At 69.9% G+C, this 57,163-nt stretch carries 51 protein-coding genes, 2 tRNA genes and 1 pseudogene (2 of these 54 cut by a window edge); 26 read left to right on the top strand and 28 right to left on the bottom strand.

Annotation, left to right across the window (positions count from 1 at the left end; all coding sequences use genetic code 11):
* A protein-coding gene (locus ACVCAG_RS04975; protein ID WP_440081656.1) for a glycosyl hydrolase crosses the window boundary here: on the bottom strand, positions 1-1,163 show its beginning. 1,666 nt of this gene lie to the left of the window's left edge; the window shows 1,163 of its 2,829 coding nt (coding positions 1-1,163); its start codon is at positions 1,161-1,163; its stop codon lies off the left edge, out of view.
* 665 nt (positions 1,164-1,828) lie between these two features.
* On the opposite strand from ACVCAG_RS04975, the gene ACVCAG_RS04970 reads away from it, so the two are divergent.
* From ACVCAG_RS04970 to ACVCAG_RS04955, 4 genes are all read left to right on the top strand, one after another.
* Positions 1,829-2,191, top strand: a complete 363-nt coding sequence (locus tag ACVCAG_RS04970) for a hypothetical protein (RefSeq protein WP_440081657.1) — start codon at positions 1,829-1,831, stop codon at positions 2,189-2,191.
* Positions 2,192-2,477: 286 nt separating this feature from the next.
* Positions 2,478-3,602 (top strand): FAD-dependent oxidoreductase, encoded by a 1,125-nt coding sequence (locus tag ACVCAG_RS04965; RefSeq protein ID WP_447189516.1) that lies wholly within the window; start codon positions 2,478-2,480, stop codon positions 3,600-3,602.
* 204 nt (positions 3,603-3,806) lie between these two features.
* Positions 3,807-4,397 carry a dienelactone hydrolase family protein gene (locus tag ACVCAG_RS04960; RefSeq protein ID WP_447189515.1) on the top strand — a complete coding sequence of 197 codons (591 nt, stop codon included), beginning with the start codon at positions 3,807-3,809 and terminating at the stop codon, positions 4,395-4,397.
* Between the two features lie 199 nt (positions 4,398-4,596).
* Complete coding sequence (locus ACVCAG_RS04955) at positions 4,597-5,238, top strand: tetratricopeptide repeat protein (RefSeq protein ID WP_440081660.1); 642 nt, start codon at positions 4,597-4,599, stop codon at positions 5,236-5,238.
* 104 nt (positions 5,239-5,342) lie between these two features.
* On the opposite strand, the gene ACVCAG_RS04950 is transcribed toward ACVCAG_RS04955, so the two are convergent.
* Positions 5,343-6,191: an alpha/beta fold hydrolase gene (locus tag ACVCAG_RS04950; protein ID WP_440081661.1), complete on the bottom strand. Its 849-nt coding sequence runs from the start codon at positions 6,189-6,191 to the stop codon at positions 5,343-5,345.
* Positions 6,192-6,562: 371 nt separating this feature from the next.
* Entirely contained in the window at positions 6,563-9,463 is a 2,901-nt protein-coding gene (locus tag ACVCAG_RS04945; protein ID WP_440081662.1) for a BTAD domain-containing putative transcriptional regulator, read from the bottom strand.
* A 563-nt stretch (positions 9,464-10,026) separates the two neighbouring features.
* Here ACVCAG_RS04945 and ACVCAG_RS04940 point away from each other — a divergent pair.
* From ACVCAG_RS04940 to ACVCAG_RS04930, 3 genes are all read left to right on the top strand, one after another.
* Positions 10,027-13,698: a choice-of-anchor D domain-containing protein gene (locus ACVCAG_RS04940; protein ID WP_447189514.1), complete on the top strand. Its 3,672-nt coding sequence runs from the start codon at positions 10,027-10,029 to the stop codon at positions 13,696-13,698.
* A 183-nt stretch (positions 13,699-13,881) separates the two neighbouring features.
* Complete coding sequence (locus tag ACVCAG_RS04935) at positions 13,882-14,709, top strand: hypothetical protein (protein WP_447189513.1); 828 nt, start codon at positions 13,882-13,884, stop codon at positions 14,707-14,709.
* A gap of 567 nt (positions 14,710-15,276) precedes the next feature.
* Positions 15,277-15,843, top strand: coding sequence for a transposase (locus tag ACVCAG_RS04930; protein WP_447189512.1), 567 nt, complete (start codon positions 15,277-15,279; stop codon positions 15,841-15,843).
* Here ACVCAG_RS04930 and ACVCAG_RS04925 read toward each other — a convergent pair.
* Positions 15,741-16,364 carry an O-methyltransferase gene (locus ACVCAG_RS04925; RefSeq protein WP_447189511.1) on the bottom strand — a complete coding sequence of 208 codons (624 nt, stop codon included), beginning with the start codon at positions 16,362-16,364 and terminating at the stop codon, positions 15,741-15,743. The two genes, ACVCAG_RS04930 and ACVCAG_RS04925, sit on opposite strands and share 103 nt — an antisense overlap.
* Positions 16,365-16,482: 118 nt before the next feature.
* Between ACVCAG_RS04925 and ACVCAG_RS04920 the strand changes: the two are divergent.
* Positions 16,483-18,015, top strand: a pseudogene (locus tag ACVCAG_RS04920) (nSTAND1 domain-containing NTPase); the annotation flags it as partial.
* A gap of 185 nt (positions 18,016-18,200) precedes the next feature.
* A complete protein-coding gene (locus ACVCAG_RS04915; protein WP_447189510.1) occupies positions 18,201-18,434 on the top strand; it encodes a WD40 repeat domain-containing protein in 234 nt (77 codons plus the stop codon).
* Positions 18,435-18,528: 94 nt separating this feature from the next.
* On the opposite strand, the gene ACVCAG_RS04910 is transcribed toward ACVCAG_RS04915, so the two are convergent.
* A tRNA-Lys gene (locus ACVCAG_RS04910) sits at positions 18,529-18,605 on the bottom strand.
* 256 nt (positions 18,606-18,861) lie between these two features.
* On the opposite strand from ACVCAG_RS04910, the gene ACVCAG_RS04905 reads away from it, so the two are divergent.
* Positions 18,862-19,233 carry a PRC-barrel domain containing protein gene (locus tag ACVCAG_RS04905; RefSeq protein WP_362841268.1) on the top strand — a complete coding sequence of 124 codons (372 nt, stop codon included), beginning with the start codon at positions 18,862-18,864 and terminating at the stop codon, positions 19,231-19,233.
* A gap of 135 nt (positions 19,234-19,368) precedes the next feature.
* Here ACVCAG_RS04905 and ACVCAG_RS04900 read toward each other — a convergent pair whose 3' ends face one another.
* The gene (locus ACVCAG_RS04900; RefSeq protein WP_440081669.1) at positions 19,369-19,968 is read right to left on the bottom strand and encodes a nucleotidyltransferase family protein; all 600 of its coding nucleotides are present in this window, start codon (positions 19,966-19,968) and stop codon (positions 19,369-19,371) included.
* A 61-nt stretch (positions 19,969-20,029) separates the two neighbouring features.
* Here ACVCAG_RS04900 and ACVCAG_RS04895 point away from each other — a divergent pair, with 61 nt between their 5' ends.
* Positions 20,030-20,545 carry a DUF6328 family protein gene (locus tag ACVCAG_RS04895; protein ID WP_440081671.1) on the top strand — a complete coding sequence of 172 codons (516 nt, stop codon included), beginning with the start codon at positions 20,030-20,032 and terminating at the stop codon, positions 20,543-20,545.
* A gap of 25 nt (positions 20,546-20,570) precedes the next feature.
* A complete protein-coding gene (locus ACVCAG_RS04890; RefSeq protein ID WP_362697514.1) occupies positions 20,571-20,720 on the top strand; it encodes a GPGG-motif small membrane protein in 150 nt (49 codons plus the stop codon).
* 416 nt (positions 20,721-21,136) lie between these two features.
* Here the strand turns inward: ACVCAG_RS04890 and ACVCAG_RS04885 are convergent, their stop codons facing one another.
* On the bottom strand, positions 21,137-21,850 hold the full coding sequence (locus ACVCAG_RS04885) for a metallophosphoesterase (RefSeq protein ID WP_440081672.1): 714 nt from the start codon (positions 21,848-21,850) through the stop codon (positions 21,137-21,139).
* Positions 21,847-22,092 (bottom strand): BON domain-containing protein, encoded by a 246-nt coding sequence (locus ACVCAG_RS04880; protein ID WP_440081673.1) that lies wholly within the window; start codon positions 22,090-22,092, stop codon positions 21,847-21,849. Before ACVCAG_RS04880 ends, ACVCAG_RS04885 begins: the two co-directional genes overlap by 4 nt.
* 145 nt (positions 22,093-22,237) lie before the next feature.
* Between ACVCAG_RS04880 and ACVCAG_RS04875 the strand changes: the two genes are divergently transcribed.
* Positions 22,238-23,458 (top strand): glycosyltransferase, encoded by a 1,221-nt coding sequence (locus ACVCAG_RS04875; protein WP_440081674.1) that lies wholly within the window; start codon positions 22,238-22,240, stop codon positions 23,456-23,458.
* Between the two features lie 99 nt (positions 23,459-23,557).
* Here the strand turns inward: ACVCAG_RS04875 and ACVCAG_RS04870 are convergent, their stop codons facing one another.
* From ACVCAG_RS04870 to ACVCAG_RS04830, 9 genes are all read right to left on the bottom strand, one after another.
* The gene (locus tag ACVCAG_RS04870) at positions 23,558-23,809 is read right to left on the bottom strand and encodes a DUF4235 domain-containing protein (RefSeq protein ID WP_329084950.1); all 252 of its coding nucleotides are present in this window, start codon (positions 23,807-23,809) and stop codon (positions 23,558-23,560) included.
* A 128-nt stretch (positions 23,810-23,937) separates the two neighbouring features.
* On the bottom strand, positions 23,938-24,207 hold the full coding sequence (locus ACVCAG_RS04865) for a DUF6458 family protein (protein WP_362697502.1): 270 nt from the start codon (positions 24,205-24,207) through the stop codon (positions 23,938-23,940).
* A gap of 245 nt (positions 24,208-24,452) precedes the next feature.
* The gene (locus tag ACVCAG_RS04860) at positions 24,453-25,289 is read right to left on the bottom strand and encodes a MetQ/NlpA family ABC transporter substrate-binding protein (protein WP_440081675.1); all 837 of its coding nucleotides are present in this window, start codon (positions 25,287-25,289) and stop codon (positions 24,453-24,455) included.
* Positions 25,290-25,360: 71 nt separating this feature from the next.
* Positions 25,361-26,176, bottom strand: a complete 816-nt coding sequence (locus ACVCAG_RS04855) for a DUF305 domain-containing protein (RefSeq protein WP_447189509.1) — start codon at positions 26,174-26,176, stop codon at positions 25,361-25,363.
* Positions 26,177-26,265: 89 nt separating this feature from the next.
* Positions 26,266-27,135 (bottom strand): lytic polysaccharide monooxygenase, encoded by an 870-nt coding sequence (locus ACVCAG_RS04850; protein WP_440081677.1) that lies wholly within the window; start codon positions 27,133-27,135, stop codon positions 26,266-26,268.
* 120 nt (positions 27,136-27,255) lie between these two features.
* Positions 27,256-28,167, bottom strand: a complete 912-nt coding sequence (locus ACVCAG_RS04845; protein WP_447189508.1) for an NADP-dependent oxidoreductase — start codon at positions 28,165-28,167, stop codon at positions 27,256-27,258.
* Between the two features lie 224 nt (positions 28,168-28,391).
* Positions 28,392-29,018, bottom strand: a complete 627-nt coding sequence (locus tag ACVCAG_RS04840) for a dihydrofolate reductase family protein (RefSeq protein ID WP_447189507.1) — start codon at positions 29,016-29,018, stop codon at positions 28,392-28,394.
* Positions 29,015-29,491 carry an SRPBCC domain-containing protein gene (locus ACVCAG_RS04835; RefSeq protein ID WP_447189506.1) on the bottom strand — a complete coding sequence of 159 codons (477 nt, stop codon included), beginning with the start codon at positions 29,489-29,491 and terminating at the stop codon, positions 29,015-29,017. Before ACVCAG_RS04835 ends, ACVCAG_RS04840 begins: the two co-directional genes overlap by 4 nt.
* A complete protein-coding gene (locus ACVCAG_RS04830) occupies positions 29,488-29,826 on the bottom strand; it encodes an ArsR/SmtB family transcription factor (RefSeq protein ID WP_344746984.1) in 339 nt (112 codons plus the stop codon). The genes ACVCAG_RS04835 and ACVCAG_RS04830 overlap by 4 nt, the downstream gene beginning before the upstream one ends.
* Positions 29,827-30,110: 284 nt before the next feature.
* Here ACVCAG_RS04830 and cyaB point away from each other — a divergent pair, with 284 nt between their 5' ends.
* On the top strand, positions 30,111-30,689 hold the full coding sequence (gene cyaB, locus ACVCAG_RS04825; RefSeq protein WP_447189505.1) for a class IV adenylate cyclase: 579 nt from the start codon (positions 30,111-30,113) through the stop codon (positions 30,687-30,689).
* A 97-nt stretch (positions 30,690-30,786) separates the two neighbouring features.
* Here the strand turns inward: cyaB and ACVCAG_RS04820 are convergent, their stop codons facing one another.
* Positions 30,787-31,407, bottom strand: a complete 621-nt coding sequence (locus ACVCAG_RS04820) for a hypothetical protein (RefSeq protein ID WP_440081684.1) — start codon at positions 31,405-31,407, stop codon at positions 30,787-30,789.
* Positions 31,408-31,638: 231 nt separating this feature from the next.
* Between ACVCAG_RS04820 and ACVCAG_RS04815 the strand changes: the two genes are divergently transcribed.
* On the top strand, positions 31,639-32,175 hold the full coding sequence (locus tag ACVCAG_RS04815) for a histidine phosphatase family protein (protein ID WP_440081685.1): 537 nt from the start codon (positions 31,639-31,641) through the stop codon (positions 32,173-32,175).
* A gap of 129 nt (positions 32,176-32,304) precedes the next feature.
* Here the strand turns inward: ACVCAG_RS04815 and ACVCAG_RS04810 are convergent, their stop codons facing one another.
* The 4 genes from ACVCAG_RS04810 to ACVCAG_RS04795 all read right to left on the bottom strand — a co-directional run bounded on the left by ACVCAG_RS04810 (position 32,305) and on the right by ACVCAG_RS04795 (position 41,644).
* The gene (locus ACVCAG_RS04810; RefSeq protein ID WP_447189504.1) at positions 32,305-35,382 is read right to left on the bottom strand and encodes a M14 family zinc carboxypeptidase; all 3,078 of its coding nucleotides are present in this window, start codon (positions 35,380-35,382) and stop codon (positions 32,305-32,307) included.
* Between the two features lie 496 nt (positions 35,383-35,878).
* The gene (locus tag ACVCAG_RS04805; RefSeq protein WP_447189503.1) at positions 35,879-37,072 is read right to left on the bottom strand and encodes a ThuA domain-containing protein; all 1,194 of its coding nucleotides are present in this window, start codon (positions 37,070-37,072) and stop codon (positions 35,879-35,881) included.
* Positions 37,065-39,821, bottom strand: a complete 2,757-nt coding sequence (locus ACVCAG_RS04800) for a PQQ-dependent sugar dehydrogenase (protein WP_447189502.1) — start codon at positions 39,819-39,821, stop codon at positions 37,065-37,067. Before ACVCAG_RS04800 ends, ACVCAG_RS04805 begins: the two co-directional genes overlap by 8 nt.
* Before the next feature lie 701 nt (positions 39,822-40,522).
* Positions 40,523-41,644: a helix-turn-helix domain-containing protein gene (locus tag ACVCAG_RS04795; RefSeq protein ID WP_440081689.1), complete on the bottom strand. Its 1,122-nt coding sequence runs from the start codon at positions 41,642-41,644 to the stop codon at positions 40,523-40,525.
* 166 nt (positions 41,645-41,810) lie between these two features.
* Between ACVCAG_RS04795 and ACVCAG_RS04790 the strand changes: the two genes are divergently transcribed.
* The 3 genes from ACVCAG_RS04790 (at position 41,811) to ACVCAG_RS04780 (ending at position 44,815) form a co-directional block, all read left to right on the top strand.
* Positions 41,811-42,935 carry a hypothetical protein gene (locus tag ACVCAG_RS04790; RefSeq protein WP_447189501.1) on the top strand — a complete coding sequence of 375 codons (1,125 nt, stop codon included), beginning with the start codon at positions 41,811-41,813 and terminating at the stop codon, positions 42,933-42,935.
* 158 nt (positions 42,936-43,093) lie between these two features.
* Entirely contained in the window at positions 43,094-44,044 is a 951-nt protein-coding gene (locus ACVCAG_RS04785; RefSeq protein WP_440081691.1) for a hypothetical protein, read from the top strand.
* Positions 44,045-44,278: 234 nt separating this feature from the next.
* Positions 44,279-44,815, top strand: coding sequence for a DUF4240 domain-containing protein (locus ACVCAG_RS04780; RefSeq protein WP_447189500.1), 537 nt, complete (start codon positions 44,279-44,281; stop codon positions 44,813-44,815).
* Between the two features lie 97 nt (positions 44,816-44,912).
* Here ACVCAG_RS04780 and ACVCAG_RS04775 read toward each other — a convergent pair whose 3' ends face one another.
* On the bottom strand, positions 44,913-45,050 hold the full coding sequence (locus ACVCAG_RS04775) for a hypothetical protein (RefSeq protein ID WP_447189499.1): 138 nt from the start codon (positions 45,048-45,050) through the stop codon (positions 44,913-44,915).
* A 251-nt stretch (positions 45,051-45,301) separates the two neighbouring features.
* Between ACVCAG_RS04775 and ACVCAG_RS04770 the strand changes: the two genes are divergently transcribed.
* Together ACVCAG_RS04770 and ACVCAG_RS04765 are read left to right on the top strand one after the other, a co-directional pair.
* Complete coding sequence (locus tag ACVCAG_RS04770) at positions 45,302-46,720, top strand: TIR domain-containing protein (protein WP_440081695.1); 1,419 nt, start codon at positions 45,302-45,304, stop codon at positions 46,718-46,720.
* On the top strand, positions 46,720-48,513 hold the full coding sequence (locus ACVCAG_RS04765) for an SPFH domain-containing protein (RefSeq protein ID WP_440081696.1): 1,794 nt from the start codon (positions 46,720-46,722) through the stop codon (positions 48,511-48,513). The genes ACVCAG_RS04770 and ACVCAG_RS04765 overlap by 1 nt, the downstream gene beginning before the upstream one ends.
* Positions 48,514-48,665: 152 nt before the next feature.
* Here the strand turns inward: ACVCAG_RS04765 and ACVCAG_RS04760 are convergent.
* From ACVCAG_RS04760 to ACVCAG_RS04745, 4 genes are all read right to left on the bottom strand, one after another.
* Positions 48,666-48,739: transfer RNA gene (locus ACVCAG_RS04760), tRNA-Lys, on the bottom strand.
* A 411-nt stretch (positions 48,740-49,150) separates the two neighbouring features.
* A complete protein-coding gene (locus tag ACVCAG_RS04755; protein ID WP_440081698.1) occupies positions 49,151-49,546 on the bottom strand; it encodes an OsmC family protein in 396 nt (131 codons plus the stop codon).
* Positions 49,547-49,633: 87 nt separating this feature from the next.
* Positions 49,634-49,918 (bottom strand): hypothetical protein, encoded by a 285-nt coding sequence (locus ACVCAG_RS04750; protein ID WP_440072370.1) that lies wholly within the window; start codon positions 49,916-49,918, stop codon positions 49,634-49,636.
* A gap of 61 nt (positions 49,919-49,979) precedes the next feature.
* On the bottom strand, positions 49,980-50,972 hold the full coding sequence (locus ACVCAG_RS04745) for an NADP-dependent oxidoreductase (RefSeq protein WP_447189533.1): 993 nt from the start codon (positions 50,970-50,972) through the stop codon (positions 49,980-49,982).
* Positions 50,973-51,673: 701 nt separating this feature from the next.
* Between ACVCAG_RS04745 and ACVCAG_RS04740 the strand changes: the two genes are divergently transcribed.
* Together ACVCAG_RS04740 and ACVCAG_RS04735 are read left to right on the top strand one after the other, a co-directional pair.
* The gene (locus ACVCAG_RS04740; protein WP_440072369.1) at positions 51,674-52,054 is read left to right on the top strand and encodes a phage holin family protein; all 381 of its coding nucleotides are present in this window, start codon (positions 51,674-51,676) and stop codon (positions 52,052-52,054) included.
* A gap of 4 nt (positions 52,055-52,058) precedes the next feature.
* On the top strand, positions 52,059-53,507 hold the full coding sequence (locus ACVCAG_RS04735; RefSeq protein ID WP_447189498.1) for an aromatic amino acid lyase: 1,449 nt from the start codon (positions 52,059-52,061) through the stop codon (positions 53,505-53,507).
* A 10-nt stretch (positions 53,508-53,517) separates the two neighbouring features.
* On the opposite strand, the gene ACVCAG_RS04730 is transcribed toward ACVCAG_RS04735, so the two are convergent.
* On the bottom strand, positions 53,518-54,507 hold the full coding sequence (locus ACVCAG_RS04730) for a substrate-binding domain-containing protein (RefSeq protein WP_440081701.1): 990 nt from the start codon (positions 54,505-54,507) through the stop codon (positions 53,518-53,520).
* A gap of 213 nt (positions 54,508-54,720) precedes the next feature.
* Here ACVCAG_RS04730 and ACVCAG_RS04725 point away from each other — a divergent pair, with 213 nt between their 5' ends.
* The 4 genes from ACVCAG_RS04725 to ACVCAG_RS04710 all read left to right on the top strand — a co-directional run.
* A complete protein-coding gene (locus tag ACVCAG_RS04725; protein WP_447189497.1) occupies positions 54,721-55,686 on the top strand; it encodes an amidohydrolase in 966 nt (321 codons plus the stop codon).
* Positions 55,683-55,865, top strand: a complete 183-nt coding sequence (locus ACVCAG_RS04720; protein WP_447189496.1) for a hypothetical protein — start codon at positions 55,683-55,685, stop codon at positions 55,863-55,865. The genes ACVCAG_RS04725 and ACVCAG_RS04720 overlap by 4 nt, the downstream gene beginning before the upstream one ends.
* Positions 55,862-56,389 (top strand): cysteine dioxygenase, encoded by a 528-nt coding sequence (locus ACVCAG_RS04715; protein WP_440081703.1) that lies wholly within the window; start codon positions 55,862-55,864, stop codon positions 56,387-56,389. Before ACVCAG_RS04720 ends, ACVCAG_RS04715 begins: the two co-directional genes overlap by 4 nt.
* A 101-nt stretch (positions 56,390-56,490) precedes the next feature.
* A protein-coding gene (locus ACVCAG_RS04710) for an ABC transporter substrate-binding protein (protein ID WP_440081704.1) crosses the window boundary here: on the top strand, positions 56,491-57,163 show its 5' portion. Its footprint extends 368 nt past the window's final position; only the first 673 of its 1,041 coding nucleotides appear in the window; it begins with the start codon at positions 56,491-56,493; the stop codon falls past the right edge of the window.

Below are 57,163 nucleotides of genomic sequence, written 5' to 3'. Positions count from 1 at the left end.
ATCTCCGCGATGCGGGCGGCCCGGCCCAGGCCCTTGCCGGTCCAGTAGGTGTCGTCGCCCCGGATGTCCATCGGGTTGCCGAGCTCGGCGTTGAGCTGGTTGGTGACCGTGGTGAGGTCGGCGCCCGAGCTGTCGGCCACCGCGGGGATCTCGGGCAGCACGCCGGTGTACTTCATCGTCGTCCTGAACTGCGTACCGGTGACGATCTTCATCGGTCCGCGCGCCGACACGTACGTCTGCGCCAGCGGCGTCGAGCCGGTCAGGTGGTTCCACTGGTGTGGGTAGAGCGCGATGACCGTGCCGGTCTGGCTGCCCTGCCTGGCCGTGGTGGTGAAGGCGTACGTCGTGGTGAGCGAGCTCGCGGCCTGGTTGTAGGCGTACGAGACCCGGGTGCCGGTGACGTGCGCGTGCGCGTACTGGCCGTAGGTGCTCGCCAGGGCCGCGCGGTCGCCGCCCGCGGGCAGCGCCGCCACGGAGAAGAAGCCCCTGCCCGCCAGGGCGGAGCTGATCGTCGTGCCGCTCACCGACCAGGTCGCGCCGGTCGGCGCGTAGGCGACGTAGTCACGGCCGCCGGCGGTGAAGCCGATGGTGGCGCCGCTGTTGGACCACACCGTGGGGGTGCCCGCGGTGGTGATCTGCGCGTCGCCTCCGGTGACCTGGAAGTACGCGAACGGCAGGCCGTGCCCGATGGTGGCCTTCATGGTCCGGCCCGCGCCGCTCCAGTACGGGGTGACGGTCCAGTCGCTCCAGCCGTCGACCTTGACGTCCGGCGAGCTCAGGCCCGCGACGCCGACGCGGATGTTCTCGACGTACGGGTAGTGGTACTCGCCGACGCCGGTCGCGGTGCCGCTGATGGCGGGGGTGGTGTTGTAGGAGAAGCCGAGACCGTTGCCGAAGGTGTCGTACGAGATCGGGTGCGCGTGGAGCGGCTCACCGTACGCGCAGTCGGTCTTCTTGTAGAGGATCGACGACCACCAGTCGTTGGTGGGCACGGCCCCGGCGGGGGCGTTGGCCGTCACCCACTGGCGGGGGTTGGTGGAGATGGAACCGCAGCCGGCCGGCAGCGAGCGTCCGGCCGGGAGGGTGTCGGCGTAGCTGCCGGCGCCGACCGTGGCGGCCTCGGCCGAGCGGGCGGCGCCGAGGCCGAGCAGTCCGGCCACCATCGCGACGACCACACCGGCGGCGAGGCGGCGACGGCGAGTCCTGAGGCGGGCCGCCGACCGGGCGAGTCGTCCTTCACGGGGGGGCGCACTGTCCGGACCCGTGGTCCGGATTGAGGGATCCATTGGGGGGTGCCTCCGGGGAGAGGAATCGGGCTCTGAAGCTGACCGATACGAGAGAGCGCTCTCTCACCGAAAAGTAACGGGCTGCGTCACGGCAGTCAATGTTTCACGTTGGTAACGAATAGGTAAAGTACAGACGTGCAGGCGAGAGGGCGTAAGCGCAGAAAATAGGGCGTTCCACCGGACGGCGATGCCCCCTCGGGCTCATACGCACCGCACCGCCCCCCTGGCCAACGATCAAGAAATGGACCTACCCTGATCTGAGAGCGCTCTCTCCGTTGATCGGCGTCAATCGCCGATCGACCACTTGGCGGTGCCCGCTCCCCCGCTCCCCGGCGCCCTCGGGGAGGGTCGCGAGCCGGCGGCCACAGAAGGCGCGGATCCTGCGCGCGAGCCCCCGCACCCGCACCCCTCCGGGCCGCACATGCCCGATCGCCGAGACGGGCGCAACTGGCGGGGCGGTGACAAAATCAAGGCTGGACACTCAGCGTGACAGTCAATTTACTTTGCGTGACCATCCAGGCACCCCTGCCCCAGGAGAGAACATGCGAAGCAGGAAGCTCACGACCGCCGCGCTGGGCGTCGCCGCCGTCGGTGTCGCGGGTCTGACCGCGATGACCGTCGCCGCTCCGGCCACGGCCTCCGTGCCCGCCGCCCCCGCCGACTTCACCGGTTACCAGCTCGTCAAGCTGCCGAACGCCAACGTGCCCAACTTCCAGCGCCGCGTGGTCCGCTGCCCCGCCGGGAAGAAGGCCGTCGGCGGCGGCGCCGAGGCGCAGGGCAACCAGGCCGTGCTGGTGGGCTCCTTCCCCACCGACGACGGCGGCGGCTGGATCGGGCTCGGCCGTCAGCCCGGCTACAACGACGTCGGCATCAGCGTCTACGCGATCTGCGCCAACGTCAGCTGATCGTCACCCCCGACGACACCGTCCCCCGGCCATCACTCCGGTGATCACCGTCCCCGTGGTCACCACCCGCTCGTCCGCGTTCCCGATCATCATCCCGGTGATCACCGTCCCCCGTGATCACCACCGCCTGGTCAACGTCCCCTGATCGGCGTCCCCCGAGAAAGCACCGGCTCCGGCCGGGCCCGGAAGGGTCCGGCCGGAGCCGTTTCGCGCGTTCACCTAGGATCGCCCCCGTGGAGAACCCGCCGTCGAGCACGACGACGCCGCTCGAAGGGAGAGGCCGCCGATGAACACCCCTGACCGGATCGAGACGGAGGTCGCGGTGATCGGCGCGGGGCTGACGGGCTCGGCCACGGCATGGGAGCTCGCCCGCCGCGGGCACGCCGTCACCCTCATCGAGGCGTACGACGTCGGTCACCGGCGCGGCAGCTCGCACGGCACCTCACGGATCTACCGCCGGGCCTACGCCGACCCGGAGTACGTGCGTCTCACCGGCCTGGCCGGGGAGCGCTGGCGCGAGCTGGAGAACGACACCGGGACGGCGCTGCTCCGCGTCACCGGCGGCGTCGACCTCGGCGCGGGGCGCGACCCCGAGGGGATCGCCCGCCTGCTGGCGGAGGCGGGCGTGCCGCACGAGCTGCTCTCTCCCGGCGCCGCGGCCGAGCGCTGGCCGTTCATGCGCTTCGAAGGGCCGGTGCTGCACCATCCCGAGGCCGGTACGGCCGACGCCGACGCGGCGGTGGCCGCCGCGGTGAACCGGGCGGCCGAACTGGGCGCCCAGGTGCTCACCGGCGTACGGTTCACCGGCGCGGAGCCCCTGCCCGGCGGGCGCGTCCGGCTGCGCACCGAGGGCCCGGAGGTGACCGCCGCCACCGTCGTCGTCGCCGCGGGCCCCTGGCTGCCGGAACTCGCCGGACGGCTCGGCGTGCCGGTGGGATTGCCCCCGCTGCGGGTGACCCAGCAGCAGGTCTTCCACTTCCGCTCGCGCGACCCGGACGCCCGCTGGCCCGTCTTCGTCCACACGGACGGCCCGCAGATCTACGGGCTCCCCTCGGGCGGCGACGGCGGCTCCCGGCCCGCGGTCAAGGTCGCCCAGCACGACGCGGGCAGACCCGTCACCGCCACCGCCAGGGACGGCGTCGTCGACCCGGCCTCCCGTGCCGTGGTGACCGCCCACGTCCGGAGATGGCTGCCCGGCCTCGACCCCGCCCCGGTGTCCGAGGCGAGCTGCCTCTACACCATCACCCCCGACGAGGACTTCGTCCTCGACCGCGTCGGCCCCGTCGTCATCGCCTCCCCCTGCTCGGGCCACGGCGCCAAGTTCGCCCCCCTGATCGGCCAGATGACCGCCGACCTGGCCCTCGGCCACACCGAGCCCCACCCCCGCTTCGCTTTGCGCCGCTTCACCTGAAGAGCCGACCCGCGTCCCGCCGACGCGACCATCGCGTACCGAGCCGGTGACCGGGCCAGAGACCACCGCGCCGCGGGGACGGAAAGCCACCGGAGGCACCTGGTCGCGCCCGGACATCGTCAGCGTCGAGACCCGGACCTTCGCCCGCCGCCGTGACCGGGGTCCTTCGCCGGGTCGGGTGGCCTCGCCCGTTGGCGAGGACCGGTGTCCGTAGGAGAGGATGGCGATGTGGTGCACATCGCTCTGTTCCATTCCGTGTACGGCCTGCGGTCCGTCGAACGTACCGCCGCCGATCGCTTTCGCGCCGCCGGGCACGAGGTCGTCACGCCTGACCTGTACGCAGGTGAGACCGCCACGACGATCGATCAGGGATTCGCCCTGATGAACCGGATCGGCTGGAAGGCCATGGTGGGACGAGCGCGCGATGCTGTCGGAAGGCTGCCCGCCGACACGGTCCTCTCCGGCATCTCGATGGGCGCCGGGGTCGTAGGGGCCCTACTGGCCGACCGGCGCGACACCGCAGGCGTGCTGCTCCTGCACGGAATAACGGAGATCCCCGCATCGGCGTGGGGCAGCCCACCGATGCAGCTGCACGTCGCCGACCCGGACACGTTCGCACCTCCTGCGGCCGTCGCCGCATGGGAGAAGGCCGCGACCGACGCGGGGGCCGCGGTGCAGGTCTTCACCTATCCGGGCGCCGGACACTTCTACACGGACGCGGATCTTTGCGATCATGACGAGGGTGCCGCCGACCTCACGTGGCAGCGAAGCCTGAGCTTCCTCCGCCACCTCTGAGCCGCTCGATTCGGGGCACGTCGGTGCCGGGCGCGTGCCCGCGCCCGAACCGGTGAACGTTTCCGCGACCATTCCCACGACGGGCTCCCACAACCCGTCGGCCAAACTCTCACGGCAGCCGGAAGACTGGTGTCACACCTCGTTCGCCGCGTACGGTGTTCGACGCGGCGGGCGGATCCGGGTGAACGGGGTTGAGCGGATGAGTGCCGAAGAAAAGCTCGAACGGGCCAGACTGCTCTACGAACGCGCGGTCTTCGACGGTGAGGCCGGGGTGCTGGAGGTGGCCGACCGGGAGCTGGACGCGGTCGAGGCCGGTCTGGCGCTGGCCCGTGGCCGGATCATGCACGCGCGCTTCTTCGAGGACGGAGAGGAGGACCCGCGCGAGCTGGCGCTGTTCGAGCGAGCGACGGAGCTCTACCGGGCGCTCGGCGACCTGCGTGGCGAGAGCGAGTCGCTGCTCTGGACCGGCCTCCTCCACCAGGTCGTCCGCGGGGACGACGACACCGCGGTCCCGTTTCTCGAACGGTCGCACGAGCTCGCGGTGCGGGCCGGTGACAAGCTGCTGACGTCGTACGCGCTCCGGCACCTGGGTACCGCGGAGCACGCCGCCGGACGGCTGGAGACGGCGCGGGAACGGCTGGAGGAGTCGGTGCGGCTCCGCCGGGAGCTCGGCTTCCTGCCGGGGGTCGCCGCGAACCTGGTGGGGCTGATCTACATCGCCGCCGCGGAGGGCCGCCGTGACGACGCGCTCGCGCTGGCCGAGGAGGCGAGCGCCCTCGCCGAGGCCGCCGGTGCGAGGAACATCGCGCGCCAGATCGAGGAGGCCCGTACGCGGGTGTAGGCGATCTCACCCCTGTCGAACCTCCGGAAGAACCGGGAGGCCGGCGCGGTCACGGCTGTCTCCTGGGCCGGGTCGCCAGGAGACTGCCGTCGGGCCGCGCTACCTCAGGAGCCGGAAAGCACCTCGTCGAGCTTGGCGGCGAAGGCCTCGTCCTGGGTGCCGAAGGCCCCGTGGTCGCCGGGGAACATCACGTGCCGCCCCTCGATCTGCTCGGCGACGACGAAGGAGGCCCGGTAGGGCGGCTGTCCCTCCGACTCCTCGCCGGCCACCATCACCACGCGCGCCGAGGAGGCCCGGAGCGCGTCGACGTCGGGGAGGTAGCTGACGAACGGCGGCACCTCGTAGCCGATGAAGAACTCCGTGTTCTTCTCCATCCGGGCCATCGCCTCCGCCATCTCGGGGGTGGGCTCTCCCTGCTCCCCGCGGGTGGCCGCCTCCTCGTGCTCGTGGCCGGTCCTGTCGAACCCGGTGGCGAAGGCCTTCATGGCGGCTTCGGTCCCCTCCTTGGCGAACGCCTCCTCCACGTCCCGGATGACGCCGCGCCAGCGGTCGCGGTCGGGCAGCAGCTCGAAGAGCGGCGGCTCGTGGGAGACCAGGACGCGCACCTGCTCGGGGTGGCGGGCGGCCAGCTCCAGGCCGATGATCGCCCCAGAGCTGTTGCCGAAGACGTACGCGGGATCGTCGGCGGTGACGCCCGCCTCCACCAGCACGCGGTGCGCGTCGTCGGCGTGCGTCTCGATGCTCTGCGGCTCCGGCGGCCCGTCCAGGGGGCTGCGCGAGTTGCCGCGCCGGTCGTAGGTCACCACCGTGTAGCGGTCGGCGAGCCGCCGGGCCAGGCCCGCGTATCCGGCGGCGTCGTAGACCCCGCCGCAGATCAGCAGCAGGGTCGGCCCCGAGCCGCGGATCTCGTAGTGAAGGGTCGCGCCGGGCACCTTCAGGGTGTTCGTCTTCATGGGCCGCATGGTCGTTCCTCCTCGAAAATCGTCGTCCGTCTCGTTCCGCCGATCGCAGAGAATCGGAGCCACGGATGCGTTCTCGACATCCCTGCCCGCAAGACCTCAGAAAAAGAGTGCCTCCTCCTGTGGCAGGCCACCCCGGGTTGGCGGCACATGGAGAACCGCACCGCCACCGTCCTCCTCGCTTCCCCTCGAGGAGGACACCACGGCCTCGCCGACCTGGCCGTCATGGCGGCCGGAGCGGGGAGGCGCGTCGTAGTAGTGCAGGTCCACACTCCTGATGATGCCAGCCGGCACCGACAGTTCCGGGCCCGAACACGATGTTCCCCGCGTTCCCCGCGTTCCCCGCGGACGCGGACGGTCCGCGCTCAGCCGGTCAGGACGGTCACCTTCGGCTCGGCGTTCCACCACGAGGCCCCGTGCCGGTCCAGCAGGGCCCGTACCTCGTCCGCCTCGGGCATGTTCCGACGTACGAAGATCTCAAGCGCCTCGGTCAGGCAGGCCCCGGCCCTGCCCGGCTGGCCGAGCCGGGAGAACGCCTGGCCGAGCGCGACGAGTGCCTTGCCCTGGATCCATTCGTTGCCCGCCTCCGCCATGAGGGCCAGCGAGTCCTCGGCGCAGTCCACGGCGCTGTCCGGCTGCCCCATGGCGAGGTGGGTCTCGGCCATCCGCAACAGGGTCGCCCCCTCCCGGACGCGCTGTTTGAGCCTCCGGTACGCCTTCCGCGACTTCACGAGCCGGGAGAGCGCCTCCTCCGGGCGCCCGGCGTCCCGCAGCACGACGGCCGACTGGTACATGATGTCGGCATCCGCCCCGCCGCCCAGCTCGCTGATGGTGCGGGTGGCCAGTTCCATGGCCTCCACCGCCTCTTCGGCCCTGCCGACCGACACGAGCGCGAGCGCCAGGTTGCCCAGTCCGGTGGTCTCGCTGCTCCGATCGCCCAGCTTGCGCCAGATCTTGATCGCCTCGGCGTACATCGCGATCGCCTCGTTCTTGGACCCGCGGTTGGCGCCGACCATGGCCAGCAGGTTGATGCTCTGCGCGTACTGCGCCAGATCGCCCTCGGCAAGGCTGAGATCCCGCGCGGCGAGGCCGTCCTCGATCGCCGCGTCGAGGTGCCAGCGGCCCGCCAGGAACTCTCCGCGCATGCACCGCGCGTGTGCCTCGGCGCGGCGATCCCCACGGGCCGCCGCCGCCTCGACGAGGGCTCCCGCCGCCCGCTCGTAGCGCTCGGGGGTCTCGTCGGTCTCCAGTACGTCGGACGCCATGTCGAGCAGCCGTATCGCGTCGAAGAGGACGCTGCCCGGAGTCCGGGCGATCTGGTGCACGCCGCTGATCACCCCTTGCTCCTCGTCCTCCGCCCAGATCACCCCGGCCTCCTCGTCCGAGAAGGACGGTCCGGGGAAAGACGGCCCGGAGAAGGGCGGTTCCGCGCCGACCGGCCGTTCCGGGCCTGACACCGGCATGCCCGGATAGGCCAGCCGGTAGGCCGCCGTCATGCCGGCGAGGTAGTAGCCGAGCAGCCTGGCCAGCGCGGCTCGCCGGACGTCCTCGTCGTCCAGCCGCGACCGGGCGAAGATCTTGAGGAGGTCGTGGTAGCGGTAGCGGCCCGGCGAGGGCGACTCCAGCATGCTCACGTCGACCAGCGCCTCGCACACCTCCTCCGCGTCCGGCTCGTCCAGGTCGAGCACGGCCGCCGCCGAGCCCAGCGAGAAGTCGGCCGCGTCGGGGATGGCCAGCAGCCGGAACGCCGAGGCGTGCGCGGCGTCGAGCTGGTCGTAGCCGAGGGCGAACGTCGCCTCGACGGCCAGGTCGTCCACGCGCAGCTCCGCCAGGCGCCGACGCTCGTCGGCCATCCGGTCGCGCATCCTGGCCACGCTCCAGGCGGGCCGCGCCGCCAGCCGCGAGCCCACGATCCTGATCGCCAGCGGCAGATGCCCGCACGCCCCGATCAGGTCCGCCGCCGCCTCGCGTTCGGTGGCCACGCGCGCCTCCCCCACCACCTTGCCCAGCAGCGCCATCGCCTCGTCGTGGGGCAGCACGCCCAGATCGACCTGGCGTACTCCGGACAGCCCGACCATCTTCGCGCGGCTCGTCACCAGTACCGCGCATTCGGCGGCCCCCGGCAGCAGCGGCCGTACCTGCGCGGCGTTCGCGGCGTTGTCCAGCACGACGAGCATCCGCCGGTCCGCCAGCATGGAGCGGTACAGGGCCGCCCGCTCGCCCAGCTCCTCGGAGTCGGCGGGGACCTCCGCCCCGAGGGAGCGCAGGAACCTGCCGAGCACGGTCTCCGGTGCGAGCGGCTGCGCCCCCGAACCCCTGAGGTTCACGAAGAGCTGGCCGTCGGGGTAGTCCGGCGCGAGCCGGTGCGCCACGTGGACGGCCAGGGTGGTCTTGCCCATGCCGCCCGCGCCCGACACGGCCGAGATCAGCAGCGCCGGGGCGTTCCCCGACCTCAGGGCGTCCACCATCTCGTCGACTTCGGATTCCCTGCCGGTGAAGTCCGCGGTGTCGGCGGGGAGCTGCCGGGGCACCTGCCTGGCGGCCGCGCTCGCCGCCTTCTTCCGGCCGAGGGCGGGGTCGGCCGTGATGATCCTCTGATAGAGCTCCGCCAGCTCGGGCGAGGGGTCGATGCCGAGATCCTCGGCGAGCAGTTTCCGGGTGTCGGTGAAGACGCCTATCGCCTCGGCCTGCCTGCCCGAGCGGTACAGCGCCAGCATCAGCAGGCCGGAGAGCCGTTCCCTGGCCGGGTGTTCCCCGCGGAGCGCGGTCAGTTCGGCGATGACCTCGGTGTGCCTGCCCTCCTCGACCTCCTGGGCGAGCCTGAGCTCCTGTACGGCGAGCCGCCGCTCCCCGAGCCGGACCCGCTGGCCCTCGGCGTAGCCCCCCTCCAGCCCGGCGAGCGGCTCTCCCCGCCAGAGCGCCAGAGCCTCGCCGTACCGTCCCTCGCGGGACAGCTCCTCCATCGTGACCAGGTCGCAGGTCCCGCCGGCGAGGGCGTACCCGCTGCCGATCGAGGTGATCACCTCGGCACCGAGGGCGGAGCGCAGGCGCGAGACGTACGTGCGCAACGTGCTCATGGCGGTGCGGGGACGGTCCTCGCCCCAGATGGCGTCGAGCAGGTGACCGTGGCCCACGGCCCTGCCCTCGGCCAGGAGGAGGACGGCGAGGACAAGCCGCTGCTGAGGCGAGCCGATCTCCACCTCGTCGCCGTCCCGCCAGACGCGCACCGGCCCCAGTATCGAGAACCGCAGTCCGGGATCACTCATTTGACAGCGCTGTCTTTCGCTCGTTCTCGAACAGTCCCACGGAAGCGCCGCCGTTCTCTCGCGCCGGGATGCTGTCCGACGAGATCCAGACCGTTTCGTCCCGTCGTACCGCTCCGCACCAGCTCACCACGAGGAAGCATCGTATGGCAGCACATCGACATTTGCCGAAAAACCGGCGAACCTCGTAATTTTCCACATTCGGGATGTTTCACCAGTGATCGCGGCGGCCGACCACAGGGCACCCACCGCGACGTCGGCGGCCACACCGACCCTCGGATCACTCACACCGGCGGACCGCCCGGACCGGCTGGAGAACCCGAACCGACGCCGGGCACCGCTTCCACCGGCACGCAAGCGGCTTCCAGCAATCCGTAAGCACTTACATGAAACTTTCCGTATAGGAACCAACGCAACATGGTCGTTACGTTTCATGTATTAGCTGAAATCTTGCAGCAATCTGTTCGTCATTTTAAGGTGTGGATACCCCCCGGGCACCACCGGCCGGCGTCTGCGACGTTCCGGCCGCGAAGCGTCCGGCTCTTCGTAAAGTGAAGGGTCAGCCGATGAAGAAGTCCGGCAGGCTAAAGGCCTGGACCATCGCCACGATCGCGGCGTTGACGGCGGGAGGGCTGGCCTCCTTACCGGTCGCCCCCGCCACGGCCGCCGCGAGGGCCGACTCCCCGTTCGACTTTCCCGGGCGCGGCGCCACCGTGCCCTTCTTCGAGATAGAGGCCGAGGACACCGCCCACTCGGGCCAGGTGATCGGCCCCGACCGGATCTACGGCCGCCTCCCCTCGGAGGCCTCCGGCCGCAGGGCGGTGACGCTCGACTCCTCGGGTGAGTACGTGGAGTTCACGCTCACCCGGCCGGCGAACGCGATGTCACTGCGCTACAGCGTGCCGGACAACGCCTCGGGAACCGGTCAGAACACCACCGCGAGCCTGCGGCTCAACGGCACGCACCTGAAGGACCTGACCCTCACCTCCAAGTACGGCTGGTACTACGGCGGCTACCCGTTCAACAACAACCCCGGCGACACCAACCCCCACCACTTCTACGACGAGACGCGGACCATGTTCGGGTCCACGCTCGCCGCGGGGGCAAAGGTCCGCGTCCAGTTCACCGGCGGCATCCCGGTCACCGTGGACCTGGCCGACTTCGAGGTCGTCGGCGCCCCGATCGGGCGCCCGGCCGGCTCGCTGTCGGTCGACGACTTCGGCGCCGTCAAGAACAACACGGGCGTCGACAACACGGCCGCCTTCCAGGCCGCGGTCAACGCCGGCAAGGCCCAGGGCAAGGAGGTCTACATCCCCGAGGGGACCTACAACCTCTACGACCACGTGGTCGTCGACGGGGTCACCCTGCGCGGGGCGGGCCCCTGGTACAGCGTGCTCGGCGGGCGCCACCCCACCCAGCGCAACCGGGCCGTCGGCGTCTACGGCAAGTACGTCCAGGGCGGCGGCTACGGCGGCGAGATCCGTCCCCACGAGGCGGGCGGCCCGAGCCGCAACGTCACGCTCAAGGACTTCGCCATCATCGGCGAGATCATGGAGCGCGAGGACAACGACCAGGTCAACGCCATGGGCGGCGCGATGACCGACTCGGTCGTGGACAACGTGTGGATGCAGCACACCAAGGTCGGTGCCTGGATGGACGGCCCGATGAACAACTTCACCATCAAGAACAGCCGCATCCTCGACCAGACCGCCGACGGCGTGAACTTCCACACCGGGGTCACCAACTCGACGGTGACCAACACGTTCCTGCGCAACACCGGTGACGACGCCCTGGCCATGTGGCCGGAGCGGATCCCGAACGTCGGCAACAAGTTCACGTTCAACACCGTGGGCGTCACGCTGCTGGCCAACAACATCGTCACGTACGGCGGCAGGGACATCCAGATCACCGACAACGTGGTGGCCGACACCGTCAGCAACGGCGGCGGCATCCACATCGCGAACCGCTACCCGGGCGTCAACTCCGGCCAGGGCACCGCGGTCGCCGGAACCCACACCGTCGCCCGCAACACCCTGCTCCGGGCGGGCAACAACGACTTCAACTGGCACTTCGGCGTCGGAGCCCTCTGGTTCAGCGGGCTCAACGAGCCGGTCAACGCCACCATCAACGTCACCGACACCGACATCCTGGACAGCTCGTACGCCGCGATCCACATGATCGAGGGCACCACGAGCACGGTGAACTTCAACAACGTCAACATCGACGGCACCGGCACGTACATGATCCAGGCGCAGTCGGGCGCGAACATGACGTTCAACAACGTCAGTGCCGACCACATCGGCGCGGGTGTCGCCATCCACAACTGCGTCGGCGCGGCCTTCACGCCCGTCTTCGGCACCGGCAACACCGGCTGGAGCCCCAGCAGCACGACCTGCACCGGCACCTGGCCCACGCCGAACTACATCTACCCCGGTGGCGGTGGCAACACCGGCGGCCTGTCCGGCTCCCCGGGCAGCCTCTCCTTCGCCGCGCGCCAGGTCAACACCACCAGCCCGGCGCAGGCCGTCACCATCACGAACGGAGCCACCACCGCGGCCCCGATCGGCTCGGTGACCGTCACCGGCGACTACGCCCAGACCAACAATTGCGGCAGCTCCCTCGCCGCGGGCGCGACGTGCACGGTCGGCGTCACCTTCAGGCCGACCGCGACGGGTACCCGCACCGGCACGCTCACCGTCGCCAGCAGCGCCCAGGGCGGCCCGGTGACCGTGAGCCTCTCCGGCAGCGGCACCAACGGCGTCGCCCTGACCGCCTCCCCGGGCAGCCTGTCCTTCGGGACGCGCCAGGTCGGCGGCACGAGCCCGGCGCAGGCCGTCACGGTCACCAACACCGGCACCGCCACGGCGACGCTCGGCGCGGTCGCGACCACCGGCGACTACGCCCAGACCAGGACCTGCGGCACCACCCTCGCCTCCGGCGCCTCCTGCACCGTCAACGTCACCTTCACCCCCACCGCCTCGGGCACCCGCACGGGCACCCTGACCGTCGCCAGCAACGACCCGAACAGCCCGCTGACGGTCGGCCTGAGCGGCAGCGGCACGAGCTCGACCACCAACCTCGCGCTCGGCGCGACGATGACGGCGAGCAGCTCCAACGGCGGCTTCCCGCCGGGCAACGCCAACGACGACAACACCTCCAGCTACTGGGAGTCGAACAGCAACGCCTTCCCGCAGTGGCTGCAGGCCGATCTCGGCACCGCGCAGAGCGTCGGCTCCGTCACCCTGAAGCTGCCCCCGCCGGCCGCGTGGGCGACCAGGACGCAGACCCTGTCGATCCAGGGCAGCACCAACGGCACCACCTGGACCACCCTGAAGGCCTCGGCCGGACACACCTTCGACCCGAGCACCGGCAACAGCGTCGCGATCCCGCTGACCAGCTCGAGCGTGCGCTACGTCCGGATCAATTTCACCGCCAACACCGGCTGGCCCGCGGCCCAGGTCTCGGAGTTCCAGATCTTCCCGGGTGGCGGCAACCCCACGCCGACCGTGGCGCTGGCGGCCTCCCCGGTCAGCCTGACGTTCGCCGCCAGGACGGTCGGCAGCACCAGCCCGGCGCAGGCCGTCACGGTCACCAACACCGGCACCGGGTCGGCGGCCCTGGGCGCGGTCGCGACCACCGGCGACTACGCCCAGACCAGGACCTGCGGCACCACCCTCGCCGCCGGCGCCTCCTGCACCGTCAACGTCACCTTCACCCCCACCGCGACGGGCACCCGTACGGGCACGCTGAGCGTGGCGAGCAACGACCCGAACGGGCCGCTGACCGTGGCGCTGACCGGGACCGGCGGTTCCGCGCCCGTCACCAACCTGGCGCAGGGCAGGCCGACCACGGAGACCAGCCACGCCCAGGTGTACGGCTCGGGCAACACCGTGGACGGCAACGCGAGCACCTACTGGGAGTCGAACAACAACGCCTTCCCGCAGTCGGTCACGGTCGACCTCGGCTCCACGCAGAGCGTCGGCCGGGTCGTCCTCAAGCTGCCCCCGGCCGCCGACTGGGCCACCCGTACCCAGGCGATCGCCGTCCTGGGCAGCACCGACGGGACGAACTTCACCGGCGTCGTCGGCTCGGCGACGTACACCTTCAACCCCGCCACCGGTAACACGGCCACCATCACCTTCCCGGCCACCAGCAGGCGCCACCTGCGCCTGACCTTCACCGCCAACAGCGGCTGGCCCGCCGGCCAGCTCTCCGAGTTCGAGGTCTACGCCTCGTAGGCTCGCAGCCTCGTGGCCGAACCGGGCACCGGATGGGGCGAAAGCGTCCCATCCGGTGCTTTTCTCGCCCCGGCTTTCATCCCGGCGCCCGCGTAGATCCGATGGATCGGACCGTTGGTGTCAACCGAACACCCTTATCCCCCGTCTCCCCTTATGCCCCATCTGTCGTAAGCAGGAGGCGACGTGCGCGTCCGTTCGGTTCTCTCAGTCGCCGTCCTGACCGGAAGCCTGGTCCTCCTCTGGCACCCTCTTCCCTCTTCCGCGGGGCAGGGCTCGGTCGTCGCGGCCGACATCGTGGAGTACGAATGCACCACCGACGGCGCGGTGGAGAAGCAGACCATCCAGATCAACGTCGAGATGACGATGCCGGCGAGCGCGACCGCGGGACAGCAGTTCACGATCGGCTGGCGCGGCACCTACTCCGGCACCGGCCTGACGGCGCCCGCCGCGGGACTGCCCGCGGGCACCAAGCTGTACGCGTACGCCTCCATCAGCGATCTTCCCGGGCTGACCTCCGCCACCGGGGTGGGCACCCTCGACACGGTCGGCGCGGGTCAGACCATCCCGCTGCCCACGGCCCAGATCGCGCTCGCCACCACATCGAACAATCCGGGCACCGCGACGGTGAAACCCGCCGCCGTCAACTTCGGGACCCAGCCCGACCAGCCGTTGATCGAGTGCGAGTCGCAGAACAAGGACGCCCTGATGACCTATCCCCTCACTGTCGCCGGGGGCGGTCAGGCGACCGATCCCATCCCGACGGACACGGCCACGGAGCCCGTCGGCCCGCCCTCGACGGATGAGGACACCGAGGCCGCCGAGACCCCGCAGGACGCGAACGGCGAGGTCGACGAGACGCCGGCCGGAGCGGCCGACACCGGAGGCGGTGGCGAGAGCGGCCCCGACGGACGGGTGCTCGTGCTCACCGGCTCCCTGGTCACCCTCGGCGCCGTCTCCGGACTGCTGTGGCGCCGTCGCGGCGCCAGGATGGCCGTGGGCCGGCGTGCCTGACCGCGCTGGAGGATGATCCCGGCTCGGGACCACGGCCGGCCCCGACGCCTCCGCCCGTCCCGGGACCCGCCGACCGCGGTCGGCGCCGGCGGCCCGGACCAGGGACGGAGCCGTGACCTGGAACTTCCTGGAATCTCGGGCGAATCTCAACCGCCTCATGGCGCCCACTTCGTGAGACATCGTCCGTCAAGCGGGACGTGGCCTCACTGGACAACCCGGCGACCGCCATACCTGTCCTCGCGGCGAACGGGGGCGCATCTCATCACCCAGCGGTGTCCGGAGGAAGCCCTCCGGGCACCGAGTCCAAGGAGGCGGCCGGAGCCGGGTGCCCCCCGATCGACGCACCGGCCAGCACCTCGCGCACTGCTCGATACCGGTACTCACACCAGCGCCTGTTAATCCACGATCGTCACCCGTGCGGAGTTCGATCCGACTACCGTTCCGGGCGCATATGATGCCGCGCAACCGTCAAGCGTGTTCTGAGAACGATCAGTTAAGCACGTCCCGAGACCTCACATCGACACGCAGAAATCAGAAGCAGTTTCCTTTGCTTTATTTCCCCATGCGGTGCCCGCCGAGGCCGAGGCGCCCACCAGGCCGGGGACGAATTCGGCAGGTTCGTTACCGGCTGGAAACAGGAGAACGGCCCGGTCGGTGACAACTCGCGCGAGGGAGGGGTTCCATGCGAAGGCACGGGATATTCCTGGCCGGCCTCGTCTGCGTCCCAGGCGGGTGCTGGCCGACAAGGCCTACTCCTCCCGCGCCGATCGCGCCCATCTGCGCCGGCACGGTGTCCAGGCGGTCATCCCCACCGAGAAGGACCAGCGGGCCAACCGCCTCAAGCAAGGTCGCCGGGGCGGTCGACCGCCAGGATTCGACCGTGAGCGATACAAGGAACGCAACACCGCCGAACGGTGCATCAACAAGTTGAAGGGCAACCGGGCGGTGGCCCTGCGCACCGACAAACGCGAACGGATCTACCGGGGCACCGTCGACGTTGCCTCGATCAGGATCTGGCTGCGTGACCCGGTTCATCGATCCGCCGCGCCGGCCGTCCCGGGAAAACGACGAGTGGCCACGAGCGCGGCCAGATCCGGTGCGAGCCGAAGCTCCGCCGCGTCCAGCCCGGGGTGATCGAGCCAGTGCATCCGCGCCTGGTCGACAGCGCCGTCGAATCGCGGCGGCCACTGCCGGGCCGGAGTCAGGTCGTCGATGACCAGCGTGCCTCCTGGCCTGAGCAGCCTGTGCGGATCGGCCGGCTTCTCGCCGCTCTTGCCTTGGCCGCCTCCATCGAGCACGAGCAGGTCATACGGCCCGTCCCGATGGATCTCCCGCCAGTCAGCACAGATCACCGAGACCTGCGGATGATCGAGGAAGATCTGGGCGGCCAGGGCCGCTCGATGCGCGTCCCGTTCGACGCTGACCAGACGGGCCTGCGGCCGGGCGCCCGAGGCCAGCCATGCCAGGCCCACTCCGCACCCGGTTCCGGTCTCCCCGATCACGTCGGCGCCGGCCGCCAGAGCGTACAGCAGTCGCCCCTGCTCAGGACGGCAGGAAGGAGCAAAGCCCGCCTGCCGGGCTGTTTGGAGCGCACATTTGACCAGTGGAGGCAACCCCGCGAGATCGGCATACGCCGCCGTACCGCCGATTGACATCACTCCAGGTTAAGGCGATTGATGTCATGGATCCACAGGACAGTCCCTGACCGAGTTCGACATAACCCTGAACCATGCAGGATCACCCCTGAAGCATTGTCCGCAAATCCGCAATTTTATGTGTTTGACGGGTCGCGGAGTGAGGTGTCAGCATGCTGGTCAAGCTTGTCTCACAGCACACGATTTTCTGATAGTGGTTCGTGACGAGATTGACCTTCACTGTCACCGGGGGATGAGAGCGATGGGCCGTCCCGAGCGTGTGCTGGATCCGGAGAACGACCCTCTTCATCGATTCGCAGCCGAGCTCAGGGGACTTAGAGAAAAGGCGGGTAAACCGAGTTACCGTCAGCTTTCCCGGCGCGCGCATTTCTCGGTGACGGCGCTGTCGGAGGCGGCCGGTGGAGTGGTCGTCCCGAGTCTCGCGGTCACGCTCGCGTACGCCGAGGCGTGCGGCGGCGATCGTGACGAGTGGGAGAGCCGATGGCATGCCCTGATGAGCGTGCTCGCTCCGGCCGATTCCGCCCCCGAAGAGAGCGCGGCCCCCTATCTGGGGCTGGCGCCGTTCGGGCCGCAGGACGCGCCCCTGTTCTTCGGACGCGAACGGCTGGTACGACAGCTACGCGAACGGCTGGCCGGCTCCTCCTTCCTCGCGTTGTTCGGTCCCTCGGGAGCCGGGAAGTCGTCGGTCCTGCGGGCGGGCCTGTTGCCGGCTCTCACGGGGTCCGGGGCGGAGGGGAACGGCGGCGAATGGCTGGTTGTTCCGTTCACTCCCGGCGAGCAGCCGCTGCGGCATCTGTCCATTCGCCTCGCCAACGCGCAGGGCATCGTGGCCGGCCCGGTCCACGAGGCGCTCACCGCCTCGCCCGATGCCATCCGCACGCTGTGCGCGCAGACGTTGAGCGGCGGAGCGGACGGAACCCATCTGGTGATCGTCGTCGACCAGTTCGAGGAGACGTTCACCCTCTGCCGGGACGAGCATGAGCGCCGCGGCTTCGTGGCGGCGCTCCTGGCCGCCGCCCGTGAACCGCGGGTGCGTGTCGTGCTCGGCGTACGCGCCGACTTCTACGGGCACTGCGCCCATTACCCGGCCCTCGTGTCCGCGTTGCAGGACAACCAGGTGCTGATCGGGACGATGGACGACGACGACCTGCGTGCCGTCGTCACCGGCCCCGCCCGGCACGCGGGGGTGAAGGTCGACCCGGAGCTGGTCGATCTGGTCGTGGGCGGGGCGAGCGGGCAGGTGGGCGCGCTGTCGCTGGTCTCGCACGCCCTTCTGGAGACCTGGCGCCGCCGTAGGGGCGAGTCGCTCACCGTGGCCGCGTTCCGGGCGACCGGTGGCCTGCGCGGCGCGATCTCGCAGACCGCCGAGCGCGTCTACGGCGAGCTCGACCCGGACGAACAGGACGTGGCCAAAGGCGTGTTCCTGCGGCTGACCATGCCCGGCGACGGAACCGAGGACACCCGCAGACGTGCGCCCCGCACCGAGTTGGAGGCGAGCCACCACGGACGGCGAACGGCCAAGGTGCTCGACACGTTGATCGCGGCGCGGCTGGTCGTGGCCGAGGAGAACACCGTGACCATCGCACACGAGGCGTTGATCCGGGGCTGGCCCCGATTACGCACCTGGCTGGAGGAGGATCGCGAGCGGCTGCACGCCCACCGGCGGCTGGCCGAGGCCGCCGCCGAGTGGGACCGGCACGACCGGGACGAGGCGTTCCTGTATCGCGGGACGCGCCTTTCGAACGGGCATGAGCATCCGGCAAGGGCGCGCCTTTGGTGTTACGCGGTCACCAGGGCATGGTGTGGTCCGTTGCCTTCAGCCCCGACGGGTGATGGGTGGCGGGAACCGGCCACGACGGGACCGCCCGCATCTGGCGCACCGACGTGGCCGCACCCCCCATCACGGTGGGGGGTTTCGCCACCACCGCCGAGAGCATCGAGTTCTCCCGCGACGGAAAGCTGCTGGCCACCGCGCACGGAGACGGCACCGTGCGCCTGTGGCGCTGCACAGCCTGTGAACCGATCGACGACCTGCTCACCCGCGTCGACCGGCGACTCGCCGGCGAATGACGTCGCAGCCCGCCGGCGAGCGACCAAGCAAGATCGACCGATGCGTCGAAGTTCTTCGGAAACCAGAAAACCGCAGATCAAAGATCTGCGGTCATGGTGCGCCGCCAGGGACTCGAACCCCGGACCCGCTGATTAAGAGTCAGCTGCTCTAACCAACTGAGCTAGCGGCGCTTGACTTCGACAAGCTTACCGGACCCGTCACCGTGGTCCGTACATGAGTAGATATATGCCGCCAAAGAGCACCGGACGGCGAGATTCACGTCCCGGGTGCGGCGGTCGAAGCTCGCGATGACCTGCGGATTCGAGTGGAAACAAAGGCGAGCGAACAGTGTTCCGCACCTGCTGACTTGGGGAAATGCCGTTTAGGGCTCCTCGCTCGGGTACGTGACCGGAGCCCGGAGTATCAAGTCAAGGGAGATGTTCAACCATGCAACCTGAGCTCTGGAACTATCGAACCGACGTGTACGACCAGGACAGGACGCTCGACGTCGCCGGGTACCACGTCGAAGCCACCGATGGGAAGATCGGCTCCATCGACGAGGCGACGTACGAGGTCGGCGAGAGCTACCTCGTCGTCGACACGGGACCGTGGATCTTCGGCAAGAAGGTCCTCCTGCCGGCGAGCACGGTGACGCAGATCGACCCGCAGGAGAAGAAGGTCTACATCGCGCGCACCAAGCAGGAGATCAAGGACGCCCCCGAGTTCGACGAGGCGAACTTCAAGGAGCCCGCGTACCGCGACCGTGTCGGCGAGTACTACGGCCGCTTCCCCTTCGGCGGGGGCCCCGGAACCTTCTGACCCGGACTTCCGGGCACGGGTCTTGTGATCCGGAACCTGCGGATCCGGGATTCCGAACCCGGCACACCGGACGAGACGACGAGAGGGGCCCCGCCGGACGGCGGGGCCCCTCCGCGTTCGCGGGACGGTCGTGTCTCACGGCCAGGTCGGGTCACCGGAGGAGTCGATGGGGCCGGGGATGACGTCAAGGCGCTGGAGAAGGGTGAGAAAGGTGGAGGCGTAGGGGGAGTCCTGGACGACGGCGGCGACGCGGTCCCAGTCGACCTGCTCGCGCAGGGCGCGGACCTGGGGCAGCAGGGAGCCGTAGTCGCAACTGTGCTCGGAGAGCGGCAGCAGCCAGGAGATGACCAGGTCGGTGGCCTCCAGGACGGGTAGGATCACCGCCGAAGCCTTCATCGGCTCCGCCCGCTTCAACAATTCGGGGGTGACCGGATGGTCGCAGATCGAGAAGATCAGATCCACCAGCCTGCCCTCGTCGAAGGCCTTGACCAGCCAGTCCTCCGGCGGCTGCCTGGACGTCTCGAATCCCAGCTTGCCCAGCGCCTCGAGCGCGAGCGGCACGTCCTCCTGGGGGAGGACGAAGTCGACGTCGTGGAGCGAGGGGGCGGCTCCACGCGCGTAGGCCGCACAGCCTCCGGCAAGAGCGAACCTGACGTCCGCGTCCTTCAACCCGCTGCTCGCTCGCTTCAGCGTTTCCAGGATCGCGTCGGTGACCTCGTGACTGTGGCTTCCCATAGCCATCGCCGTACCCCGTAACTTCCCAGGTAGGCATGCCAAACCTTTCCTTGGGTAAACGATGCGCATGATTCAACCTGAACATGCGCAAAGGGAACATCCCGAACCCGGAGAGACCCGCAAGGAACGCGTCGACCGCGAACTCGGCGAGTTGTTACAGGGCCTGCGCGTCGCGGTCACCGGCGTGCAGGTGCTGTTCGCCTTCCTGTTCAGCCTGCCGTTCGCGGCGGGCTTCAACAAAGTGGACGCCCTGGGGCGCTGGCTGTTCTTCATCGCCCTGCTGAGCGCGGCCGTCGCGTCCGTCTGTTTCATCACCCCCGCCGCCCAGCACCGCCTGCTCTTCAGGACCGGGCTGAAGGAGAAGATGCTGCACCGCGCCAACGCGCTCGGGATCGCGGGGGCCGCCGGGCTCGCGGTCGCGATGACGAGCTCGGTGGCGCTCGTCGCGGAAACGGTCCTCAACGCCTGGCCGGCGGCGGTGTTCGCCGGGGCCGTGGCCCTGCTGAGCGCCTGGCTGTGGTTCATCCAGCCGATAGTTGATCTGTACAGAACCGAGGATGATGAAGATGTTAAGTAGCGAATTGTGAGGGCAGAGGCGGGTTATGGCTACCTTGCTTTGGATCATCGCAGTCGTTCTCGTCATCTCCGGGATCTACGTCATCCTGGCCCGTCGCGATTTCCTCTGGGGAATCGTCCTCATCGTCCTCGGCTTCCTCGTCGGCCCCGGGGGTGTGAGCATCTTCAATGTGTGACGCGAGCCTCGCGCTCGCCGCACACAGACCGGTGCGAGCCCAGTGCTCGCACACCCTCCAGGTGCGGGCCACACGACCCGCACACGATCCCGTACGGCCTGATGTCCGTACGCCACCCGGTGCGGGCCCGAGGCCGGCACACTTCTCGACGTGGGCACCACGCTCGCGAAGAACATTCGTAAGAAGCATGTAAGCGCCCCGAACTCCCACAGAAGCCTCGCGGGCCGGGTGTCCCCCGGCCCGCTTCTTCATGCCCGAGGGCATGAAGAAGACATGGTCAAGGCCGTACGAGTCCGTCCGCTACCTCTCCTCGGGCGGGACTCCCCGTGCCGGACTCCCGCCGTCGGATTCGCCCGCCGAACGGGCGCGCCGGATCCGCGCGTCAGAGCGCGGCAGAGCGCGTCAGTCAGAGCGCGTCAGAGGAGATACACGCCGTACGCCCGGCCCAGCACCGGCAGCGCCACGTTGCGCACCCGGATACCGCCCGGCGTGACACCCTTCTCCGTGCCGGCGTGGGCGTGCCCATGGATGATCAGATCGGCGCCCTCGGCGTCGACCGCCTCGGCCAGCAGGTAGCTGCCGAGGAAGGGATAGATCTCCAGCGGCTCCCCGGCGAGGGTGTCCTTGACCGGCGAGTAGTGGGACAGCACGACCCTGCGGTCGGCCTGCAGCTCCTTCAGCGCCACCCGCCAGCGGTCGGCGATCCGCTTGGTGTGCCCGACGAACGCCTTGATCTCCGGCTCGCCGAAGTCGCTGGCGCACTTGCCCGCGTACCCCCCGCCGAAGCCCTTGCCGCCGACCACCCCGAGCCGCACCCCGTCGATGTCGAGCACCGTCGCGTCGTCGTGCAGGACCTCGATCCCGGTGTCGCGCAGCAGGGCGGCGATCTCGGCGGGCCGGTCGGAGTGGTGATCGTGGTTGCCGAGCACGGCCACCACCGGGATCGGCAGGTCGCGGAACTCGTCCGCCACCACCCGCCCCTCCTCCATCGTGCCGTGCCGGGTCAGGTCCCCGGCGAGCAGCAGGACGTCGGCCTTCTCACCGATGTCGTGGAGGTGCTCGCGATAGCTCCCCTTGCGACTCTCGTCCAGGTGTACGTCACCGACCGCCGCGATCCGCACGTCTCTCACAGCCTCTCCTCCCCCACCGGGTCCCGCACGTCCACGATGTCCATCTCGTTGTGGATGGCCAGCCCGGGGGCCGCCTCGCCGGCGACTTCGGCGATCAGCTTGCTGCGGTCGGTGCTGGCGACCTGGCCGCGCAGGTAGAGCTGATCACCCCGGATGTCCACCCGGATGCCGAGTTCCGTGGTTCTCTCGTCCTCGGCGAGCGCGCGTTGCACGCGCGCCGCGACGTACTGGGGAGCCTCCATCGTCGAACTCCTTTCCGTCCAAAACTGCTCGCCTTCCCGTGAATCCCAAGGTCAAACACGTTTAAAGTCCCCGGTCAGGGCAGGGGAGGCCGGTATGCCTAGGACGCAGGCACGCCCGCCCCGTACACCCGGTGGAGCCGTGTCGATGAAGATCGCGATGGTGTCAGAGCATGCCAGTCCCCTCGCAGCCGTCGGCGGAGCCGACGCCGGGGGCCAGAACGTCCACGTCGCCGCCCTGTCCCTCGCGCTCGCCGCGCGCGGGCACGAGGTGACCGTCTACACCCGCAGGGAGTGCCCCTCCCAGCCTGAGGAGACCTCCCTGGCCCCCGGGGTCACCGTGGTCCACGTCCCCGCCGGACCCGCCATGCCCCTGTCCAAGGACGACCTGCTCCCCTGGATCCCCGACTTCGGCCGGTGGCTCGCCAGGCGTTGGAGCGCCGCGCCACCCGACATGGTCCACAGCCACTTCTGGATGAGCGGCCTGGCCGCCCTGGCCGCCGCGAGGGACGCCGCCGTCCCCATCGTGCACACCTTCCACGCCCTCGGTACGGTCAAGCGCCGCCACCAGGGCACGGACGACTCCAGCCCGCGCGAGCGCCTCAAGATCGAGGCGATGGTCGCCTCCCAGGTGGACGCGATCGTCGCGACCTGTGCCGACGAGGTGGCGGAACTGCGCAGGATGCGGATTCCGCGGAGCCGGGCGAGGGTCGTGCCCTGCGGCGTCGACGTGCGCTCCTTCACCCCCGCCGGCCCGAGGAGGGACCTCGGCCCGGGGCCCGTCCTGCTCGCCATCGGCCGTCCCGTCCGCCGCAAGGGCGTGGACACCACGATTCACGCCCTCGCCCGCGTTCCCGGCGCCACCCTGGTCGTCGCCGGCGGCGACCTGGACGACCCGGAGGCGGACAGGCTCTCGCGCGTGGCCGCCCGGTGCGGCGTGGCGGACCGCGTCAGGTTCCTCGGCAGGGTGGACAGGGAGAGCGTCCCCACCCTGATGCGCTCCGCGGACGTCGTGGTCAGCATGCCCTGGTACGAACCGTTCGGCATCGTGCCGCTGGAGGCCATGGCCTGCGGCGTACCGGTGGTGGCGTCCGCGGTGGGCGGGCATCTGGACACCGTCGTCCCCGAGGTCACCGGCCTGCTGGTCCCGCCGCGAGAGCCGCACACGCTGGGCGGGGCGCTGCGCCGGTTGCTCGCCGCGCCGTCCCTGCTGGCGGCCTACGGGGCGGCGGCCGCCGCCCGGGCACGCTCACGCTACGACTGGAACCGGATCGCCGCCCAGACCTCCGCCGTGTACGCGGAGGTGCTCTCCTCCCGTGTCCCGGCGCGGCGGTCGGCCGGCGCCCGCCCGTGTCCCGGAGCCGCCTGACGGTCTCGGACGTGCGAAGGCCCCCGGTCCCGCAGACGGGATCGGGGGCCATCCGGCGCGAGGCCGGCCGCCGGTGGTGACGGCGGCTACCTCACGGGGTCACTTGCCGGTGGCTCTGTGGATGCTCCGGGACGCGGAACGGTCGATCGCGGCCTTGACCACACCGAAGATGGCGCCCTGGATGGCCGACGCCACGAGGATCTCGCCCCAGCCGTACTCGTCCGACGTCGCCTGGGGGGCGTCGTCCTTGCCCGACGCGAGCTTCCAGACCTGCTTGAAGATGACCCCGGCGATCGCGCCACCGAGCATTCCGCTCACGGCGCTCGCACCGCGGGATACGACTCTGCTCACGTCCTGTGCCCTCCGTTCGCGTTCATTGAAACGGCACGCCTACCCGTGGGGACCGCTTTCTAACGGACCCGGATCGGCCGGCGGTACCCGCCGATGTCGCGGCTCCCCCGCCGGAGAGGTCCGCGGGATCACACCGCCGGGGGGTCGTTGTAGTGGCGCTCCTGGTAGGTGCGGCGCTGGGTGACGGGGTCGTCGATCACCGTGGTGGTCGTCGAGTCCGGCACCACCGCCCGGCGGGCGAGGCTGAGCCGGTACACGGCGAACAGGAGCCACGCGAGGCCGCCGATCATCAGGATGACACCGACGATGTTGATGTCGAATCCGGCGATGTCGAATTCGACCGCCCACGTGAGAATGGCGCCGAGCATAATGAGAACGATGCCGCCTGCGATGGTCATGGGATCTCCTCCTTCGAGCCAACCCACCCCATCTATCCCCCATGCGGATCTCAAACGTCACCTCATGGAGGTAGATGCGGACCGCGGCCTCCCGTTCGTCGTCACAGGCCCGCCGGTCCTGGAAAAGCCGTCGGCCGCGCCCCCCGCGAGACTGGCGGGGAGGCGCGGCCGAGGCGTCGCGCGGGAGATGGTGACCGCCCCGGGGCGGATCACCGGAAACGGCACCGGACGGAGCACCGGGCGGGTCACTCGGCGGGCAGGACCGCGCCCTTGTACCTGTCCTCGATGAACTTCTTGACCTCGGGACCGGTGAGGAGCTCGGCGAGCTTCTTCACGCGGGGGTCGTCCACCTTGCCCGGGACGGTGACCAGGCCGTTGGCGTACGGGTTGCCCTCGCCCTTCTCCAGGATCAGGGAGTCGGTCGCGGGCTGCAGCCCGGCCTCCAGGGCGTAGTTGCCGTTCACGATCGCGGCGTCCACGTCCTCCAGGGAGCGGGGCAGCTGGGCCGCCTCGAGGGGCTTGAACTCCAGTCCCTTGGGGTTGCCCGCGACGTCGCGCTCGGTGGCCTTGACGCCCACGCCCTCCTTGAGGGTGATCACGCCGTTGTCGGCCAGGAGCTTGAGCGAGCGGCCGAGGTTGCTCGCGTCGTTGGGCAGTGCCACCTGGGCGCCCTGGGCGAGCTCGGAGACGTTCTTGATCTTCTTGGAGTACAGGCCGAGCGGCTCGATGTGCACCGGGGCGACCCAGCTGAGCTTGATGTCCTTGCCCTTGGAGAACTCCTCCAGGTACGGGATGTGCTGGAAGTAGTTCGCGTCCAGGTTGCCCTCGTCCAGCTGGGTGTTGGGCTGGACGTAGTCGGTGAACTCGACGATCTCCAGGTTCAGCCCGGCCTTGGCGGCGAGGTTGTCCTTGACGTACTTGAGCACCTCGCCGTGGGGCACGGGGTTGACCCCGACCCTGAGCGGGGCGTCGGCCTTCGGCGTGCCGCCGGCGGGCTGGGCCGTGTCGGTGGACGTCCCCCCGCACGCGGCCAGGGTCCCGGCCAGGACCAACCCGGCCACGACCCCAAAGATCTTGCGCATGACTCTCCCCTTAATTCCCCTTATATCAAGTAGGGAATATATCTCACATAAGGGAGTGTAAGGACAAATCCTTACTGGTCGCGCAAGGCCAGCATCTGCGCGATCTGTGCCGTACGCGAGACGTCGACGCGCCTGGCCATCTCGGTGACCTGGGAGTGCAGCCCGGTCGCGACCTCCACTTTGGCCATCTGGGCGGCGTCGTCCTGCTGGGCGATCAGCATGTCGAGGAACCTCCGCTCGAACTCGGCCGGTGGAGCGGCGATCAGCGCCGCCATCTCCTCCTCGCTCACCCCCGGCATCCCGCCGTGGGCGGCGTGCTCGTCGTCCTTCGCGGTCGCGGGCCGCCCCCAGGCGTTCAGCAGCCCGGACATCGAGGCGGACTCGCGTTCCTGGGTCACGCCGATCGCCTCGGCGAGCTCCTTGACCTCGGGGCGGACCGGCCGCTCGCGCACCAGCCGCACCAGCCGTACCCCCTGGGTGTTGTGGGGCACCATCATCTGCAGGAACATCACGTCGGGGGCGTTGAAGGCGACTCCCGCGGCGGTCCCCGCCGGCGGGGCGGGCGAGGGGCTGGGCAGTCCCGCGCCCGCGCCGTGCGCCGAGTGGTCGGAACCATGATCGGCGCCTTGGCCCGAAGCCCGGCCGGGATCCTGGCCGGACCCCTGCCCGGAGCCGCCGTGCGCTTCGTGGCCGGAACCCTGGCCGGAGGCGCCGGACGTGCCCTGGGCGGGAACGGGGGGCGGCGGCTGGACGGGGACACCCGGGGTGCCGTGCGCCCCGTGACCGGCGGGGCCTCCGCGGAGTTCCTGGATGTTGCCGGCACCGCAGCCGGAGAGCAGGAGAACTCCCAGGACGACCGCCGGGACCACCGGAACCGCACGCTTCATGACGAACTCCTCGGTTCTCGGGAGGATTCTCGGGAGAGCGACGATCCCGGCCGGGGCGGCGGCGGCCACCCCGGCCGGATCTCACCGGGTCAGACGCGTCGCCACAGGGCCGCGACGTTCGGCGGCTCCCAGCCGGTCAGCGCGGTGTGCGCCTGCAGGCACTGGTAGGTCACGCCGCCGTAGGTCACCGTGGCGCCCACCGCGTAGGCGGTGCCCGCCTTCCAGGTGCCGCCCGGCTGGCTCGTCGGGGTGGGCGTCGGGGTCGGGGTGGGGGTCCGCGTGGGAGTCACCGTCGGGGTCGGCGTGGGGTCGGGGCTGGGGTTGGTGCCGCCGAAGTTCACGTCGGAACAGGTGTAGAAGGCCTCCGTGCTGCCCACGATGCGCTGCCAGATCGAGAAGATGAGCTGGCGGCCGCTCCGCTGCGGGAGGTTGATCGTCCAGTTGGTGAACTGGGTGGGGTTCTGGTTGTTGAAGGTCCTGATGTGCTCCAGATCCGACCAGCGCAGCGGCTGGGTGGGACTCCAGCTCTGCTTGGTGATGTAGAACTCGAAGTTGCTGTTCGCGTGCGGCGCGGTCGCGTGGTAGGTGACCGTGAGCGGCCCCGGGGAGACCGAGGTGGCGGGCCAGTCGGCCCTGGCGAGGTTGAGCCCGCGGTACTTGTCCCGCCCGGCGCCGCACAGCTGGCCGTCGGGGATGATCTGGCGGTGGTTGCCGCCCGCTTCGAGCCGGGACACCTCGTGCCAGTCGTAGAACGCCTGGGTGCCCCCGGCCGCGACGGCCGCCTTGCACGCTTCCGACTTGGGGGTCTCCGGACCTTCGTTCTTGCAGACGTAGGCCCGGCTGGGCGGGTTCGACATGGACCCGTGGGCCACCGCCGCGGTGGACGGCAGCAGGGCGAACAGGGACCCTACGCCGATCGCGGCGGCGGTACCGGTGGCCAGCTTGTGTCGCAGATGCACGTGGACTCCTCCTGGAGCGAGAAATGGGAGGCGGGACTGTCCAACGAGCCGACGGATAGCACGTTATTAACAAGAAACCTTACTAAGGGTTCTGGTCATAAGACCAGCGATACGGCCATATCAGTCCATGACCAGCACGACCTTGCCCCGCCCGTGCCCGGTGGCGACCTCGCGGTGGGCGTCCGCGGCCCGCTCCAGGGGGTAGGTACGGCGTACCGGGAAGACGAGCCTGCCCTCGGCGTACAGGGCGGCGAGCTCGGCCAGGCGGGACGCCAGCCGCACCCCCCTGGTCACCTGCACCCCCAGCTCCGCTGCCCTGCCGTGCTCGACGAGCGTGACGATGCGCTCACCCTTCACCAGTTGCAGGGAGACCTCCAGCGCCTCGCCGCCCGCGCCGTCCAGGACCATGTCCACCCCGCCGGGGGCGAGGGCGCGCACCCGCTCCAGCAGGCCCTCGCCGTACGTGACGGGGATCGCGCCGAGCTCGCGCAGGTAGTCGTGGTTCTCCTCGCGGGCCGTGCCGATCACCGTGGCCGCCCCCCAGAGCCGGGCGAGCTGGACCGCCGCGGTGCCGACCGCGCCCGCGGCGGCGTGGACCAGGACCGTGTCGCCCTCCCCCACCCCGAGCTGCCGCAGCGCGATGTGGGCGGTCTGGGTCCCGGCGGTGAAACCGCCCGCCACGTCCCAGGGCATGTTCGCGGGCTTGGGCGTGACGTTCTCCGCGGGCACGACCACGTACTCGGCGTAGGCGTTCAGCAGGTTGAAGCCCAGGACCTCGGCACCGGCCGAGACCTCGCCCACCCCCGCGCCCACCTGGTCGACCACCCCGGCGAACTCGTTGCCCGGCACGCGGGGCAGCCCACCGCCGACCCCGTCCGGGGTCCACCCCGACCTGATGGCCAGGTCGAACGGCTGCACGCCCGCGGCCCTGATCCGCACCCGCACCTGCCCCTCACCCGCCTCGGGCGTCGGAAGCTCCGTCGCCCGCAACACCTCGGGACCGCCGAACTCGAAAAACGCGGCTGCCTTCACAGGATTCCCCTTCGCTCATGTACGTCGCCGCCCAGCCTGCGACCTCAAGCGCTGTTGAGGTCAACTCACGCGCTCCGGGTCCCGGCTCAAGGACTTCCTCCGTTCCTCGCGTAGAGGTCCAGGCGCCCCCGGTGGATTCCCCGCGTCACCACGGAGATCAGTCCGCCCCCACCGCGATTCGGTGTGATCCAAAACGGTGAACGTGTCCGCTCCTGGTCACCGCACTAGACAAAGGCCGTGACGCCCTCGTACTCCGCTACCGGGGCGGCGCCGGCGGTCTCGTACCGGAGCAGCAGCAGGCCGTTCGCCGTCACCTCGTGATGGACGAGCCGAAGGCCGACGGGACCGCTCGGGTGGTCGAGCAGCCGCCGCCCGGAACCGGTCACGACCGGGGCGACGACGAGCCGGAGCGTGTCGACGAGGCCCGCCGCCAGCAGGGCGTTGCCGAGTCGCGCGCTCCCGTGGACCTGAAGTTCCCGTCCTGGCCGCGCCTTGAGCTCCCCGACGGTCTGGATCGGGTCGCCGCGGAGCACGGTCGTCGGATGCCAGTTCCCTTCGGTGAGGGTGTTGGTCACCACGTACTTCGGCAGTGAGTTCATCCGCTCGGTGTACGGGTCGTCCGGGTCGGTGATCCGCGGCCAGTCCCGGGCGAACGCCTCGTAGGTTCGCCGCCCGAGCAGCAGACCGTCGGCGAGGTCCAGCCACTCGGAGGTACGCCGGACGAAGAGCTCGTCCAGGTAGGGCACGAGCCAGCCGCCTCGGGTGAAGCCGTCGCTCGTGTCCTCGGCCGGCGAGCCGGGCCCCTGGCTGACCCCGTCGAGGGTGACGAACTCCGTGAGAGTGATCTTCACCGCGCGGCCCGGCTCTCCGCGAGCACGGCGAGTTGCTCGGTGACCGAGCCCACGCCGTCGAGGAAGCCGAGTTCCTCGTGGCGGGCGCGGGCGGCCGGATCGCCGTGCCGGACGATGATCCGGTAGTCCGTGCCGTCCGGATGGTCGCTCAGCGTGATCTCGGCCGTCATCGGCACCGGCGCGGGATTCGCGGGGCGCCAGGCGCTGTCGATCGCGTTCGTGTACACGATCCGCTCAAGCTCGTCGACGACGAGGAAACTCGCGTCCATGTGCGGGACGAAGTCCACCCCGCCGTCGCTCAGCCGCGTCACGATCGCCCCGCCAGGCCGGACGTCGAGGCGCTCGACGCGGCACACGGTCGGCGCCGGGACCCACCACCTCTCGAAGAGGGACGGGTCGGTCCACGCGCTCCACACGGCGGCGCGGGGCGCGCGGATGACCCGCCGCAGGGTCAGGTCGAGATCGGGGTTCACGGGTGTTTCTCCTTGGGATCGGTGACGAGGCGTTCGAGCCGGTCGGTGCGCTCTTCCCAGACCTGGCGCTGCTCTTCGAGCCAGCCGTCGACGAGAGCGAGACGGTCGCGGTTGAGCACGCAGGTGCGCACCCGGCCGAGCTTGACCGTGCGGATCAGGCCGTTCGCCTCCAGCGTCCGCACGTGCTTCATGAAGGAGGGAAGGGTCATCGGGAACTCGCGGGCGAGATCGCCCACGCTCGTCGGGCCGCGGCCGAGGCGCCGGATGACGCCGCGCCGCGTCGGGTCGGCAAGGGCGACGAACACGCCGTCGAGCTCAGCCGAATACTGTGCCATGCGGCTAAGTATTTCCCGCAGAAACACTTAGCGCAAGGGCTAAGTGTTCAGGGCGTCCGGGTGCCCGGCCCACTGCGTTCAGAACAGCCGCGGAACCCGTTCGGTGTCGTTGCAGAGCGCTGGGCCGGCCACTTTTCAGAGTCCGGTGGCCGTGCGGATGTTCTACCTCTCAACGTGTCGATAAGGAGCGGCCAGTTGCGATGTTCCTCGCGTGGGAGCTGTGACGCTCCCGGTAGGCTCCCCGAGTTGCGGTAGAGACCGGGGAGGCCATTGTCACGCACGGGGTGCAGGAGATCGAGGTCAAGTACCGGGTGGATGACCTGGCGGCGCTGGAGGACGCTCTCACTCAGAGAGGAGCTCTGCTGTCGGCCCCTTCGCACCAGGACGATCAGGCGTACGCCGAGGACGGGTGGACCTACGCCGACAGCAAGATCGGCAGGTCGTTCGCCAGGCTGCGCACCCAGCAGGGTCGGCACCTGTTCACCGTGAAGCGGCCCGTTGACAACGCGATGGCGTGCCTGGAGCACGAGACGACCGTCGCCGACCGGGAGCAGATGCACCACGCCATCACACTCATGGGCTTTCATCCCACGGTTCGCATTGTGAAGACCCGGCGCACCGCGGCGTTGGGGGAGATGACGATCTGCGTCGACGAGGTGGAGCACGCCGGAGCGTTCGTTGAGATCGAACGCACCGTACACGGGCAGGAGTCCGGCATCGCCGTTCAGGAGGAGCTCGACTGCTTCGCACGGTCGCTCGGCGTCCCGTTGGAGCGTACGAACGACACCTACGACTCGCTGGTGCGCACCGCACCGGCCCCGGCCACGTCCCTCTCGCCAGCCGGCGCGTCTGAGCGCGTTTGAGTCCCCCTCCACCCCGGATCAGGTACCCGGCGGTCTCTCTGGGTCGCGGGGGCAGACCAGCACGACGGTGGTCTGGACTACCCCCGGCGGCGAGAGATTACTTCTGCAGGGACTTCTTGTAGGCGGCGGCGGCAGCCTTGATATCACTGGTGGCGGTGCTGGGGTCAAACATGCTGTGGACGGTGATATGCGCGTCGGGGCGATTGCTGTACGGCCATTCCCCACCTTTGTCGCGGTCCCACAGACGCAGGCTCTGCTGGTCTTCGCAGTGGTCGAGGAGGCGCTCACAGCCACCCGCGACGACTTTCCAATTGTGGAACTTGGCGCCACAGGCGGGCCGCTCGGTGAAGACCCAGTCGATGACGTAGTAGCGGGGCCAGATTTCCGCTTCCCGCAGCGCCACGAATTCCTGGTTGTTCTGGTAGAGCTGATACTCCGAATGGCTGGTGTTGAGGGTGATGGTCTTCCCGCGGATACCGACGTCCTGCTTGAACGCCATGCCCAGGCTGGGCACGGTGATGATCCGGTCCGGGTATTCGGCGGGAGACAACCAGTCCGTGACGGTGCCCTCGTCGTCCATGTCGCGCCGCCGGGTCAGGTGGAACGTCGCGATGTTCTGGCCCGGCGTGATGCGCGGATTCTCGATGCGGTACTTGGCGGTGGAAACCGAGTACGGATTGGTACCGTACTGCTCCGGGCCGATGACAGCTTTAATCATTGAGGCCGCTCCCATGATTTTCCGACACGGACCCTGAACGGTACGACTTGGTATCGGCGCTGTCGAGGTTGGATCCTGGCCCTCGCCTGGTATCGGGACGGTGGGACGACTCGCAAAACCGAACACAGCCCGGACTTCTATCGTCGCCTCTTCTGCGCTCCGCCAGATGATGACCGTCCGCTTCGGGAGAAGAGCCGGGAGGCGCGTCGGGGGCGGCGTTAGCGTGACGTCATGCCGATAGAGATCGTGTTCGAGACACATTCGTGGAGCCAGGACAACGATCGGGGGGTCGCCACCGGATGGCTGCCCGGCCGCCTGTCCGAGCGGGGACGGCACCTGGCCGGGGAACTGGGCGAGCGACGGCGCGAGGACGGCCTGGCGGCCGTCTTCACCTCCGACCTCGCCCGGGCGGTCGAGACCGCCTCCCTGGCGTTCGCCGACACCGATATCCCGATCCTGCATGACTGGCGGCTTCGGGAGTGCGACTACGGCGCCGGCAACGGCATGCCCGCGATCCGGCTGCACCGGAACCGGTCCGAGCACCTCGACACGCCATATCCGGGAGGAGAGAGCTGGCGGCAGGCGGTGCGTCGCGTGGGCCGCTTTCTCGGTGACCTGTCCCTACGCTGGTCCGACACGCGAGTCCTGGTGATCGGCCACGTCGCGACACGGTGGGCGTTCGATCACCTCATCGACGATGTCCCCTTGGAGAAGCTGGTGGACGCCGACTTCGGCTGGCGCGAGGGATGGGAGTACCGGCTGGCCTGACGGGCAGCCGAAAACCGGCCCGCACGATCACCGCGGCGGGACGGGGACCCCGCACGCGTGAAGGCCGGGCGCCACCTGCGTGGCGCCCGGCCTCACGATCGGGTCAGGGTTACCGGTGGGACGACCCGGCTACCCGATCAGGTGCTTCATGATCTTCTTGATGGTCGCGGCGCGCTCGGCGGGGCTGGCCACCTGCTCCAGGCCGAAGCCGAGGAACACGGAGTCCTTCGTCGAGACGGCCGCCGTCTTGTCGGCCTGGGCCCTGGTGAAGTCACCGGCGTTCGCCGGGCTGCCCGGGGGCGGTCCGGGGATCGCCCAGGCGCCGAGACCGGACTCGAAGCCCTCGGCGGCGAGCTGGCCGCCGGTGGTGGTGATCCTGGTGTCGTCCACGAACGCGCCGACGCCGCCGGTGCCGGGGTCGGTCACGTAGCTGATCGACACCTCGACCTGCTGGCCCGCGTACGCGGACAGGTCGAAGGCCACCTGCTGCCAGCCGCCGGAGCTGCCGGTGAAGGCGTTCCAGGAACCGCTCGTCCCGGTCGGCGTGCAGGGGTTGCCCGGGGTCAGGTAGCGCAGCAGCCACGGGTGCTCGTCCAGCAGGAAGCCGGCCTCGCACTCGGTCGGGACGTCGGTGGCGGTGCCGCCGTTGAGGTCGGGCAGGGTCGTCCAGTTGTCCTGGCCGACCGTGTGCGCCTCGACGATGACGTTGTCGTAGCCCTGCTCGGTGTTGTACGAGAGCTGGAACTGGAGCTTGGGCTGCTGCGCGGCGGGGACCGCCGCCAGGTCGATCGTGCGCGTCAGCCTCTTGTACGCGTCGTCGGTGTGCGGGCCCGCCACGTACCAGTCGCCCTCGACCGGGTCGAACGGACCGGTCGCCCCGATGTAGTCGGCCGCGGCCGAGCTCTTGAACTGCGGGAACTGCGCGGGTGGCAGCGTGTCGCTGGTCACCTGCAGGGTGCCGGCCTCGTCCAGCGGGTTGTCGGCGACCGCCGGGCCGCCGAAGGTGCCGCTCGTGCCGTTCAACCCGGGACCGGTGCCGGTGAAGCCGGTCGGCCCGACGCGCGGGTTGCGGCCGTAGACACCGAGGTAGTACTGGGCGAAGTCGTCGGCGAGGATGAGGCACTCCTCGAAGAAGCCGTCCTGACTGGTGATGACGCAGTCGGAGTCCGGCGCGCCGTCCAGGCCGTAGTAGATGCCGCCGAGGCTGGTGCCGAAGAAGCCGAAGTACGCGGCGGTCTCCCCGGTGTAGAGCAGCTTGCCTCCCTCGTTGAGGTAGTCGCGGACCGAGACGGTCAGGTCCTGCTGCTGCCGCTTGACGTCCATGTCGGGAAGCGGGCCGAACGGGGTCTCGGTCTCCACGTCCTGGGCGTCCATCGCGAGCCGGTCGTCACCGAGGTACCAGGCCACCGCCTTGAAGTGGCCGAGCACCCCGAGGTGGTGCGGCACGCCCTGGGCGTCGACGTCCCACGTCTCCGAGGAGTATCCGGCGGTCTGCAGCGCCTGCCGGTACTGCGCCGCGTACTTCGGCGCGGTCACCGACGCCGGGTAGTCCGGGTTGAAGCCGGTGTAGTCCTCGTTCGCCACGACGAGCACCTTGGCCTTGGACTTCTTCTCCAGCTTGTACGTGAAGTGCTCGCTCTCCACGGTCCCGGTGCCGGGTTTGTAGCCGGTGAACCAGACCTCGACCTTGTCGCCCGGTTTGGCGCCCTCCACCTTGGAGCGGTACTCGGCGAAGTACAGGTCGTTCTCGTCGCCGTACCGCTCGCCGCCGTTCCACTCGCTGAGGCCGCGCAGGCGCACGGGGCCGCCGTTGATCCGGAAGCGCAGCTGCTTGGTCAGCAGGGAGCGTCGCATGGTCACGGCCACCGGCTGCGGGTCGCCGTACGAGACGGTGAAGCTGTCGGGCCGGAAGTCGGGGACCGTGCAGTTCACCGGGGAGACCGGGTTGTCGGGGTTCTTCACGGACTTGGCGAGGTCGACCGCGAGCGGGACGTTCTTGGCGAACTCCGCCTGGATCAGGGCCTCACTGTCGGGGAAGGTGAAACCCGAGCCGCCCGCGCAGTCGGCGAGCGTCCACTCGTCGTCCGGGACGCTCTCGACCGCCACCTCACAGGTGGTCATCTCCGGCGTGATCGTCAGCGCGTCGTGCTTGTTGGTCATGTGACCGTCGGTCTCGCCGTTGGTCGTGTAGAGCTCGGCGCCGATGTCGGGGTCGTAACCGGGTACGGCGGGCGTCGCGTCGTCGCCGAGCAGCGCCTCGAAGATGAGGTCGTCGGGAGAGGGGGTGGCCTGCTGCCAGCCGATGCCGTACAGCAGCAGCTGCGCGGCCGAGTGGTAGTTGAGGATGTAGGTGAAGTCGACCCGCCCGGCGAGGTTGTCGACGGCCTTGGTCTCGGGCTCCGACTGCGCGCTCGGGCCCCGGTAGGTCTGGCTGGCCGGGTTGTCGGAGGAGCCCTCGTTGTCGTAGCCCCACTTGTAGGCGAAGTTACGGTTCAGGTCGACGCCGTCGGCGCTGGTGAGCTGGCCGTCGCCGTTGTTGTCGCGAAGGTTCTTGCGCCAGAGGCGGTTGTCTCCGGTGAAGCTGTGGTCGTAACCGTCAGGGTTGGCGACCGGGATGAACCAGAGCTCGACGGTGTCGACCAGCTTGGTGATCTCGGGGTTGGTGCCGTAGCCGTTCAGATAGTGGAGCAGGAGCCTGCGGGTCATCTCCGGGGTGATCCACTCACGGGCGTGCTGGGCGGACATGTAGAGCACGGCCTTGCGCGCCCCGTCCTTGAGCTGCCGCGCGTTCTTGGTCACCTTGATCGCGGTGAGCGGCTGCCCCTTGACGGTGGTGCCGAAGTCGACGACCTTGGCGATGTTCGGCTTGGCGTTCGCCGCGTCGACGATCTGCTCGCGGATGCCTCCGGCGCCGCTGTACGGCTTGAAGACGCCGTCCCCCTTGGCCGCCTGCCTGCTCGCCGCCGCGGACTGCTGGATCTTCAGGCCGAGGCCCGCCTTGCGGAGCTGCTCCGCCTGTGCCGCGCCGAGGATCGCCTCGACGTTGACCTTCTTGCCGTCCGCGGACTTGGTGATGCGAATTTCCTCGCGCTCGACACCCGACTTCAGCAGCGCGTCCAGCTGCTGCGCGGTGAGCTCGCCGACGTAGACGTGTACTCCGTCGTCGCCGGCGGGTGGATCGGGTATCGCCGCCGCGGGTGTGCTCACGACCAAGCCGAGGAGCAGGACCGCGATTGCGAGAATGGCTAATCTCGCACGTTTCATTGCAACCTCCGTACATCCCCCGAAAAACAGGAATGCCCGAAATCTGGGTGATAGCCGGACCTGAGTCAACGTCAATCCTCGCCAGCTTTTCGCTGTGACCTGATGTGGTCAGAGCGAGCCCGGGTCTTCCGAAATCACGAGAGACGTGCAAGGCCTGAAGACAGATCGCCCGCACGGTCTGTCGTCCGTACAGCAGGTCACCGACGTACCGGCCTGGTCGAGTGCCATAACGGGCTTGTCGTCCGGTCGCGGGTCGGCGATGTGCCGCGCCCCACGCCGCGCTCCCGTCCTCCCGGGGACGGCATGAGGAATCCCCGGGGCCGCGCCCCGGTGGCGACCGCCCGGAAACGACGAGAATCCCAGGCCGGTGGACCGGCCTGGGATTCTCGTCCAGGAAAGAGCGGGAGACCTCGGGGCCCGCCTTCGCGGCCCCGGCGACCTATCTGCCGTAGACCTCCAGCTCCCACAGGGAATAGCCGTACGGGGTCGCGCGCTGGGTGCCGTACACCCGCACGTAGCGGGCGCTCGTCGCGGTGAAGCTCACGTCGTCCACGCCGCCGTCACCGGCGGTCGTGGCGTGCGCCTGCGTCCAGGTCGTGCCGTTGGCCGAGGTCTCGATCCGGTACGCCCTGCCGTACGCGGCCTCCCACTGCAGCCTCACCCGGCTGACCTGCCTGGCCGTGCCCAGGTCCACCGAGATCCACTGCGGGTCCGAGAACGCCGACGACCAGCGGGTGCCGCCGTTGCCGTCCACCGCGTTGCTCCCGACGAACGCCCCGTTCTCCGTGGAGGAGGTCGTGACCGGACGCCCGGACGACAGCAGCACGACACCCGGGCTCGGCGTGGGGGTGGGCGTCGGGGTGGGCGTCGGGTTCGGGGTGGTCCCGCAGTCGCCCGAGACGACCCCGGCCGCGTAGCGGAGCCCGCCGTACAGGTGCGCCCGGAAGTTCGGCTCGGTGTAGGACGCGATGGTGTGGCCCAGGCCGGTGTACCAGGACCGGCCGCCCTGGTAGGCCTTGCACCAGGAGATCGGGTGGTCGGCCCCCATCGACCCGCCGGAGTAGGTCGACTCGTCCAGCGTGGCGAGCACGTGGGCGGTGGAGCGGGGGTTGGTGCGGTAGTTGTACAGCTCGTCGGTGCGCACCCAGTTCGCCGGGAGGTGGGCCGTCGAGGGGTGCGTGCGGTCCTCCACCCGTACGGTCACCTGCTGGATGGCGGGGTGGGAGGCGAAGTAGGCGCCCACGAGGTTGCCGTACCAGGGCCAGTCGTACTCGGTGTCGGCCGCGGCGTGGACGCCCACGTATCCGCCGCCGCCGGCGATGTAGGACTCGAACGCCGTCTGCTGCGTGGCGTTGAGCACGTCGCCGGTGGTCAGCAGGAAGACGACCGCCCGGTACTGGGCCAGGTTGGCCGTGGTGAAGGCGCCGGCGTCCTCGGTGGCGTCGACGGTGAAGCCGTTCTCGGTCGCCAGCCCGCGCAGCGCGGTGATGCCCGCGGGGATGGCGTCGTGCCGGAACCCGGCCGTCTTGGAGAAGACCAGAACCTTGTATGCCGGATCGGCTGCCAGGGCCGGAGCACCCAGACCGATCATGACGACGAACAACGCGGTGACAACCGCGATGACATTACGCACCGTAGACCTCCATTTCCCAGAGGGAGTAGCCGTACGCGGTCGCGCGCTGGGTGCCGTACACCCGCACGTATCGAGCACTGGTCGCGGTGAGGCTCACGTCGTCCACGCCGCCGTCACCGGCGGTCGTGGCGTGCGCCTGCGTCCAGGTCGTGCCATTGGTCGAGGTATCGATCCGGTACGCCGTGCCGTACGCGGCCTCCCACTGCAGCCTCACCCGGTTCACCTGCCTGGCCGTGCCCAGGTCCACCGAGATCCACTGCGGATCGGAGAACGCCGACGACCAGCGGGTGCCGAGGTTGCCGTCCACCGCGTTGGACCCCGCCGAGGCGGCGTTCTCCGTCGAGGACGCGGTGACCGGGCGCCCCGCCGACAGCAGCGTGCCGGTGGGCGGGCCCGTCCCGGTGGTCAGGGTGAAGTCGTCCACGTCGAACAGCGGGCCCGTCCCCCCGGCGAAGACCAGGAAGAGCCTGGTGGTTCCCGCCGGGGCGTTCGTCAGGGTGGCGGAGACGTCGACGAACGTCTCCCACCCGCCGGTCGGTGCCACGGTGGCGGTGCCCAGCAGGGTCCCGGTCGCCGACCCCGCCCTGGCCTGGATCGTCCCGCCGACCCCGCCGGAGGAGACCCGGGCGGTGAGCCTGGTGGCGCCGCTCAGGACGTAGGGGTCGAAGGAGATCCAGTCGCCGTTCTCGATGCTGCCCACGGTCTTCGCCCCGTGCGCGGTCGGCTTGTCGTACTGGACCACCCCCTGGGAGGTGGTGTAGTGCTCGGCCTGCCGGTTCCTCGGCTGGGTGACGTGCTGGGTGTGGGTGGTGAGCCCGCCCGCGTCGGTGTACTCGGCGTCCCAGACCCCGAACAGGTTGGCGGCCCCGTCGTGCTCGCCGTTGCCGGGCGTCTGGATCGTGCCCGAGCAGCCGTTGGCGGTGGCCATCGGGTGCCCGTGGGTGTCGTGACCGAGGATGTAGGTCATCTTCACCTTCGCGCAGTCGATCGTCGTGTCCTCCGCGTCGGTCACCGTGATCCGGTACGGCACGGCGTCGCTGAAGCCGAACACCTGCCCGTTGAGCGGGAGGTCGATCCTCACGACGGGCGCGGTGTTGCCGACGTTGATCTCGACGTTGGCCGTCGCGGTGTTGCCGGTGCCGTCCCGCACGGTCAGCGTGACGATCCGCCTGCCGTCGGTGGTGTAGGTGTGGGTGGGGTTGGCCGCGGTGGAGGTGCCGCCGTCGCCGAACGCCCAGGAGTAGGTGAGCGCGTCGCCGTCCGGGTCGGAACTGCCCGCCGAGGAGAACGCCACGGTCAGCGGCGCCTTCCCGGAGACCTTGTCGGAGGTCGCCCTGGCGATGGGCGCCCGCCCACCGGCGCCGATGTGCTCGATGCGGTACAGCGCCGAGTCCTGGTTGCCGTTGAACCAGCCGGTGCCGTAGTCGAGCACGTAGAGGGCGCCGTCGGGGCCGAACGCCATGTCCATCACCAGCTTGCCCGACCAGGGGAAGGGCTGGATGGTGCCCCGGGTGCCGTTCGCGTTGACCTCGATGTCCTTGATCCACTGACGCTGGAGCTCACCGGCGAGGAAGTGCCCGTCGAGCGACTGCGGGAACTTGACCGGCGAGTTCAGCGCGGCGGAGTAGCGGTAGACGACGCCGCCCATCGGCGACTCGGCGCCGCAGCCGAACTCCGGAACCAGGGTGCAGCCGTCGTAGGTGATCCAGGCGGGCTTGGCCGCGGGCAGCTTGACCAGGCCGGTGTTCTTGCGCGAGGTGTTCTCGGGACCGCCCGCGCAGTCGTACTTCGCGCCGATCGTCGAGGTGTCGTAGTCGTAGCGGGCGTAGGTCTCGGCCGGGGTGTTGTTGCCGGTGCAGTACGGCCAGCCGAAGAAGCCGGGCCCGGTGATCCGGTTGAACTCGACCTGGCCGCCGGGCCCGCGGGGACCGGCGGTGCCGGCGTCGGGGCCGTAGTCGCCGAGGTAGACGACGCCGGTCGCCTTGTCGACGCTCATCCGGAACGGGTTGCGGAAGCCCATCGCGTAGATCTCCGGGCGGGTGTTCGCGGTCCCCGGGGCGAACATGTTGCCGGCCGGGATCGAGTACGACCCGTCGGCGTTGACCTTGATCCGGAGCACCTTGCCGCGCAGGTCGTTGGTGTTGGCCGCGCCGCGCTGCGCGTCGAGCGCGGGGTTGCGGTTCGGCCTGTCGTCCAGGGGGGCGTAACCGTCGTTGAACCCGGGCTCGCTGTCGTCACCGGTGGTCAGGTAGAGGTTGCCCGCGGCGTCGAAGTCGATGTCGCCGCCGACGTGGCAGCAGGCGCCGCGGCTCGCCCTCACCTCCAGGACGCTCTTCTCGCTCGCGAGGTCGAGGGTGCCGTCGGTGTTCAGCCTGAAGCGCGAGAGCCGGTTGACGCCGTCGAAACGCGCGAACTCCGCCGGGGTGCCGTCGGGCGGGGAGCCGTTCGGCGGCGTCGACAGCGGCGGCGCGTAGTAGAGGTAGACGAACCGGTTCGTGGCGAAGCCGGGGTCGACGCCGATGCCCTGCATGCCCTCCTCGTCGTTGAAGTAGACGGAGAGCTTGCCCGACACCTTGGTGTTCCCGGCGGCGTCGGTGATCCGGACCGTGCCGTCACGGGCGGTGTGCAGGACGGAGCGGTCGGGCAGCACCGCCATCGTCATGGGCTCTCCCACCTCGGCGACCCCCTTGGCCAGCGTGACCTGCTGGAACTTGGTGGGGTCGACGGGCGGGGCGGCCGCGCTCGCCACGGCCGAAGCCGAGGTGGCCGCCGGGGCCGCGGCGGTGGCCGGGAGCGGGTGCAGGAGGGCTGTGAGGGTGAGGAGAGCGGTCAGGGGTGGTAACCATCGGCGGAGCGAGGCCATGGGCGAGACTCCAGGTCTCTGTGGGGGGTGAAACCGGTGGTCAGGGTCTCGGGACGGTGGTTCGGAATCCCTGGCGGGGACACCGAGAAAAAAGCTGAGGGAGCGCTCTCCCAACCCGAGATTGCTCTTGCTCGACAATCGTTGTCAAGGGGCTGTTTAACCTGAAGGAAACAGCTCGCACACCGCGGACGAACACCGGCACATTTCAGGGAACGTTCCCTGATGGCATGTTGTACCGTGCCAGGCGCCGCTGACCTGGTCGAATCGGAATCTCTTCGAGGAAACGTTTTCCCGGTTTCGCGCCGTCCGCCGGCGGACCGGGCGGGACCTGCCGTTGACAGGAAACGTGAACGCAATCATCCTTTGCCAGGGAGCGCTCTCTTCATGATCGTGAAATCGCCGGTGGCCGACACGCCTGTTCGCTCCGCTCCGGACCACGGGCTCGCAGCAGGACCCCGGAGCAGAACCCGGACCGTGACTTCGGATCACGACTTCGGATCACGACTTCGGATCACGACTTCGGATCACGACGAGGAAGGGCCCGGCGAAGCGGCGCGCTCCGGGCCGGGGACGACGCGCCGACCGGGTCAGTCCGGCGCGGAGGCCTCAAGGGCGGGAACGTCGTTCCCGAGGTTGACCGGCCGGTGGGCCCGGAACTGGTCGCCCGGCTTCAGCCCGTGTTCGACGACGCGGTGGTCGGTGCCGTAGCCGGAGCGCTGCTGGTAGGCCCAGTAGGAGGTGCGTTCGGCGTCGGCCCACCGGTCGAAGATGACGACCGCGCGGGCGGTGTTGCCGCCCACCGGGTCGATGACGAGATCCCCCTGGAGCAGCTCGGTCATCTTGATACGCCGGCTGAAGTTCGATGAGGCCAGGCTGATCGTGTTGGGGCCCGGCTTCGGGAGCCCGAGCGTCATGGAAACGTAGCCGGAGCCGTCGGTCCGGTAGCCGCCGTACGTCTTGAACTGGCTGTAGGGCACGCGCCGCGCGGTGGCCGGATGCCAGCTCCTGGCACGGCCGATCATCCCGGCCCGGTCGACGGCCGGTTTCGCCGCTCCGGTGACACCGCCCGCGACACCGCCGGAGACCGGCCTCGCCGGCCCTGCGCCATCGCCCGCCCGGCTTTCGAGAGCCGATCCGCCGAGCACCACACCGGCGGCCACGCCGACGGACAGGCCCAGCGCGGTCCCGATCAGGAATCGCCGCCGCGGGCGGCTCGCCCACCGGCGCGGCGCGGGCGTGCCGGGCTCTCCCTCCTCCCCGTCCTCGGCCCCCTCCCCTGGCGGGGGTTCCGCGTCCCCTCCTCCGGAGAGCTCGGCGTTCCGCTCTCCTTCGGAGACCTCGATGTTTCCCTCGTCTTCTGAGACCTTCGCGGTCGCCTCCCGGATCCGCTCGCCCGCCTCCGGGACGCCCGCCATCCGCCGTGCCTGTTCGGCCGCCTCCCACAGTTCACGGAACCGGCTCTCGTCCTCCCGGCACAGCCGGGCGAGCCCTTCCACGGCGTCGAGGGGAATCCACGTGTCCCCGGCGAGCCACCGCCCCCAGGACGATCGGCTCGCGTGGGTGGCCTGCTCCAGCGCCCGCAGATCGAGCCCCGCCCGTTCCTTGAGAGCCCTCAGCTCCCGCAGGAGAACGCGGGTCGGCTCGGGCAGATCGTCGGGCAGCGGGCGCTGTCGCCGGCTCCGGCTCGTGTTCTCGATCCCATTCACCACGGTGATTCGTCCCAACCTTGTCCCAGCGGCCTGAGTCATCGCAGGTCATATCGTCACACTGGGAACTATTGTCCCAACTTCCCCAATTTCACGATGTGTTTCAGGAATTTCCTGCCAGCGTGTGTCCCGCCAACCGAACGATCAATGGCAGGGACAAGGAGAGCACATGCCCTCGAACCGAAGCTCCTGGATCACGGCGGGAAACCTGGCGCTCATCACGGTGCTCGCCTGCGGAGGCGGCCTGGCTCCGGCGGCGTCCGCGCAGGCGGCGAGCACTCTCACCGACCCGCTGGCGAAGGCGACCACGACGCCGGCACCCACCCCCACCCCTACTCCCACTCCCACGACGACGCCGCCGCCGGCCGCGCCGGAGGACGAGACCGAGACGTCCGCGGAGCCGGATGAGGAGGAGGCGCAGACGCTGGCCGCCGCGGCCCCGGTCACCCGCTCGCAGATGATCGCCCGGGCCAAGGCCTGGAAGCCCGGCACCGCGCAGCGCGTCCCCTACAGCCAGACCAAGAAGCACGGCGGCTACCGGACCGACTGCTCCGGCTACGCCTCCATGGCACTCGGCCTCGGCAAGCCCGGACAGATCACCGTCGGGCTGGCCAAGAGCGCCTACACCCGTCCCATCAAGATGTCCCAGCTGCTCAGGGGCGATCTGGTCATCGACGCCATCGGCAGCAACACCACCCGGCACGTCGTCATCTTCGACCGGTGGGCCAACTCCGGACGCACCTCGTACTGGGCCTACGAGCAGCGCGGCGGTTACGGGACGGACTACCGGACGCGCAACTACGGGCTGGCGGCGAAGAGCGAGTACAAGGCGTACCGGGCGCTGAACATCCGCGAGGACGCGCCACCGGCGCCCACCACGGTCACCCGCGCCCAGGTGATCGCCCGGGCCAAGACCTGGAAGCCCGCCACCGCGCAACGCGTCCCCTACAGCCAGACCAAGAAGCACGGCGGCTACCGGACCGACGGCTCCGGCTACGTCTCCATGACCCTCGGCCTGGCCAAACCCGGACCGATCACCACCGCCCTGGCCACCAGCGCCCACACCCGCCCCATCAAGATGACCGACCTGCTCCAGGGCGACCTCGTCATCGACCCCATCGGCGGCAACACCGCACGACAGGTCGTCATCTTCGACCGGTGGGCCGACGCCGGACGCACCTCCTACTGGGCCTACCAGCAGCGCTCCGGCTACGGCACCGACCACCGCGTCGTCAAACACGGCCTCACCACCGGCACCCAGTTCCGCGCCTACCGCCCGGTGAGGATTCGCTAGTGCACCGGTCACGGCCCTGTGCCGGACCGGCCGGTCCGGCCCATCCGGGCACATCGGCAGGCCCGGGTGGACCGGCAGGTCTGAACGAATCAGCAGGTCTGGACGGATCGGCACGTCTGGACGGATCCGCAGGGATCGCGGGAGCGCTCCTCCTCGCGATGGCCATGGGAGTGAGCGTCCTCGGCGCACCCGCGGCAGCGGCCGCCCCCCTGCCGACCGCGCCCTGCGACAGCGGCGGGGTGACGGCGGGCGACACGGAACTGGCCGCCACGCTCAACGGCCGGCTCGCGATGAAGATGCGCGGTCACCTGGACGGCTACCGCGTCTCCTGCGCCCGGGCGGTGGTCGCGGCGGTCCGCGCCCGCGGGCTCCCCCGGGAGGCGGCGGTGATCGCGATCACCACGGCCATCGTCGAGACGGGCGTGCGGAACATCAACCGGGAGGTGGACCACGACAGCCTGGGCGTGTTCCAGCAGCGGGCCACCTGGGGCAGCGCCGCCCAGCGGCTGGACGTGCCCTGGGCGACCGGCGCGTTCCTCGACAAGATGCTCCGCAAGTATCCCGACGGGTCCTGGCGGACGGCGGTGGTGGGTGACGTCTGCCAGCGCGTGCAGGTGTCGAAGTATCCGGAGCGGTACCAGCCCCAGGCGGCGGACGGACAGCTGATCGTCTCGTCGCTGTGGTCCGAACCCGGCGTGCCCCGCGCCCAGGTGATCGCCCGGGCCAAGACCTGGAAGCCCGCCACCGCGCAACGCGTCCCCTACAGCCAGACCAAGAAGCACGGCGGCTACCGGACCGACGGCTCCGGCTACGTCTCCATGACCCTCGGCCTGGCCAAACCCGGACCGATCACCACCGCCCTGGCCACCAGCGCCCACACCCGCCCCATCAAGATGACCGACCTGCTCCAGGGCGACCTCGTCATCGACCCCATCGGCGGCAACACCGCACGACAGGTCGTCATCTTCGACCGGTGGGCCGACGCCGGACGCACCTCCTACTGGGCCTACCAGCAGCGCTCCGGCTACGGCACCGACCACCGCGTCGTCAAACACGGCCTCACCACCGGCACCCAGTTCCGCGCCTACCGCCCGGTGAGGATCCAATGATCCGGACCATCCGCTGATCTGGAACAGGAGCCCGGTCGCGCCCGTGACCGGGCTCCTCGACGGCTCACGGCATGACCGCGGTACAGGTGGCCGGCCGATCCGACCATCGCCACGCGTCCGTGAGAGCGATACCGGCTCAGGCTCGCCATCGCCCAGGCTGAGCCGATTGTCGGTGTCGTCTGGTTGTGTGAGCGGCACAGATCACCGGGTCGGTCATGAGAGGTGGCGACGGACGTGAACGGTCAGCGGCTCCCCGTGGGGGACGAGAAACGTTTCTGGGACCTGGTGGAGGCGGCCTGGGCGCCGTTGGGGGTGGAGGTCGATCAGGCACGACGTGCGCTGGCGCATAGGACGCCCGTACCCGGCGAGGACCTCCACGGCAAGCCACCGCTCGCCGTGGTCGAAGCCGCTCTGGAGAGGTTTCTGGGTAACCTCGCCGCCGTCAGCGAGGGGTTGCCTGCGGACGAGTTGGCAGATCTTGATCGGGTGGTCGAGAGGAGGCTCCACGACATCGACCGCGCGGACATCCACGCGGTCACCGACGGTTCCGATGACGGTTTCCTCTACGCACGCGGCTTCATCGTCGCGCTGGGCCACGACTTCTACACCGCGGTGGCAGAAGACCCGAAGAAGGCGGTGCTGGACGCCGAGTGCGAGGAGATGTGTTACTTCTTCGCCCACCTGCACCGCGAGCGCCACGGAGCCTTTCCGAAGACCGGGTCGGGCATCTCCCGCGAGTCGTTCTCGAACCCGGCCGGCTGGTCCGGCTGATCCGGTACGCGCCCTTTTGGGCTCATTCGACCAGATCTACCTCCGGGTCTTCCGAAGGCCGGCGACCCTTCCCCGGCATCGAACATGCGAGGGGATCTCACTCGGCGAATTTCACGAGAATCACCAATAGCGTGGCGTCAGCCCGTTTCCGACCGAACAATTCATCGGCCGGGGTGATGATTCCGGCCTGCTCCGGCACGCGGGACGCCCCGGACGCGGGCGGTGCCCAGATCATGCTCCTCGCCTGGCAGAGGGCAAGGAGTCCAGAGGCCCAGAGGATCATCCTTCCCGGGCCGAAATAAGCCGCTTATATGGTCAAATGCGACGAAAGCGAAAATTTTCACGATAACCGGAAAGGTGGCAAAGCCCCACTACCTGGATCGATGGCTTACCTCCTGGAAAACAGTATCCGACCGCTACCTTTCACCAGTAATCTTCGTAAGGCGGTCCGTGGTCGCAGATTTCCTCGCAGAGGAGGGTCGTCAATTGATCGACGTTTTCATCTCCTACGCCCGCGAGGACGCCGAATGGGCCGGAAAGCTGGCCGAACGGCTCGCCCGCCACGGGGTGAAGATCTTCTTCGACGAGTGGAGCCTCCTTCCCGGAGACGTGGTCGTGCACAAGGTCGACGCGGCCATTCGCGAGTCGCGCAACGGGATCGCGATCGTCAGTCCCGCGTCCGCCGCCTCGCCCAGGGCGCTCGAGGAGTACGCGGCGCTGGCGCGGGCGTCGGCCACGCGCGGCCTGCGCTTCATCCCGGTCCTGATCGGCGAGCTGCCCCTCGCGCCGTCCACCGAGAACCGGGTCTGGCGGGACTTCCGCGACGTGAGCGGGCGCCGCTACGAGGAAAAGGTCGCCGAGCTCGCCGCCGCCGTCCTGGGACTGGAACCGGAGGTCGGCGGCCCCGTGCCGTGGGAGAACCTGTGGGCGGGGCTCCCGTCGCGTCCACGGCCCGTCACCGAACCCGACCGGCACCGGATCGTGATCTGCTACGTGGCGGCCGACGCGGAGTACGGGCGGCGGCTCGCGGCCCAGCTCCATGCGGCGGGGCTCCCGGTCTGGTCACTGAGCGATCTCCGGCCGGGCGACGAGGAGTTCTGGGTGATCCGGCGGCAGCTGCGGCACGCCATCGCGGTGATCGTGCTGATGTCCCCGCAGTCCCAGGAGTCCGACGACATCACCCGCATGATCCTGGAGGCCCGGGCGTACGGGCGGACGTTCTTTCCGATCCTTCTGCTGGGCGGCCGCAACTACCACCTGGCCGCCACGTGGTACGTCGACGCCCGCGACGGCCGGCTCCTCGGCGGGGAAGAGCTGGCCATGCTGGCCAGGCTGCACGAGGCCGACGCGGCGGGCAGCCCCCTGAACCCGGTGGAGGTGTTTCCCACCCCGCCGGCCCGGCCCACCGCGCGGGCCGTACGGGTCCCCGGCGCGGTCTCGCTCCACCGACTCGACGCCTACCTCGCCGAGGGTGAGCTCGGGTACGCGGACCTGCTCACCACCGACCTCCTGCTGGAGGCGGCGGGCCGCTCGGCCGAGGGCTGGATGCGTGAGAAGGACGGCGGCGGGCTGTCGTCGGAACTGCTGGCGGGGGTCGACGCGGTGTGGGCGGAACGCTGCCACGGGCGGCAGGGGTTCGCGGTGCAGTCGAGCCTGGCGCGGGTGCGCCGCGGGACCTACTCGGAGTTCCTGGAGCTGGCGACCGAGTGCGGCTGGTGCGACCCCGAGGACGGCGCCGCACCGGGCGACTACCGCGGCTTCGCGGAGCGGGGCGGCGGGCGGATCGGCTTCTTCCCGACCCTGCGCAACCCGCAGAACGAACGATACGTGGACTGGTACGACCAGTGGGCCGAGACCGTGCTGGCGGTCCACCTGAGGTCTCGCGCCTGGGAGGGCACACGGTGATGGCGATACTCCTCGTTCTCCTGGTGTTATCGGTGATCGGCGCTTACATCTGGTGGGCGGGCCGCGTGGTGGTGGAACCCGACCACGTCGGCCTCGTGCGCCGCAGGATCGGGCGCCGGGACCGGAAACACCCCAAGATCACGCCGTACGACATGCGCGGCCCGCAGGCCCGCACGCTGCCTCCCGACTCACCGAGCTGGCTGCTGCCGTGGGTCTACACGGTGGAGTCCGTGCCCTGGACGCACGTCCCCGCGGGGATGATCGGCCTGGTCGAGGCGCATGCGGGCGCGAAACGACCGCGGGAGCGGCGGCTGGGCCGCCGGGTCGACTGCGACGACTTCCAGGACGGTCAGGCGTTCCTGTGCGGCGACGGCGAGCAGGGCCCTCAGGTGGACGTGCTGACCGGGGGTCAGTCCTACTACATCAACACCGACCTGTTCACGGTCACCCTGGCGCCGTGCACCTACGTACCGCCGGGCACGGTGGGGTTGGTGATCGCGAACGCGGGCCGGGTCCGCCCGCCGGACCAGTCGTTCGGGCGGCACGTCGACTGCGACAACTTCCAGGACGGCCAGGCGTTCCTGGACGGGCACGGAGAGCAGGGCAGGCAGCTCGCCATCCTGCCCGGCGGCACCTACTACGACATCAATCCCGCGCTGTTCCAGGTGATCACCGTGGACAACCACGAGAGTTCCCGGGACGGCCTGACCCCCGCGCACCTCCACGAGATCGCCATCCCCGTCGGCTACACGGGCGTGGTCGTGACCCTCGAAGGCGCCGCACCCGCCCGGCGGGGAGAGGACACGGTGGGGCCGCGCGTGATGGGCCACCACGGCTTCCGGCGTCCGTGGGTGTTCCTCGAGCGGGGAGGAACCTTCGGCGTACAGGAGGAGACCCTCGGCGAGGGCATGCGCTGCGCGCTCAACCCGTGGTTCGTGCGGGTGGTGCTGATCCCGACGAGGGAGCTGATCCTGGAATGGAAGGTCAAGGGCGACTCCGAGGCCAGAAACTACGACGCCGAGCTGGAACAGATCACGGTCACCATCCAGGGGCACAGGGTACGGGTGAAACTGAGCCAGACGTTGAAGATCCCGGAGGAGGCGGCGCCTCGGCTGGTCAGCGCTTCCGGCGGCACCGACCACTCCGGGCTGGGCGGCCTGGTGCACGACCCGCTCCCGGTGCAGCGTTTCGTCGAGAAGGTGCTGGGCTCCGCCGTCGTCTCCTACTTCAGCGGGATGGCGGCGGCGAGCAATGTCGGGGAGTTCATGCAGAAATGGGCCAAGGCCCGCGTTGAGCTCGCCTCTCAGGTCCGCAAGGCCCTGGAGGCCAGGGGTGTCATCGCGATAGCCACCAACCTGGAATCGTTCGAGGCCGACGACCCGGTGCTCAACGAGGAACTCCAGCGGCAGGCCGCCCTGGACCTGCGTGTGGAGAGGCTCGACGCGGAACGCATGATCGTGCAGGCCGAGGACGAGATGGACGGGGTCCGGATCAACGCCGACCGCAGGCGCGTGGTGCTCGAGCTCGAAGCCGAGATCGCCATCCTCGGCCGGGAGAACGTCGCCATGATCCGCATGATCCGCGAGATCGCCAAGATGCCGGTCCCCGACTACATCGGCGGAGACGTCGGCAGCTACGTGGAGGCCCTGCCGATCCACACGGTGCAGAATCTCATCGGCCGCCTGCGGACACTGCGCAGCGATTACGAGGTGACCGCGGAGCCGCCCCAGGAACTGGTCTCCGAGGACGGCGCGGAGGCCCGGAGGGTGAGATCCGACCACCACATCGACTGACCGGGCCGAAACCGGTGCTCGGGGCGCGCTCGACACCGGTCATCGGCCGATCGGCCCGGTACGGACCGGGGTGAAAACCGGTACGGACCGGGGTGAAAAACAGACCAGCGCGTCCCGCGATGTGATCGGGAACGCGCTGGTCTGGATTGTTGTGCGCCGCCAGGGACTCGAACCCCGGACCCGCTGATTAAGAGTCAGCTGCTCTAACCAACTGAGCTAGCGGCGCTTGCAACGGAGGTAACTCTAGCAGCAGCTTCAGCGCGCTCGCACCCCGGTTGATCCCGGCAGGCCCCGGTCCGTTTCCTGGAGAAACCGGACCGGCCGGACGCCGTCCGGCCCTCCACAGGCTCGGGGCCGGACAGTCCCCCAACTGTCCGGCCCCGGCCTCTTCGCGGGCTTTGCCGTCGTCTCCCCCAAGACTTCGGCGGCTCCGCTCAGGAACGCGATCCCCCTCGCGTTCTTATCCGGTGAAAAGTCTCTGCAACGCTCCCCCCGGGCTTCGCAGACCCCTCGACCTGCAACAACACTACCTAGCCAAATGTAACGGGCGCGTCATCCAAAGGTTGATTTTGCGCCTACACCCAACCTTGACCCGGTATCACCGAAGCGCCGTCAGCGGGCCGCCCGGTGGGGACCGTCAGGGAAGTTCGAGGTTGATCTCCATGTTGTCCCTCAGAGCCCGGCTCACCGTGCAGTACTTCTCCTCGACGCGGTGGGCCACGGCACGGAGGACCTCGGCGGCCTTCTCGTCCCCCTCGGGCAGCTCCACGTCGTAGGTGATGGTGATCGTCCCCAGTTTGGACGACTCGACCTTCTCCGCCTGGACGGTCATCGCCAGGCGGGTCATCCGATGGCCGCGCTGGGCCGTCAGCGGCTCCACGGTGACGATGTTGCAGCCGCCGAGCGCCGCGAGCAGCAGCTCGACCGGGGTGAACACCCCCTGCTCGTCACCGCCGCCCATGGCGACCTCGGCTCCGCGATCGTTGCGCGCCACGAACCCGTCGTCGGTCCGTTCCACTCTCACCTGTGCCATGGCGTTCCTCCCCCTGAATCTGCGGATCACCCTACAGAGGCCCGCGAAGGGAGGAACGCCCGGGTGAGGCCGAGAACGAGGCCGGCCTCAGGCCTCTGGATGTTTGGACAGGTAATCGATGTAGAACGGCCGCAGTGCCTCGCCCAGTTCCCCGTGGCCCGAGGCCATCGCGTCGCTGAGCAGGGCCGAGACCCGGCTGAGGTCGTTGGTCGTCTGGTCCTCGTTCCCCGCGGACGCCTCCGCCGCGGGAATCAACGTGAGCAGCTCCCACAGGAAGCCGAGATCTCCGTGGTGCACGGCGTAGTGGACCGCGCGATCATGCAGTTCCTGGGCCGACAGCGACTCAAGCTCGTCCGTTTCCAACAGACCCACCCCCTCACGCCCCTTCTGCCCCGAGAATATGGCCATCATGCGCAATTGACGGTATGCACCGTCAGGGCACCAGCCGGACCAGCATCTTTCCGGTGTTGGCCCCGCGGAGCATGTCGATGAACGCCCGCGGGGCGTTCTCCAGGCCGTCGACCACGGTCTCGGTGAAGGTGATCTTGCCCTCTCGGAGCCAGGCGCCCACCTCGGCGATCATGTCGGGCAGGCGCGCCTGGTGGTCGAACACGATGAATCCGCGCAGGGTGAGCCGCTTTCCCACGGTCAGGCCCATGTTTCTCGGGCCGGGGACCGGCTCGGTGGCGTTGTAGGAGGAGATCGACCCGCACATCGCGGCCCTGCCGTACGTCCTCAGCTCGTCGATGGCCGCCTCCAGGTGCTCGCCGCCGACGTTGTCGAAGTAGACGTCGATCCCTCCGGGGGCGGCCCTGGCGAGTTGCTCGCGGATCTCGCCGTCGCGGTAGTTGAAGGCGGCGTCGAAGCCGAGGTCGCTGATCAGGTGGGTCACCTTCTCCCGTGACCCGGCGCTGCCCACCACGCGCGAGGCGCCCTTCAACCGGGCGATCTGCCCGGCCATGCTGCCCACCGCGCCCGCCGCGCCGGACACGAACACCGCCTCACCCTCCTCGAAGCGGGCGATGTCGAGCAGGCCCACGTACGCGGTGAGGCCGGTCATGCCCAGCGCGCCCAGGTAGGCGGAGAGCGGTACTCCGGGGATCTCCTCGACCTTGCGGGCCTCCTTCGCGTCGAGGACGGCGTACTCGCGCCAGCCGTATCTGTGGGTGACGGTGTCTCCGGGCGCCAGGCCGGGCGCGCGTGACACGACGACCTCACCCAGCGCGCCGCCGTCGAGGGGCTCGCCGACCTGGAAGGGCGGGATGTAGGACTTGCCCTCGTTCATGCGCCCCCGCATGTACGGGTCGACGCTCATGAAGAGGTTGCGGACGAGGATCTCCCCTTCGGCGGGGGCGGGCGGCTCGACCTCCGCCGTTTCGAAGTTCTCCGGAGCCGGCCACCCCGAGGGCCGCGACGCGAGCCGGATCTCCCTGGAGACCGTACGTCCCTCCCCGCTCGGCGTACGACCGGTGGTCCCCGTTCCCGGCTCGGGTCCTGTTCCCGGCTCGGGTCCTGTTCCCGGCTCGGGTCCTGTTCCCGGCTCGGGTCCTGTTCCCGGCTCGGGTCCTGTTCCCGGCTCGGGTCCTGTTCCCGGCTCGGGTCCTGTTCCCGGCTCGGGTCCTGTTCCCGGGGCGGGGCCGGGCCGGGGAGGGGGACCGGGCTTGGGCGGGCCGGGCTTGGGCGGGGGGCCGGGTTTGGGGGGCGGGCCGGGCTTGGGGACGGAATGGGCCTCGGTTCCGGTTCCGGGCGCTGTCCTGACTCCGGCGGACGGCTTCTCCGGTCGGCCGGTGAATGATCGGGCGTTGGACATGATGAGGTCCCCTCGGCGATTCGTGCTCCTCACCTGGGACTTTCCCATCCGGCGGCGTTTCTCCACGGCGGGGAGCGGCGCACCTGACATGATCTCGCCACTTTCATGACCGCATACGGTCACGGATGCGAAACTTTCCGTGGCGGCCGGGCCGGCTCACCGTCCCGGCGATCGTGGCGGCCGCCGCGTCCTCACCGCCCGGGGTGAAGGGAGCGGTGGATACGCGGCCGACCGGAAAACACCTGTTATGCGTATATATCCACATCCGGGGTGCGAACCTACCGTCCGTCCAGCTATCCATGCGAGGATCCCGAAACGTGAAAGTAATCATCAAAATATTGGTCGTAGCAGCCGCTCTGTGGGCGGCGACCCGGTTCGTGGACGGCATCACGGTGTCCGCACAGACCCCGGTCAAGGAGATCGGCACGCTCATCGCCGTCGCTCTCGTCTTCGGGATCGTCAACGCGGTCCTGAAGCCGATCATCGCGACGCTCGGCTGCGCCTTCTACATCCTCACGCTCGGCCTGTTCGCCCTGGTGGTCAACGCCGGGCTGCTCCTGCTGACCAGCTGGATCGCCGGCGAGCTCTCGCTGCCCTTCCACGTCGACGGCTTCTGGGCCGCGTTCTGGGGCGCGATCGTCGTCGGCCTGGTCAGCTGGCTGCTCGACCTGATCCTCGACGCGATCGTCGGCGACTGAGCCGATGACCGTCGTCCTTGACGGCGTCCACCTGACCTGCGAGCAGGTCGACCGGGCGGCCCACGGCTCCGGGATCGCGCTGGGCTCCACCGGCCGTGCGGAGACGGCATGGCGGATGGCCGGCCTGCTCAACGGGCCCGTCTACGGCCGGACCACCGGCGTGGGCGCCAACAAGGACGTGGCGGCCGAGGACACCGGCCTGGACCTGCTCCGCAGCCACGCGGGCGGCGCCGGACCGGCGATCGAGACGTTCCGCGCCCGCGCCACCCTCGTGGTCCGCCTCAACCAGCTGCTCGCCGGCGGCTCGGGGGTCGATCCCGCGCTCCTGCCGGTGCTCGCCGCCGCCGTCAACCGCGGCCTCACCCCGCCGATCCGCACCTACGGCGCCATCGGTACCGGCGACCTGACCGCCCTGGCCACGACCGCGCTCTGCCTCCTGGGCGAGCTTCCCTGGACCTCGCCCTCCGAGGACGTACGGACCGGGGCGCGGGGCGAAGACACCGGGACCGAAGCCGGGAACGGAGGGGGGAAGAACGTGGAGGGCGGCCCGCCCGGGACGCGGGCGGGAGATCCGGTGCCCAGGTTCGCGCTCGCCTCCGGTGACGCGCTGCCGTTCATCAGCTCGGGCGCGGCGACCCTGGCGGACGCCGCGCTGGCCTGTCACCGCCTGGGCGTCCTGCTGTCCGCCGCCACGGCGGTCGCGGCCCGCTCCTTCCGGGCGATCGAGGCCTCGCTCGAACCGCTCTCCCCCGTCGTGCAACGCGGCCCCGAGCAGACCGAGGTCGCGACCGCGCTGCGGGCGCTGGTCGGCTCCACCAGCCCGCGCCGCGTCCAGGACCCGTACGGCTACCGCGCCTTCCCGCAGGTCCACGGAGCCGTCCTCGACGCTCTGGGCCGGGCGGAGCGGACGATCGTCGAGGAGATGAACGCGGCTCCGGAGAACCCGCTGATCGCCGACGGCCGGGCCTGGCACAACGGCAACTTCCACTCGGCACGGGTCGCGCTCGCCCTCGACGCCCTGCGGGCCGCGCTCGTGCAGACCGCGACGCTGAGCGCCGCCAGGCTCGCCACCCTGAACGATCCGGCCCATACAGGCCTGCTCCCCTTCCTGGCCGAACGTCCAGGGCTGTCCGGGGTCATGATCCTCGAATACGTCGCGCACTCCGCGCTGGCCGAGCTGCGCCACCTGGCCGCGCCGGTCACCCTGGGCGGCGCCGTGCTCTCCCTGGGCACCGAGGACCACGCGAGCTTCACCCCGCAGGCGGCCCGCTCCGCGCTCGCCGCCGCCGAGCCGCTGGAGATCGTCCTGGCGTGCGAGCTGGTGGCCTCCGTACGGGCCCTGCGGCGGCGCGGCCTGCCCTGCGACCTGCCGCTCGATCCCGCGATGGAGGACCGTCCCCTGGACGCCGACCTCGACGCGGCACGCGGGCTCCTGCCCGGCCTCGTTCCCTGAGACCTGCGAGTCAGCCGACCGAGCCGCGCTCGCGGAGCTGGGGTGCCTGGACGATGCGGCGGCGACGCGTGTTGCCGTCGGCGGCCGCCACCACGATGCGGACGGCGGCCCGGACGATGCCGTCGATGTCCCAGTCGACCGTGGTCAGGCCGGGGGTGAGCAGGCCCGACATGGGGTGGTCGTCGTAGCCCATCACGGACACCTCGAACGGGATGCCCAGCTTCCGCTCGGTCGAGGCCGCGTAGACGCCGTAGGCGATCGAGTCGGCGAAACAGAAGAACGCCCGGTGGCCGGCGTCGAGCATCTCGCCCGCGACCTGGGTGGCGGTGCCCAGCGACTGCGAGGCGGTGACCATCTCGATGTCCAGGCCCAGCCGCCCGGCCTCGGCCAGGACGTGCACGTCGGCGGGCCGGTCGGGGGTGCTGGCCCGCGTCGAGGTGAGGACGGCCAGGCGCCGGTGGCCCCGCCGGCGCAGATGCTCCAGGGCGAGGGTCACCCCGGCACGATTGTCGAAGACGACCTCACCCGCCGTACGCGCCCCGGCGAGGGCGTCGCCGATCGACACCACCGGCAGTCCCTCGCACAGGTCGGCCCAGAGCGGCGCCGCGGGGTCGACCGGTTGCACGATCAGCGCGTCCACCCGCTGGTCACGGAGCTGCCTGGCGAGCGTGTTCTCCCTGGCCGGATCTCCCGCGGCGTCCAGGATCAGGGCGTAGCGGTCGTTGTCCTTGAGCGCCCGGCCGATGCCGACGGCCAGCGCCTGCTGCCAGAGGTCCTCCAGGGAGCCGCAGAGCAGGCCGATCATCCCGGTCCGGCCGCTGGCCAGGGCGCGGGCGATGGGGTCGGCCTCGTAGCCGAGCTCGGCCGCGGCCTGCCGCACCCGCTCGATGGTCTCCTCCGACACCTGCATGCCGCGCAGGGCGTACGAGACGGCGGCGGGCGACAGACCGGTGGCCTTCGCCACCTCACGTATGGTCGCTCGTTTCCGGGGCTGGGGCATCCGACCAGCCTATTCCCCGAGGCCTTCGAAGGCGCGTTCCCCGCGCGATCGGCGGCGTCGCGGGACATCGGGAGGTATTGACACGAAGCCAGGTGAAGCGGTTCACTGAAACGGTTCACTGAACCGTGTCACTGTTGGATGTGGCGAGGTGAAGGCGTTTACCCCTATTCTAGGTAGGTAATACCCCGAAGGTGCGAAAGGAGGGGACCCGTCGTGACCGTCGACGTTCACCAGCATCTGTGGACGCCCGCGTTCGTGGACGCGCTCAGACGTCGCACGACCGCGCCCCGGCTCGACGGCTGGACCCTCCACCTGGACGGCGAACCCGCCTACGAGGTCGACCCCGCCGACCACGACCTCACCGGTCGCCTCGCGCTGAACTCGGGGCTCGACCTGGCTCTCGTGTCACTGTCCAGCCCGCTCGGCATCGAGTCGCTGCCCCCCGACGACGCCTGGCCGATCATCGACGCCTACCACGAGGACGCCCTCGCGCTGCCCGCGCCCTTCGGCGCCTGGGCGGCGACCTGCCTCAGCGAGATCGATCCCGCCAGGCTCGCCAAGACCCTCGACGCGCGAGACGGCGTACAGAACGACGCGAAGGACGCGAAGGACGCGAAGGACGACGGCGGCGCGCGGGGCGTGGGGCCGGGGTTCGCCGGGCTCCAGCTGCCCGCGACCGCCGTGCGCGACGCCGTCGGCCTGGCCGGGGTCGCCCCGCTGCTCGACGTGCTCACCGAGCGCGACCTGCCGCTCTTCGTGCACCCCGGCCCCGCCACCGAGCCGGAGGGGCCCGGCTGGTGGCCCGCCGTCGTGCCGTACGTGCAGCAGATGCACGCCGCGTGGTACGCCTTCGCCGCCTTCGGCCGGGCCCGCCACCCGCGCCTTCGGGTCTGCTTCTCGCTGCTCGCCGGGCTGGCCCCGCTCCACTCCGAGCGCCTGGCCAACCGGGGCGGCGAGGGCCGGGGACAGGTCGATCCCGGCCTGTTCCTGGAGACCTCCTCCTACGGCCCGCGCGCCATCGACGCCATCGTCCGCGAGCTCGGCGTCGACATCGTGGTCAGCGGCTCCGACCGGCCCTACGCCACCGCACCCGACCCCGCGCTCGGCGACGCCGCCTGGCACGCCATCGCGGTCACCAACCCGAACCGCCTGCTGAACGGAAAGGAGTCGCGCAAGTGAACCAGTACCAGGGCCGCGAGAGCTGTGCGCTCCCGGCGAAGAGAGCCGTGAGCGAGCGGCGCACCCGAGCCGCCGGGCCCGCCGGCCTCGCCGGTCACGCAGGACCGGACGAGTCCGGCCGGCTCGCCGGGCGGGTCACCACCGCGGGCTTCGGGCCGTCCGGCGGTGAGACCTCATGAGCTACATGAGCTACGAGGCCCTGCCCGCCCGCGCCCTCGACCGGCGCGAGCTCCTCGACCTGGTCAACGATCTGGCCGCCGACCCGTCCACCTGGCAGGACCAGGTGGAGTTCCCCGAGGAGGGCGGGCGCCACTTCGCCTCCCTCTACCGCGACTCCCACGTGGACGTCTGGCTGCTGTGCTGGCGTCCCGAGGACGACACCGGCTGGCACGACCACGACACCTCCTCCGGGGCGGTCCGCGTCGTGGCCGGGACGCTCCTGGAGTGCAACCCCCGCATCGGCGGCGAGCACCTGGAGACCGTGATCTCGGAGGGCGAGTCCTTCTCCTTCGGCCCCGACCACATCCACCGGCTGACCGGCGCGGTGCACGGCAGCGTCTCGATCCACGCCTACTCGCCGCCGCTGTGGCGCCTGGGCCAGTACTCCATCAGCGACAGCGGCGTGATGCGCCGCGTCTCGGTGAGCTACGCCGACGAGCTGCGCCCCATGGACGACGCCGAGCGGATGGTCGAGGTCGCCTGAGGGACGCGGTTTCCGCTGAAAATTTGACAGAAAGTCATCCCGGACCGTTGCCGGATTTGATCAAAAACGCTTTGATCAAATCTGGTAACGGAAGGGGACCTGTGAACATCCCGACGATCGTCCGCGGCTCGCTGGCAGCCTTATGCCTCCTGGTTGCGAGCGCGTGTGCGAACGCCGACACCGGCAGCACCTCCGCGACGGGCTCCGGCGCGCCGTCCGCGCCCGCGGCGGCCACGAAGATCACCTATCTGACCTCGTTCAACGTCTTCGGGCGCGACGCCTACGCCTATGTCGCCCTGGAGAAGGGATATTTCAGGGACGCCGGGTTCGATGTCACCATCAGACCCGGCAGCGGCACGGCCGACTCCCTCAAACTGATCGCGAGCGGCCAGGCCGACTTCGGGATCACCGACCTGACCGGCTCCATCGTCACTCTGGCGGGGCAGAAGCTGCCGGTCACCGGCGTGGCGGCGATCCAGCAGCGGTCGCTCACCGCCGTCATCGCCCTCGAGGGCTCGGGCATCGCCGCGCCCAAGGACCTGGAGGGCAAGAAGATCGCCGACCCGCCCGGCTCGGCCGTGAAGCTCGTCTTCCCCGCGTACGCCAAGGCCGCCGGGATCGACCCGGCCAAGGTCACCTTCGTCCCCGCGCCGCCGCCGTCGCTCCCGCAGCTGCTGTCCTCGGGCAAGGTCGACGCCATCGGCCAGTTCGTGGTGGGCAGGCCGACCATCGAGCAGGCGGCCCAGGGACGCAAGGCCGTGGTCCTGCCGTACA

The sequence above is a fragment of the Streptosporangium sp. G12 genome, assembly GCF_052983175.1.
This window is presented reverse-complemented; position numbering and strand designations above follow the sequence as displayed.

What these genes read in the sequence shown, in the direction of transcription:
- ACVCAG_RS04950 (WP_440081661.1), bottom strand. Translation starts at nt 6,191, where the DNA reads ATGAAGACGAACACCCTGAAGGTGCCCGGCGCGACCCTTCACTACGAG.
- ACVCAG_RS04955 (WP_440081660.1), top strand. Translation starts at nt 4,597, where the DNA reads ATGAGTGCCGAAGAAAAGCTCGAACGGGCCAGACTGCTCTACGAACGC.
- ACVCAG_RS04940 (WP_447189514.1), top strand. Translation starts at nt 10,027, where the DNA reads ATGAAGAAGTCCGGCAGGCTAAAGGCCTGGACCATCGCCACGATCGCG.
- ACVCAG_RS04775 (WP_447189499.1), bottom strand. Translation starts at nt 45,050, where the DNA reads ATGATCTGGGCACCGCCCGCGTCCGGGGCGTCCCGCGTGCCGGAGCAG.
- ACVCAG_RS04815 (WP_440081685.1), top strand. Translation starts at nt 31,639, where the DNA reads ATGCCGATAGAGATCGTGTTCGAGACACATTCGTGGAGCCAGGACAAC.
- ACVCAG_RS04860 (WP_440081675.1), bottom strand. Translation starts at nt 25,289, where the DNA reads ATGCGCAAGATCTTTGGGGTCGTGGCCGGGTTGGTCCTGGCCGGGACC.
- ACVCAG_RS04895 (WP_440081671.1), top strand. Translation starts at nt 20,030, where the DNA reads ATGCGCATGATTCAACCTGAACATGCGCAAAGGGAACATCCCGAACCC.
- ACVCAG_RS04820 (WP_440081684.1), bottom strand. Translation starts at nt 31,407, where the DNA reads ATGATTAAAGCTGTCATCGGCCCGGAGCAGTACGGTACCAATCCGTAC.
- ACVCAG_RS04945 (WP_440081662.1), bottom strand. Translation starts at nt 9,463, where the DNA reads ATGAGTGATCCCGGACTGCGGTTCTCGATACTGGGGCCGGTGCGCGTC.
- ACVCAG_RS04875 (WP_440081674.1), top strand. Translation starts at nt 22,238, where the DNA reads ATGAAGATCGCGATGGTGTCAGAGCATGCCAGTCCCCTCGCAGCCGTC.
- ACVCAG_RS04730 (WP_440081701.1), bottom strand. Translation starts at nt 54,507, where the DNA reads ATGCCCCAGCCCCGGAAACGAGCGACCATACGTGAGGTGGCGAAGGCC.
- ACVCAG_RS04785 (WP_440081691.1), top strand. Translation starts at nt 43,094, where the DNA reads ATGGCCATGGGAGTGAGCGTCCTCGGCGCACCCGCGGCAGCGGCCGCC.
- ACVCAG_RS04970 (WP_440081657.1), top strand. Translation starts at nt 1,829, where the DNA reads ATGCGAAGCAGGAAGCTCACGACCGCCGCGCTGGGCGTCGCCGCCGTC.
- ACVCAG_RS04880 (WP_440081673.1), bottom strand. Translation starts at nt 22,092, where the DNA reads ATGGAGGCTCCCCAGTACGTCGCGGCGCGCGTGCAACGCGCGCTCGCC.
- ACVCAG_RS04735 (WP_447189498.1), top strand. Translation starts at nt 52,059, where the DNA reads ATGACCGTCGTCCTTGACGGCGTCCACCTGACCTGCGAGCAGGTCGAC.
- ACVCAG_RS04790 (WP_447189501.1), top strand. Translation starts at nt 41,811, where the DNA reads ATGCCCTCGAACCGAAGCTCCTGGATCACGGCGGGAAACCTGGCGCTC.
- ACVCAG_RS04755 (WP_440081698.1), bottom strand. Translation starts at nt 49,546, where the DNA reads ATGGCACAGGTGAGAGTGGAACGGACCGACGACGGGTTCGTGGCGCGC.
- ACVCAG_RS04830 (WP_344746984.1), bottom strand. Translation starts at nt 29,826, where the DNA reads ATGGCACAGTATTCGGCTGAGCTCGACGGCGTGTTCGTCGCCCTTGCC.
- ACVCAG_RS04765 (WP_440081696.1), top strand. Translation starts at nt 46,720, where the DNA reads ATGGCGATACTCCTCGTTCTCCTGGTGTTATCGGTGATCGGCGCTTAC.
- ACVCAG_RS04865 (WP_362697502.1), bottom strand. Translation starts at nt 24,207, where the DNA reads ATGACCATCGCAGGCGGCATCGTTCTCATTATGCTCGGCGCCATTCTC.
- ACVCAG_RS04855 (WP_447189509.1), bottom strand. Translation starts at nt 26,176, where the DNA reads ATGAAGCGTGCGGTTCCGGTGGTCCCGGCGGTCGTCCTGGGAGTTCTC.
- ACVCAG_RS04925 (WP_447189511.1), bottom strand. Translation starts at nt 16,364, where the DNA reads ATGTCAATCGGCGGTACGGCGGCGTATGCCGATCTCGCGGGGTTGCCT.
- ACVCAG_RS04905 (WP_362841268.1), top strand. Translation starts at nt 18,862, where the DNA reads ATGCAACCTGAGCTCTGGAACTATCGAACCGACGTGTACGACCAGGAC.
- ACVCAG_RS04965 (WP_447189516.1), top strand. Translation starts at nt 2,478, where the DNA reads ATGAACACCCCTGACCGGATCGAGACGGAGGTCGCGGTGATCGGCGCG.
- ACVCAG_RS04890 (WP_362697514.1), top strand. Translation starts at nt 20,571, where the DNA reads ATGGCTACCTTGCTTTGGATCATCGCAGTCGTTCTCGTCATCTCCGGG.
- ACVCAG_RS04900 (WP_440081669.1), bottom strand. Translation starts at nt 19,968, where the DNA reads ATGGGAAGCCACAGTCACGAGGTCACCGACGCGATCCTGGAAACGCTG.
- ACVCAG_RS04715 (WP_440081703.1), top strand. Translation starts at nt 55,862, where the DNA reads ATGAGCTACATGAGCTACGAGGCCCTGCCCGCCCGCGCCCTCGACCGG.